This is a genomic window from Bifidobacterium sp. VU/mBH4 (B4) (assembly GCF_058199535.1).
Window position 1 is genome coordinate 57,672 of record NZ_JBVPQJ010000003.1, and the last position, 57,671, is coordinate 115,342.

44 protein-coding genes and 3 tRNA genes (1 of these 47 only partly in view) are annotated in these 57,671 nt (G+C 57.6%); 34 read left to right on the forward strand and 13 right to left on the reverse strand.

Annotated elements, in window-relative coordinates; all coding sequences use genetic code 11:
• Positions 1 to 20 precede the first annotated feature (20 nt).
• Entirely contained in the window at positions 21 to 1,454 is a 1,434-nt protein-coding gene (locus AC0AII_RS04880; RefSeq protein WP_490446337.1) for an MDR family MFS transporter, read from the forward strand.
• A 606-nt stretch (positions 1,455 to 2,060) separates the two neighbouring features.
• On the opposite strand, the gene AC0AII_RS04885 is transcribed toward AC0AII_RS04880, so the two are convergent.
• The 3 genes from AC0AII_RS04885 to AC0AII_RS04895 form a co-directional block, all read right to left on the reverse strand.
• A tRNA-Ser gene (locus AC0AII_RS04885) sits at positions 2,061 to 2,148 on the reverse strand.
• Between the two features lie 126 nt (positions 2,149 to 2,274).
• Positions 2,275 to 3,717, reverse strand: coding sequence for a catalase (locus AC0AII_RS04890; RefSeq protein ID WP_490446338.1), 1,443 nt, complete (start codon positions 3,715 to 3,717; stop codon positions 2,275 to 2,277).
• Positions 3,718 to 4,038: 321 nt separating this feature from the next.
• Positions 4,039 to 5,481: an Nramp family divalent metal transporter gene (locus AC0AII_RS04895; protein WP_490446339.1), complete on the reverse strand. Its 1,443-nt coding sequence runs from the start codon at positions 5,479 to 5,481 to the stop codon at positions 4,039 to 4,041.
• A 176-nt stretch (positions 5,482 to 5,657) separates the two neighbouring features.
• Here AC0AII_RS04895 and AC0AII_RS04900 point away from each other — a divergent pair, with 176 nt between their 5' ends.
• Together AC0AII_RS04900 and AC0AII_RS04905 are read left to right on the forward strand one after the other, a co-directional pair.
• Positions 5,658 to 6,380 (forward strand): metal-dependent transcriptional regulator, encoded by a 723-nt coding sequence (locus AC0AII_RS04900; protein WP_490446340.1) that lies wholly within the window; start codon positions 5,658 to 5,660, stop codon positions 6,378 to 6,380.
• Positions 6,381 to 6,479: 99 nt separating this feature from the next.
• Positions 6,480 to 8,459 (forward strand): DUF6541 family protein, encoded by a 1,980-nt coding sequence (locus AC0AII_RS04905; RefSeq protein WP_490446341.1) that lies wholly within the window; start codon positions 6,480 to 6,482, stop codon positions 8,457 to 8,459.
• Positions 8,460 to 8,464: 5 nt separating this feature from the next.
• Here AC0AII_RS04905 and AC0AII_RS04910 read toward each other — a convergent pair whose 3' ends face one another.
• Together AC0AII_RS04910 and AC0AII_RS04915 are read right to left on the reverse strand one after the other, a co-directional pair.
• Positions 8,465 to 9,487: a glycosyltransferase family 2 protein gene (locus AC0AII_RS04910; RefSeq protein WP_490446342.1), complete on the reverse strand. Its 1,023-nt coding sequence runs from the start codon at positions 9,485 to 9,487 to the stop codon at positions 8,465 to 8,467.
• 63 nt (positions 9,488 to 9,550) lie between these two features.
• Entirely contained in the window at positions 9,551 to 10,606 is a 1,056-nt protein-coding gene (locus AC0AII_RS04915; RefSeq protein WP_490446343.1) for an acyltransferase family protein, read from the reverse strand.
• Between the two features lie 762 nt (positions 10,607 to 11,368).
• On the opposite strand from AC0AII_RS04915, the gene AC0AII_RS04920 reads away from it, so the two are divergent.
• The 10 genes from AC0AII_RS04920 to rplI all read left to right on the forward strand — a co-directional run bounded on the left by AC0AII_RS04920 (position 11,369) and on the right by rplI (position 22,242).
• Positions 11,369 to 12,889: a hypothetical protein gene (locus tag AC0AII_RS04920; RefSeq protein WP_267400485.1), complete on the forward strand. Its 1,521-nt coding sequence runs from the start codon at positions 11,369 to 11,371 to the stop codon at positions 12,887 to 12,889.
• Between the two features lie 94 nt (positions 12,890 to 12,983).
• Positions 12,984 to 14,855 carry a glycosyltransferase family 2 protein gene (locus AC0AII_RS04925; RefSeq protein ID WP_463428010.1) on the forward strand — a complete coding sequence of 624 codons (1,872 nt, stop codon included), beginning with the start codon at positions 12,984 to 12,986 and terminating at the stop codon, positions 14,853 to 14,855.
• Between the two features lie 79 nt (positions 14,856 to 14,934).
• Positions 14,935 to 15,777: an ABC transporter permease gene (locus tag AC0AII_RS04930; RefSeq protein WP_372338661.1), complete on the forward strand. Its 843-nt coding sequence runs from the start codon at positions 14,935 to 14,937 to the stop codon at positions 15,775 to 15,777.
• The gene (locus AC0AII_RS04935; protein ID WP_267400491.1) at positions 15,777 to 17,072 is read left to right on the forward strand and encodes an ABC transporter ATP-binding protein; all 1,296 of its coding nucleotides are present in this window, start codon (positions 15,777 to 15,779) and stop codon (positions 17,070 to 17,072) included. Before AC0AII_RS04930 ends, AC0AII_RS04935 begins: the two co-directional genes overlap by 1 nt.
• A 74-nt stretch (positions 17,073 to 17,146) precedes the next feature.
• Complete coding sequence (locus tag AC0AII_RS04940) at positions 17,147 to 19,249, forward strand: glycosyltransferase (protein ID WP_490446344.1); 2,103 nt, start codon at positions 17,147 to 17,149, stop codon at positions 19,247 to 19,249.
• A 5-nt stretch (positions 19,250 to 19,254) separates the two neighbouring features.
• Positions 19,255 to 20,292: a dTDP-glucose 4,6-dehydratase gene (rfbB, locus tag AC0AII_RS04945; RefSeq protein ID WP_490446457.1), complete on the forward strand. Its 1,038-nt coding sequence runs from the start codon at positions 19,255 to 19,257 to the stop codon at positions 20,290 to 20,292.
• A gap of 161 nt (positions 20,293 to 20,453) precedes the next feature.
• Positions 20,454 to 20,750, forward strand: a complete 297-nt coding sequence (gene rpsF / locus AC0AII_RS04950; protein WP_024627581.1) for a 30S ribosomal protein S6 — start codon at positions 20,454 to 20,456, stop codon at positions 20,748 to 20,750.
• A 123-nt stretch (positions 20,751 to 20,873) separates the two neighbouring features.
• Positions 20,874 to 21,491, forward strand: coding sequence for a single-stranded DNA-binding protein (locus AC0AII_RS04955; protein ID WP_490446345.1), 618 nt, complete (start codon positions 20,874 to 20,876; stop codon positions 21,489 to 21,491).
• 38 nt (positions 21,492 to 21,529) lie between these two features.
• Entirely contained in the window at positions 21,530 to 21,778 is a 249-nt protein-coding gene (rpsR, locus tag AC0AII_RS04960; RefSeq protein WP_015021310.1) for a 30S ribosomal protein S18, read from the forward strand.
• 14 nt (positions 21,779 to 21,792) lie between these two features.
• Positions 21,793 to 22,242, forward strand: a complete 450-nt coding sequence (gene rplI, locus AC0AII_RS04965; protein WP_490446346.1) for a 50S ribosomal protein L9 — start codon at positions 21,793 to 21,795, stop codon at positions 22,240 to 22,242.
• Positions 22,243 to 22,363: 121 nt separating this feature from the next.
• Here the strand turns inward: rplI and AC0AII_RS04970 are convergent, their stop codons facing one another.
• From AC0AII_RS04970 to AC0AII_RS04980, 3 genes are all read right to left on the reverse strand, one after another.
• Positions 22,364 to 22,711, reverse strand: a complete 348-nt coding sequence (locus tag AC0AII_RS04970) for a phenylpyruvate tautomerase MIF-related protein (RefSeq protein WP_463316465.1) — start codon at positions 22,709 to 22,711, stop codon at positions 22,364 to 22,366.
• A 108-nt stretch (positions 22,712 to 22,819) separates the two neighbouring features.
• Positions 22,820 to 23,326: a GtrA family protein gene (locus tag AC0AII_RS04975; RefSeq protein WP_313841674.1), complete on the reverse strand. Its 507-nt coding sequence runs from the start codon at positions 23,324 to 23,326 to the stop codon at positions 22,820 to 22,822.
• Between the two features lie 78 nt (positions 23,327 to 23,404).
• Positions 23,405 to 24,742, reverse strand: coding sequence for an MFS transporter (locus AC0AII_RS04980; RefSeq protein ID WP_490446347.1), 1,338 nt, complete (start codon positions 24,740 to 24,742; stop codon positions 23,405 to 23,407).
• Positions 24,743 to 24,955: 213 nt separating this feature from the next.
• Between AC0AII_RS04980 and AC0AII_RS04985 the strand changes: the two genes are divergently transcribed.
• Both AC0AII_RS04985 and AC0AII_RS04990 read left to right on the forward strand, forming a co-directional pair.
• Positions 24,956 to 25,612 (forward strand): histidine phosphatase family protein, encoded by a 657-nt coding sequence (locus AC0AII_RS04985; protein WP_463318588.1) that lies wholly within the window; start codon positions 24,956 to 24,958, stop codon positions 25,610 to 25,612.
• 81 nt (positions 25,613 to 25,693) lie between these two features.
• Entirely contained in the window at positions 25,694 to 26,554 is an 861-nt protein-coding gene (locus AC0AII_RS04990) for a hypothetical protein (RefSeq protein WP_490446348.1), read from the forward strand.
• A 51-nt stretch (positions 26,555 to 26,605) separates the two neighbouring features.
• On the opposite strand, the gene AC0AII_RS04995 is transcribed toward AC0AII_RS04990, so the two are convergent.
• The 3 genes from AC0AII_RS04995 to AC0AII_RS05005 form a co-directional block, all read right to left on the reverse strand.
• On the reverse strand, positions 26,606 to 27,604 hold the full coding sequence (locus AC0AII_RS04995) for a DUF805 domain-containing protein (protein WP_490446349.1): 999 nt from the start codon (positions 27,602 to 27,604) through the stop codon (positions 26,606 to 26,608).
• Between the two features lie 121 nt (positions 27,605 to 27,725).
• Positions 27,726 to 28,514: an ABC transporter permease gene (locus AC0AII_RS05000; RefSeq protein ID WP_490446350.1), complete on the reverse strand. Its 789-nt coding sequence runs from the start codon at positions 28,512 to 28,514 to the stop codon at positions 27,726 to 27,728.
• Positions 28,511 to 29,614: an ABC transporter substrate-binding protein gene (locus AC0AII_RS05005; RefSeq protein ID WP_490446351.1), complete on the reverse strand. Its 1,104-nt coding sequence runs from the start codon at positions 29,612 to 29,614 to the stop codon at positions 28,511 to 28,513. The genes AC0AII_RS05000 and AC0AII_RS05005 overlap by 4 nt, the downstream gene beginning before the upstream one ends.
• A 314-nt stretch (positions 29,615 to 29,928) precedes the next feature.
• Here AC0AII_RS05005 and AC0AII_RS05010 point away from each other — a divergent pair, with 314 nt between their 5' ends.
• The 13 genes from AC0AII_RS05010 to AC0AII_RS05070 all read left to right on the forward strand — a co-directional run bounded on the left by AC0AII_RS05010 (position 29,929) and on the right by AC0AII_RS05070 (position 47,326).
• Positions 29,929 to 30,933, forward strand: a complete 1,005-nt coding sequence (locus AC0AII_RS05010; RefSeq protein ID WP_490446352.1) for a LacI family DNA-binding transcriptional regulator — start codon at positions 29,929 to 29,931, stop codon at positions 30,931 to 30,933.
• A 228-nt stretch (positions 30,934 to 31,161) separates the two neighbouring features.
• Positions 31,162 to 32,472 (forward strand): MFS transporter, encoded by a 1,311-nt coding sequence (locus tag AC0AII_RS05015; protein ID WP_101431898.1) that lies wholly within the window; start codon positions 31,162 to 31,164, stop codon positions 32,470 to 32,472.
• A 35-nt stretch (positions 32,473 to 32,507) separates the two neighbouring features.
• On the forward strand, positions 32,508 to 33,374 hold the full coding sequence (locus tag AC0AII_RS05020) for an MBL fold metallo-hydrolase (RefSeq protein ID WP_463318592.1): 867 nt from the start codon (positions 32,508 to 32,510) through the stop codon (positions 33,372 to 33,374).
• A gap of 435 nt (positions 33,375 to 33,809) precedes the next feature.
• On the forward strand, positions 33,810 to 36,206 hold the full coding sequence (gene nrdD, locus AC0AII_RS05025; RefSeq protein WP_101431959.1) for an anaerobic ribonucleoside-triphosphate reductase: 2,397 nt from the start codon (positions 33,810 to 33,812) through the stop codon (positions 36,204 to 36,206).
• A 70-nt stretch (positions 36,207 to 36,276) separates the two neighbouring features.
• On the forward strand, positions 36,277 to 36,999 hold the full coding sequence (nrdG, locus tag AC0AII_RS05030; protein WP_144085297.1) for an anaerobic ribonucleoside-triphosphate reductase activating protein: 723 nt from the start codon (positions 36,277 to 36,279) through the stop codon (positions 36,997 to 36,999).
• A gap of 56 nt (positions 37,000 to 37,055) precedes the next feature.
• Positions 37,056 to 38,582, forward strand: coding sequence for a glutamate--tRNA ligase (gltX, locus tag AC0AII_RS05035; protein ID WP_101431901.1), 1,527 nt, complete (start codon positions 37,056 to 37,058; stop codon positions 38,580 to 38,582).
• Positions 38,583 to 38,650: 68 nt separating this feature from the next.
• Positions 38,651 to 38,723: transfer RNA gene (locus AC0AII_RS05040), tRNA-Glu, on the forward strand.
• A gap of 41 nt (positions 38,724 to 38,764) precedes the next feature.
• Positions 38,765 to 38,836 (forward strand) — tRNA-Gln (locus tag AC0AII_RS05045).
• Positions 38,837 to 39,151: 315 nt separating this feature from the next.
• The gene (locus AC0AII_RS05050; protein ID WP_490446353.1) at positions 39,152 to 40,327 is read left to right on the forward strand and encodes an NAD(P)/FAD-dependent oxidoreductase; all 1,176 of its coding nucleotides are present in this window, start codon (positions 39,152 to 39,154) and stop codon (positions 40,325 to 40,327) included.
• A gap of 281 nt (positions 40,328 to 40,608) precedes the next feature.
• Entirely contained in the window at positions 40,609 to 41,661 is a 1,053-nt protein-coding gene (gene cydB / locus AC0AII_RS05055) for a cytochrome d ubiquinol oxidase subunit II (protein ID WP_144085299.1), read from the forward strand.
• Between the two features lie 61 nt (positions 41,662 to 41,722).
• A complete protein-coding gene (locus AC0AII_RS05060; protein WP_490446354.1) occupies positions 41,723 to 43,693 on the forward strand; it encodes an ABC transporter ATP-binding protein/permease in 1,971 nt (656 codons plus the stop codon).
• A 67-nt stretch (positions 43,694 to 43,760) separates the two neighbouring features.
• Complete coding sequence (gene cydC, locus AC0AII_RS05065) at positions 43,761 to 45,572, forward strand: thiol reductant ABC exporter subunit CydC (protein WP_490446355.1); 1,812 nt, start codon at positions 43,761 to 43,763, stop codon at positions 45,570 to 45,572.
• 260 nt (positions 45,573 to 45,832) lie between these two features.
• Positions 45,833 to 47,326: a cytochrome ubiquinol oxidase subunit I gene (locus tag AC0AII_RS05070; RefSeq protein ID WP_463427991.1), complete on the forward strand. Its 1,494-nt coding sequence runs from the start codon at positions 45,833 to 45,835 to the stop codon at positions 47,324 to 47,326.
• Between the two features lie 247 nt (positions 47,327 to 47,573).
• On the opposite strand, the gene AC0AII_RS05075 is transcribed toward AC0AII_RS05070, so the two are convergent.
• On the reverse strand, positions 47,574 to 48,533 hold the full coding sequence (locus AC0AII_RS05075) for a polyprenyl synthetase family protein (RefSeq protein WP_490446356.1): 960 nt from the start codon (positions 48,531 to 48,533) through the stop codon (positions 47,574 to 47,576).
• A gap of 229 nt (positions 48,534 to 48,762) precedes the next feature.
• Between AC0AII_RS05075 and AC0AII_RS05080 the strand changes: the two genes are divergently transcribed.
• A complete protein-coding gene (locus tag AC0AII_RS05080; protein WP_490446357.1) occupies positions 48,763 to 50,232 on the forward strand; it encodes a metallophosphoesterase family protein in 1,470 nt (489 codons plus the stop codon).
• An 8-nt stretch (positions 50,233 to 50,240) separates the two neighbouring features.
• Here the strand turns inward: AC0AII_RS05080 and AC0AII_RS05085 are convergent, their stop codons facing one another.
• On the reverse strand, positions 50,241 to 51,029 hold the full coding sequence (locus AC0AII_RS05085; RefSeq protein ID WP_045923929.1) for an IclR family transcriptional regulator: 789 nt from the start codon (positions 51,027 to 51,029) through the stop codon (positions 50,241 to 50,243).
• Between the two features lie 151 nt (positions 51,030 to 51,180).
• Between AC0AII_RS05085 and leuC the strand changes: the two genes are divergently transcribed.
• From leuC to AC0AII_RS05110, 5 genes are all read left to right on the forward strand, one after another.
• A complete protein-coding gene (gene leuC / locus AC0AII_RS05090; protein WP_101431909.1) occupies positions 51,181 to 52,584 on the forward strand; it encodes a 3-isopropylmalate dehydratase large subunit in 1,404 nt (467 codons plus the stop codon).
• A 52-nt stretch (positions 52,585 to 52,636) separates the two neighbouring features.
• Positions 52,637 to 53,323, forward strand: coding sequence for a 3-isopropylmalate dehydratase small subunit (gene leuD / locus AC0AII_RS05095; protein WP_024627605.1), 687 nt, complete (start codon positions 52,637 to 52,639; stop codon positions 53,321 to 53,323).
• Positions 53,324 to 53,437: 114 nt separating this feature from the next.
• Positions 53,438 to 54,397, forward strand: coding sequence for a CPBP family intramembrane glutamic endopeptidase (locus AC0AII_RS05100; RefSeq protein ID WP_490446358.1), 960 nt, complete (start codon positions 53,438 to 53,440; stop codon positions 54,395 to 54,397).
• A gap of 168 nt (positions 54,398 to 54,565) precedes the next feature.
• Entirely contained in the window at positions 54,566 to 57,079 is a 2,514-nt protein-coding gene (locus tag AC0AII_RS05105; protein ID WP_490446359.1) for a CPBP family intramembrane glutamic endopeptidase, read from the forward strand.
• A gap of 102 nt (positions 57,080 to 57,181) precedes the next feature.
• Positions 57,182 to 57,671 carry the beginning of a CPBP family intramembrane glutamic endopeptidase gene (locus tag AC0AII_RS05110; protein WP_490446360.1) on the forward strand. It continues 563 nt past the right edge of the window, so only the first 490 of its 1,053 coding nucleotides appear in the window; its start codon is at positions 57,182 to 57,184; its stop codon lies off the right edge, out of view.

Consider the following 57,671-nt stretch of genomic DNA (forward strand, 5'->3'; position numbering starts at 1 on the left):
AAGGACGGAGAGGATGCAATATGAATAAGGATGGCGCCAAGGGAGAAGGCAGCCAAGGAGGGGCTGAGGGAAGTCGCACTGCGATGATGGGCACGCTTTTGGCGGGGGCTTTCCTGGCCTTGATGGCGGAGACTTTCCTTAACAATGCTCTGCCCACCATCATGGCGGAATTCCATGTGTCCCAATCCACCGCACAGTGGCTGAGCACCTCCTATCTGCTGGTCGTGGGGCTGATGATACCTGTATCGGCTTGGGTGTTTTCCAACTTCCGGTCCAAGCACACCTTCATGGCCATGATGGCTATTTTTTTGACTGGCTCCCTGGTCTGTATCTTCTCCGAAGGGCATTTCCCGCTGCTGTTGGTGGGCAGAATCATCCAGGCTGTGGCCGCTGGATCGCTGATGCCTTTCATTCAGAATGTGGTACTGCTGCTTTTCCCGCCTGACAGGCGCGGTGTGGCCTTGGGCGTGGTGGGTCTGGTGGTGGCCTTGGGTCCCACGGTTGGCCCCACGCTCTCGGGGTTTGTTTTGGAGCACTGGTCCTGGAGGGCCTTGTTTGTGCTGCTTGCCGCCTTGAGTGCCGCGATCCTGGTGGCGTCGTTTTTCCTGGTCTACACGGTCAACCGGCAAGTGAGAACCCGGCTGGACGTGCCTTCCGTGGTATATTCCTGCCTAGGTTTCGGGCTCATTCTTTATGCCCTGTCCGCCATAGGGGACGCGGGTGGTGCGTCAGTGCTTGACTTGGGATTGCTGCTTGCTGGCGTGCTGGTAGTAATCCTGTTCTGCCGGCGCCAGCTGCGTCTGGAGTCGCCGCTGGTGAATTTGCGTGTTTTCACGAACGCTACTTTCAACCTGACCAGTCTGCTCAGCACCTTGAGCAACATTGCCATGGTAGGGGTGGAGCTGGTGCTTCCCCTGTACCTCCAGAATACGCGCGGGTCAAGCGCGCTCACCTCTGGTCTGGTCATGTTGCCGGGAGCCATCGTCATGGGCATATTCAACCCTCTCTCCGGGATGATCTACCAAAGAATCGGGGCGAGGAAGATTTCCCTTTTGGGGTATGCGGTGCTGTTGGCCGGGACCTTGCCGATGATATGGTTCGGCACCGCTACCAGTCTTATCGTTATCGCCTCCTGTTATGCTCTGCGCCTGGCAGGAGTGGCACTGGTCATGATGACTACTTTCACCGAGGGCATCAACGCTCTGCCGACGGAACTTACGGCTCATGGCAACGCGGCTGCCTCGACTGTCCGTCAGGTGGGCGGTTCGCTGGGTACAGCTGCAGCCATGATGATCGTCACCATCGGCGCTCAGCGCGGCAGTCTCAGCGGAGCCACTCCAGCCCAAGCTCTCGACCAGGGCTACCAATGGGCCTTCATCTTCCTTGCAGTCATAGCCCTGATCGGCCTATGCGGCTCGCTCTTCCTTAAACCGAATAGAACTGCGACTGAGTAAGAAAGGTGTCTTTTCGCTTTCAAAGCAGGCACCGTTGCTGACATCGATTGGCTCATGATGCCAACGAGCAGGGATACAGGCATCGGTCATAATTTGATACTTAAAAAGGTATGACGCTTATATAGATGTACGAAATGGAAATTGATATGATGCCGATCATTGCATTTGCAGATCGCATAACCTTCAGTCTGCTGTGGACGCACTCAGCGCTCAGACCAGAAGAGGCGCCTATCAGCCTGTCCAGGAAGCGACCGGTGATTCGCTTAAGTAAGATCACCCGTCGCAAAGATCTATGGGTGCCAACTTGTAGCCGGTGACGGGGCTGAGCGTATCCTCTCTCGCGTTTGCCGTAAGTCTTCAACGGCATGGCCTTGAACTTTCTTTGTCTCGCTCTGCTCGCAGCGTCTTGTCGCCTCCAGACATCCCTGTCTTGCCAAGTACTTAGGTGATCGGGCGCCTTATCGTAACAAGACCGCCTAGCTCACTATAGTAAACGACCTGCTAAGACCAGACATAGTGGAAAGGAACAGGATAGACAGCGCAAAGGATGGTGATGCCGATATTGCGTATACAAAAAGAGTCTTGGGTCACTGTCCAAGACTCTGCTGGCGGAGGATACGAGATTCGAACTCGTGAGGGCGTGAACCCAACACGCTTTCCAAGCGTGCGCCATAGACCACTAGGCGAATCCTCCAAGGCTGCAATGAATGGGGTCGTAGTCTATGTGACCCTGATCAAGGCAACTAAGAAATAGTAACACAGGGCGGGGATTGCAGGCCAGTCCAGACGTGTCGCCGGCAGTTTCCGCCCTGTTTCTGTGTTACTTGATCTGATCCATGGAAAGGCCAAGAGCCTCAGCCACGCGCTGGCCGTAATCCGGGTCGGCCTGGTAGAACTGCCTGGTCTCGAGAACCTGGATCTCCTGGTCATCGACAGAGCCCAGGGTGTTCTTGATGGTCTGTATCAGGCGGTCTTTCTCCTCTGGGCTCATCAGCCTATAGAGACGGCCGGCCGCGGAATAGTAGTCATTGTCATAGGGGCGGGAGTACTCGGTCTGCCCTTGGACGGCATCGCTGTGCATTTTGGCATCGTTGTCTTCCACGGGGCCGCCCTTGCTGTTGGGCTCGTAGTTGACCGATCCATCCTGACCCTGGGACATGAACCCATCGCGCTCGTAGTTGTGGACCTCGCTGACCGGGCGGTTGATGGGCAGCTGTTCGTAGTTGGCGCCCAGACGGTAACGTTCGGCGTCCTTGTACCCGAAAAGACGGCCCTGCAGCAGCTTGTCGGGGGAAGGCTCAATGCCAGGGACGAAGTTGGCGGGGGAGAAGGCGGCTTCCTCCACATCATCAAAGTAGTTGGTCGGGTTGGTATCCAGCACGAACTCGCCTATCTCAATGCGCGGATAGTCCTTCTTGGAGACCACCTTGGTCACGTCGAAGATATCGTCCTTGTAGTCCAGGCCCTCCTGGTAGGGCAGGATCTGCACGCAGACCTTCCACTTGGGGTAGTCGCCCCTGTCGATGGCATCGTAAAGATCATGCAGGAGGAAGTCCGTGTCCTCGGAGGCGACCTTGGCGGCGGTCTCGTCGGTCATGTTCTTCACGCCCTGCTCGCTCAGGAAGTGGTACTTGACCCAGAACTGCTCGCCTTTCGCGTTGACCCACTTGAAGGTGTGGCTTCCGTAGCCGTTCATGTTCCGGTAGCTGGCAGGGTTGCCCCTGTCACCCATCAGATAGGTGACCTGGTGGACAGACTCAGGGGAGTGTGACCAGAAGTCCCACTGCATCTCCTGGCTGCGCAGGTGGGTGGCCGGGTCGCGCTTCTGCGAGTGGATGAAGTCGGGGAACTTCAGGGGGTCGTTGACGAAGAATATGGGCGTGTTATTGCCCACCACGTCGTAGTTGCCCTCCTGCGTGTAGAAGCGCAGGGCGAAACCGCGCACGTCACGCAGGGTGTCGGGATAGCCGGATTCGCCGGCCACCTGGGAGAAGCGCAGCAGAATGGGCGTGGTCTTGCCTGCACCGTTGAATACGTCGGCCTTGGTGTAGGCGCTCATGTCCTTGGTCAAGGTGAAGGTTCCCTTGGCCCCAGCCCCCTTGGCGTGGACTACGCGCTCTGGTATGCGCTCGCGGTTGAAGTGAGCCAGCTTTTCGAGGAGCTGGTAGTCCTGCATGAGGATGGGTCCGCGGGTGCCCGCCGTCTGGCTATGGTTGTTGTCTGCCCAAGGCTGCCCTTCGTTGGTAGTAAGTTTGTCGTTCATGTCTGCTCGATTCCTCTGACCTCTATGAGTTTTGCGATTGACAGTCCCAAGCTGGCCAGGTCTGCGACCCAGCTCCTGGTTGACCACTCGATCGCTGATGACAGGACTCTTGATAAAATCCTGCTATTCTCCACCGTATCTGACTGGGGATTGAGTTGGTGGATATGCGCGCTGAGCGAGAGTCAGATATGTCACTAATCGAGCAAGATGCTCATGACGACGAAGAGTGATGTGTCTGTTGCGGGCGGAATTACAAGAGAGCCGCCGACGATGCCTCATTCAATCGGCAAACGGCGACGGCTCTCATCAGAGCACTGGTGCTCAGAGCATCTGTATCAGTTCGCCCACATCCTGGATGACCAGCTGGAGGTTAAGCCCGGTCAGGACAGCCACGACAATCCAGGCCAGGAAGGCCATCCATCGAGGGTTGGCATACTTGCCCATGATCTTCTTGGAGGAGGTGTACCAGACCAGGGGGATCATGGATATGGGCAGGGCCACGCACAGGAAGACCTGGGAGTAGACCAGCAGATTATCCAGGGCGGACTCCTTACCGCCGAAGGCGATGGTGCAGATCAGCACGGGGATGATGGAGATCACACGGGTGACCAGCCTGCGCAGCCAGAGAGGAATCCTCATGCGGATGAAGCCCTCCATGACGATCTGTCCGGTCAGAGTGCCGGTAATGGTCGAGTTCTGACCGGAGGCCAGCAGGGCCACAGCGAAGAGGGTGGAGAGCAGACCGGAGGCGACCGGGCCGGCGATGGTCTTGTCGCCAAGGGCGTTGTAGAGGGCAGTGAAGGTATCCAGCCCCTCGCCGTGTCCGAAGAACATGGCTGCACCCAGCATCAGCAGCAGGCAGTTGACCACGAAGGCGGCGGACAGCTGGATGTTGGAATCCCAGGTGGCGAAGCGGACCGCGTTGGCAACCTGACGGTCGTCGCTGCGGTCGAAGTCGCGGGTCTGAACGATGGATGAGTGCAGGTAAAGGTTGTGGGGCATGACCGTGGCGCCCACGATGCCCAGAGCCATGGTCAGCTGTCCGTTGCCCAGGATGGCCTTGTCGGGGATGAAGCCGCGGAAGACTGCGGGCATGTCGGGCCTGGCCAGGAAGACCTCGTAAAGGAAGACCGCCATGATGACCAGGATCAGGGTGGCCACGATGGCTTCGATGCGGCGGAAGCCGATCTTGGTCAGCAGCAGGAGGATGAGCACATCCAGCACGGTCAGCGTCACGCCCAGGATCAGCGGAATGCCGAAGAGCAGTTTCAGGGCGATGGCCCCGCCGATCACCTCGGCGATGTCGGTAGCCATCACAGCCAGCTCCGTGCAGATCCAAAGGACGAAGCTGAGTCGGCGACTGGTGTGCTGGCGGGTGGCCTGGGCCAGGTCCAGACCAGTCACGATTCCCAGCTTGGCCGACATGTACTGCAGCATCATGGCGATCAGGCTGGAGATCAGGATGACGCTCATGAGCAGGTAGCCATACTGGGCGCCGCCGCCAATGGAGGTGATCCAGTTGCCGGGATCCATGTAGCCGACTGCCACCAGGGCGCCCGGGCCGGAGAAGGCTGCCAGGTTCTTCCAGAAGGAGGAGGTTGAGTTGGGTACGGAGACCGTGGCGTTGATCTCCTCCAGGGAGCGCCCATTGGCCGTCTCAATGATGGGATGGGATTGGTGCTGCCGACTGGACGGCGGAGTCCTGACTTCGGATCCGGCTGGACTGGCGGACCCTGAGGCGGGTCGGGTCTGAGTGTTCGGCATGTCACCTTCCTTGATTCTGGACCATGGCGGTCGCGCGGCTGTCTATAGACTTCGACCCTTCGAAGTCTAATGGCGCTTGATGAAGAATACCAGAGGTGATCTGTGACAATCTCAAAATATGCCTGCAGGGTGTGCTCGCGGGTCGCGCCATGGATCTGTGCTATAGACTGTGGAACATGGGAATTGCCGAACTGTCTTCCAGCGCCCAGGATTATCTCAAGGTCATCTGGGACCTTCAGGAATGGGACAAGGGCCCTGTCCAGCCCACTGCGGTGGCCGAAAGGACGGGCATGAAACAGTCGACGGTCTCGGGTGCGCTGGGGCGTCTGGTCGATGCCGGTCTGGTCACTCACAGGCCTTATGGCAAGGTGGAGCTGACCGAGACCGGTCGTCGCTATGCGGTCATTATGGTCCGACGCCACAGGCTGCTGGAGACCTTCCTGGTGCAGGTCCTCGGCTACGGCTGGGATGAGGTGCATGAGGAAGCGGACAGCCTTGAGCACGCTGTCTCCGACAAGATGGTCGACCGCATCGATGACTATCTGGGGCACCCCACCATGGATCCGCATGGAGATGCCATACCCTCACCTGAGGGGGACCTGCCGCCAATACCTACAACCACAAGGCCTCTCTCGGAAGTATCTGCAGGGACGACGGTAAGGGTGCAACGAGTCAGCGACGAAGATCCTGATTTCCTCCGATACCTCGGTGAGAGAGGGATAAATCCGGGCTGTGTACTAGCTATATCACAAAACAGAAGAGGATTGATTAGTATACGATCAGAGCAAGTTCCTGCGGCTGTACAGCGTGCAGATGAAATGTCGGACGTTTTAGAACTGATGCCTGATCAAGCCAACCGTATTCAAGTTAGTCTGTTAACGCATAAAGAATCTAAATAGTAAAATCCCGAAAGCGTTGTTATTCGCCATGCCTCGCCAGCATGTTCAAAGTTGTACTGACAGGGGCGAGGTCCGAAAAAGCGAAGGCAAGGAGCAACTATGATTAGGCGGTTGACAAGATTGAGCTCACGGGGTGGCCAGGTTTTGAGTATTTCTCCCAATTTTGACAATACTTACGGTGTCTCGGACGCAATAGGTTCGTCGGAGATTTTGGAACAGCCACTTTCATCAAACCAGACAGATACCGCCGATGAGGTCCAACTTCCTCTAATTAAACGAATTAAGACATCTAAATGGCTGGCATCGTTTCTGGGTATCTGTTTAGCATTTCTAATTGTTCTGATCTGGTTTCCTAAAAGCCAATCCATGTGGACACTGCCGATTCAGGAGATCGATGCCCCGTCCCACTATTACTTCATCCGCAAACTTATGCGCAATGGGGTTTCCGCGGCCCTGACCCTCAATCCGAACGGCTCCTTCTACCCACCCCTCTTCCATCTCCTGGTCTATGCATTGATCAGCATCTCCTCTATGTTCGGGTCTGGTCTTAATATTTTCGCTTCCTTGAATATCGTATGGATTGTGGCTTCTGGCCTGATTTTTCCTGCTGGCATGGCACTCTGGTGCTCCTACTTTCTCCAGAAGAGCAGAGGCTGGGGTAAGGAGGTTATCAGCTTTCTGGTCCCCGTTTTGTCAGTGTCTTCTGCTGCTTTTCCTTTCTGGTTTCTCAGAGCTGGTCCTCTGATCGCCTATGGATTCGCATCCTGCATCCTGCCTTTTCTACTTTATGGAAGTCTCAGGCTTATGGATCTTCTGACCGGGGTCGATCCTGGGCGGTCTCGCGCCTTGGTCCGTTGGATTCTGATCGTCCTTGCGTTATTCTTAATGATTTGCTTTGCTCAGCCTCGTGTCGCCTTCACATACCTTGTTCTGGTGGGATTCTTTGCTCTTATCAAGCTTCCCAGGAAGTTTCTTCTCTTCATACTTGCTCTTGTCCTGGCAGCCGGGGGACTCTTCGGCGCATATGTCATGTATCGCGACCCAGGCAAGAATTACTTTCACCCGTCCACCTGGTTCCATACTTTCCAGCCCACCCGTTCTTTGTCGGGTGCCTTGGGAATCGTGATTGGTGATGGGATGTCCGGATTGGCAGGGGTGAGTATGGGCTTGATGGTCTGCTTGGCTCTTTTTTCTTCTCTATTTTTATCGGAAGAACGCAAATGGCTTGGGGCTGCCCTAGTGCTGACATTTCTGCTTGTGGGCTTGATATTCGTCTGTAGCGCATCCCTAACCGGGTCTATTGCTAACTTGTTGACGGCTGCTTGGTACCGGGGGGAGACAAGGACTGTTAGCATGATACCTTTTGCTGTAGTGCCCCTTCTGGCCTTTGGGGCGGATTGTCTGCTTGTCAATGGTCCTGACTTGCTTCGTAGGACGATTCCGTCCGTTGACTGCGCAGCCGAGGGGCTGATGCCTTGGGTGCTTTCGAGTCTGATGGTCATTCTGGTTCTCTTAGCTAACTTTTCAAACCCGATACGCATCGAAATGGCTGGTCAGATTGCTGACACCACAAGGCTGTTCAGCACTACCCAAGGTGCCCAGCTAACCACCCAGAAGAAGCAGGTCCTGGATGATTTGGCTACTCGAATCGAACCTGATGCGGTCGTCATCTCTGATCCCATGAACGGATCAATGTATGGGATGACGTTGAACGGAACCAATATGCTCTACCCTGTCTATAACCCCATGCACACCAAGCACGGGGCCATCTTTGGGCAGGTGGAAGAGGCTTTCGCTTCGGGTGACAGGAATATTTTGTTAGATAGAGCCTGCCCTGTTCAAACCAATTACGCTCCCGAAAGTCCTCGCTCTGCACCGACGTCCGTCTATTTCCTGGCGATGGGAGATCAGGCCGACAGTCTGCTCATGTTTACCTATAAGGATCAGTACCTGCCGTTCCATGACCAGTCGATTATCGATAGATATGTCAACCAAGGCGCTCTGAAGCTGATCCGTGATTACAGTGATGGAGATTCGGCCAAGACAAATTGGGCTTTGTATAGGCTTGCCTGCCGTTGATTTATCTAGCGTCTCCCGATAGGTTCAGTTTTACTGACAAGCTCTTTTTGTGTGTCCTCTTTCTTCGGAACATCCTCAACAGACTTTTCCCTCCTGCGTAGGTAGGTGAAGGTGTTCGTGTTGCGAATGTATGATTTCCGGTCGTTCCTAGCAAGGATATCCAAGATGACGCCAGTGAAGATACCAAGCAGTCCCATCAAGATCAGGAGCACCGAGCAGACCAATGTGGGAAATCGCATGACTACGCCTGTCCTCCAGAAATCGATGATGACAGAGATCAGAAATCCTAGGCCTAGCACAGTCAGGATAGATCCGCAGGAACCGAAGAAGGACATGGGCCGATACTGCCGTATCATTTGGAAAATTGTAGATAGGACCCTCATCCCGTCACCAAAGGTGTTCAGCTTACTGACCGAGCCATGGGGGCGATCTCGGTACTTGACCGGCATCTCATAAAGACGAAGATTCTTATCAAGGCTTTGGATTGTCATTTCGGTTTCGATTTCGAACCCGGTCGAGAGGATAGGGAAGGTTTTGACATAAGCGAAGGAGAAAGCCCTAAAACCGGTCATTATGTCGTTGATGTTGGCATGGAAGCACCAGTTAATGGCTCGTCTTACCAGTCTGTTCCCGAAGTTATGGAAAGGTCGCTTATTCTCAGTGAAATAGGTTGAGCTGAGCCTGTCGCCGATAACCATATCATAGCCATCGATGATTTTCTGGACCATGGCCGGGGCCTGCTCGGCAGGGTAGGTGTCATCGCCATCCACCATGATATAGATGTCAGCGTCGATGTCGCAGAACATAGCCCTGGTCACGTTCCCCTTACCTTGTCTTGGCTCGTGGCGGACTATGGCACCATGTGTTTCAGCTATCGAAGCTGTTTCATCAGTTGAATTGTTATCATAGACATAAATGCGTGCTTCGGGTAGATAGAGGCGAAAATCGTCGACTACTTTGCCTACTGTGCTGGCTTCGTTGTAGCAGGGTATAAGCACGGCGACATCCATATGGTTCTCGTTCGACATAGGCACAAATGCAAGTATAGCTGACGACCGCGTCTTACGTCCTGAGAACCTTGTGGTACTCGCTTAGGCCTGCCTTTTAGCTAGTTCGGGGAAGAAAACGCGATTTATGACAGGTATTTGGTGGAGACAAAGAGCCATTAGTAGATCAAAGATTAGACGGACAGTGAAGATAATCAGAGTCGCTGCGAGCGAGGTAAATTGATTCAGCACTCGTGGGATAATGATTTCCCACGGCAAGACGTCGTCCTCTAGGAGATGCACGCAAAGTATGGCCAGTGTGTATCGGCCCAATTTGGCTAGTACTGAATTTATCAAAGGCAGGTTTGAATCGATCAACTTAGACAGGCCAACCACGCAGACGGTACCGCTTAATGCACCCAGAAACGTCAGAAGGGGAATTTTCCCGTATTGGTTGACTGCCATGCTGAAGCCGCTAAATCTCCAAATAGATGCCACCCAAGCAATAGAGGGGATGATCCATAGCCAAGGATACTGGATCAAGATTTTCTGCAGATTGAGTTGATGGGCTAGGTGACCCAGGTAAACGAAAGTGGCGGCAGCCATGCCTGCTTGGATGCTCCAGGGTAGCCAACCTATGTGGGCACTTGTATAGCCTATGGAGAAGAAAAGGGCAATCCAGATAAATGTATAGGGGAGGTGTACTGCCAGGTTGACCAAGAGGTGTGCCCAAAAGAGTGCCAAGAGGAACCATATGGCCCCTATGCTGTGGTGGACAGACCAGAATAATCCGTCTACCGGTGCCCCGGCACCGTAGATAGAAGCCTTGGTCCAGATCACTAGGGAATCCAGGATGGATCTGTGTAAAGGCAACGCAAGCAGAACATTGCAAATGATCACCATAAATGAGGTCAATCCGTAGGAAACTAGAAGCTCTCTGATTTCCTTGCGCCAGGCAAACTTGCTTTCCGGATGGGAAAAGAACCCTGAAAGTGCGAAGAAAAGAGGCATATGAAAAGAAAAACAGCAACTATAAAAAAGAAACGAAACGTGGTCCATGCTCTCGGGCCTGTTCACATTGAGTGTGCTGTGTCCCAGAATGACAGCAAGGATGGCGAGCCCGCGCGCGATGTCAAAATACCGAACTCTCACCTTTGCCATATTCGTTTTTGATGCCTTTCGCGCTCTTTGCATGCATACAGCAGCATCTGACCGCCCGCCTGCCAGCTTGCTTTCGATAGTTGTGCCCTAAGGCTATCATGTCGCATTATGCATTTGCCAAGGTCGAAGACTACTTTTTTGGTACGGACTCTGATCCGGCAGCAACTAGTACCCATATTGTGTGTGTTTCTAGCTTTTTCGGCAGAGGTTTTCATCTTCAATCTGCCTTATTGGTTGACACGTAACGCCATGCCCATCCAGGCTGTCAATGAGGGTCTGGGTCCAGGTTTGGTTCAGATAGGGGATGGAAAGGCCAGGGTTACTGACCCTGCGCAGGCTTGGATGGATATTTCAGCCTCTGATCGAATAGAATACTTGTATCTCAATCCGGGCACTGGCAGGCAGCAACGTAGCTTAAGTTCGGATGCTAAGAGCTTGAGCTGGACTACTAGTACTAAGAAGCCAACCGAGAGCGGCTGGTACCATTCCACAGCCCCTATTATGTTCTCTCCTGACAATGAGATGACCAGGTATTCACACATTGGTGGCGGTGCCACTAATGTTCGGTTGATATATAAAGCCAATGTCAATGACACGTTTACAATCCCCTCTTTCACTGTTAATCCTCGTGTACCTTTTCGCTTATCTTGGCCGAGAGTAGCCCTAGAAGCAGTCTTGGTTTTGATGATCATCTGTTTCCGACCGAATTCCCCTCTTTATAGGCGTCGATTGGCCTCTGGAGATATAGTCTGTTGGGCCGGAATGTTTATTCTTCTGATCATCGAAATATGCGCTGTGATCAAATTGTGGTTAATAGCCGGTGGTAGCGATACGCCCATCGGGCTTGACCGGCTAGGTAACGGCCAATTTTTCGACAACGGCCAATATAACCATATGGCTGATGCGCTCATCAACGGTCACGTTGCTTTAGACATGCCGGTCAATAAAGATTTAGCGGCGCTCTCGAACCCCTATGATACTTGGGCGAGGACTCAGATCGCAGCGACAGGTAGAGATCGGACGCCGATTCTTTTCGATACGGCCTTTAAATCGGGAAAATACTACAGCTATTTCGGAGTACTTCCTGCGCTCTTTATGTTTGCTCCATTTAAGATGATTACTGGAGCCGAGCTATCGGTGGGCTCTGCCATCTTAATCCTGGCTTTGATTAACACCATAATGTCTATGGTGGTGGCCATTCAGATTGCCCGCCTTTTCTCTCGGTCGAAGTCATCTTGCAGTCTGGGTGCAGTTATGTTGATTAGTTGTGCTATTTTCATGGGTCTACAGATCATAAACTTAGTGCCGGTGAGACTCTTTTACCAGATTCCTCAGACCATGGCTCGGGCTTTTGTCCTAATAGCTATTTCTTGTTGGGTACAGTCCAAATTGTCAGGTCTTAATAAGGCTTGGTTGGCTTTGGGTTCTTTGGCAATGGCAATGACCTTGGGATGTCGCCCTCAATTCATGCTGGCTGCTATTGTGGCCATCCCCCTCTTCTGGGAGGAGATACGCGGTCTTTGGTTGCAGGGACGGACAGGAGTCCGTGGGCTGGCTAGAGAGGCTGGAGTATGGGCCTGTGCCTTATTACCTGTTCTTCTGGTTTTCGCACCGCTCTTGGCCTATAACAAGGTACGCTTCGGGTCTTATCTGGATTTTGGGTCGAATTATAATTTAACCGGGTTTGATATGCCCAACTCCAGCCTTCCTTATACCCAGCTTTTCCCTATGATTTTCCTCTATTTTCTGCAGCCCCCTGTCATTTCTACTTTCTTCCCCCTTGTGGCTAAGACACCACAGCCACTCCCCCTTTGGGCACCCATGCAGAACAGTTATGGCGGTTATCTAACCACTATTGCTCCCTTTGCGTTGATTCTTTTTTTGTTGCCGAAATGGCGTGTCTGCCTGAAAACGCATCGGGTGAGTTCACTCTGCTGGTTCTTAGGCTTTTATGCTGTAGTCGTTTTCTTTTTCGACGTGCATGCGGTTGGATACGATGCACGTTATCTTGTGGATTGGGGTTGGGCTTTAATGCTTCTTTTTGCAATGCTGTTTATGTCCATTGACAGTGAGCGGAAAATAGATGTGCCCAAAAACGTGGTTTCGACTGGTGAAACTGACTGTGCAGAATGTCTTGGAGCATTTACTGAGCTTTCGCGCGTGATGATTGGATTGGTCACAGCTGGAATGGCTCTGGGAGTTATCCTCAACCTCCTCCAACTTCAAGCTGTTGAGGGAACCTCACTGTGGTGGGATGTCTATTCCTGGTTCCTCTTTGTGTAGATGATCGAGGGTTTTGACCTAGGGTTATTATTCGTATGTATGTTTTTCGAATGTAAAGCATGAATTCGGTTGTTGAGACGAGGTGCCTACAGGTATGCCAACCATGAAATTTGCCAACATTATTTTGGAGGCCAACCAGAGGTCAGTGTCCTACCCAGACCTTTACTGCCGTTCTGATCAGCCGGTGATTTACGATGATCATGAGGGCGAATGGGCTATGTACAGAGCGGGGCTCTATGATTTCAACACATACTTCAATTCCTTATCTGTTATGAAGCTCCGGCGTTACACCCGGTCCACTGGGTATACCCTGCACCTGGAGCTACGAGGTGCCGACTGCACGGTTATGCAAACCATGGGCGATGCCTTTGCTGTGCACCCTGTGCCCGTCAAGGAGGTCGAATTCCATGTTGAGGCATCTGATACTTGGCAGGATCTGGATATTCCATTGAAGGTGACAGACGATATGGTCCTGATCGGGTTCAGCATCGAGACTCAGGGGCAGGTTTATATCCGTAATGGATACTATGCCCTGGATTATGAGGGCGATGAGCGGTCAGTGGAACTGGCCCTGGCTACCACTACCTTTAAGAAGGAGAGCTACATCACTCACAATATCGGTCTTGTTCGTAAAAAGATTGTTGAATCCGGTGAAGACATTGCGGATCACTTCCACATGTATGTCATTGATAATGGCCGTACATTGGATGCTCCAGCTCTGACCAGCGAACGGATACGGATTATTCCAAATGACAACGTGGGCGGGGCAGGCGGTTTTACCCGGGGAATGTTGGCTGCTATGGATCAGAAACCCAGGGCCACCAACATCCTGCTCATGGATGATGATGTGGATGTGTCTCCCGAAAGCATCAAGCGGACCTACAACCTTCTGAGAATCCTCAAGCCAGGCTACGAAAAAGCCATGATCAGTGGTGCCATGCTCAATTATGAGGTAGGCGAGGACCAATGGGAGGACATCGGGTACATGACGCCTGAAGGTACTTTTTCCCCCTGCAAGCCTGGTCTGCGTCTAGTGCTCTTTGAAGATTTGATTTACAATGAGCTCTTCAAACCCACCAAAGTTATGAAGGCCAATCTTTATGCAGCTTGGTGGTACTGCTGCATTCCTCTGTCGGTCATAGACAAGAATGGTTTGCCTCTGCCGTTCTTCGTGCGTTCCGATGATGCAGAGTACGGAATGCGCTGTAAGACGCCCTTCATTACAATGAACGGTCTGTGTATCTGGCATATGTCCTTCCATGAGCGTTACAACGCCGCCGTAGAACGGTATCAGACAACTCGTAATACCATGATTGCCCAAGCGACCACCGGGGTCGCCCAGAGTTCTGACTTCATGCGCGAGCTTCATAACAACATTCGGTTGGAGCTGAAGAAGTTCGGTTATCAGAACGCCGAACTTTGTTTGGATGCCTTCGAAGATTTTCTCAAAGGGCCAGGTTTCTTCAGCCAAGTAGGGAAGGCGGAAGAGACCTTCCTCCGGGCGAATCGTGTCAAGGAGCAGCTGGTGGACTTCGATCAGTTGCAGCGACAGCTGGATGCGGATCCGGAAACGAAGGGGCTCAGATTAAATCAAATCGACCGTCAATTGATTGATGGGAACAAGCCTCGCACCACGCTGGAGCGCTTGGAGGACTATGTAACCGATAATGGGCAGCGCTATCTTAAGACCCAAGGAAAGGGTTATGCAGTCATTCCTCTGCTTGGCTGGGTTTATCCGGCGGGGGCGATTCGCGGCAAAAACAAACTTATCGTTCTGGATTGGTACAACCGCAAGGGCGCTGTACGTGTTAAAGATCCTGAACGGTATGCCAGGATTAAGAAGCGCTATGCCAGGGATTTGCGCTATTATAGGGCCAATATCAAGAGGATTAGCCGCGACTATGCCCATGATCGTGCACGGCTGACCTCTCAGGGATTCTGGCGCAAATATCTGAAGATGGACTGAAAATTCGCCTTCTGTGAATAGTGTTTCATAGCATGTCAGGCCGAGTGCTGAAGTATGGTGGTGCGGTCGTCGATAGGAAATGAACGTGAAACAACTTGTGCAAAAGATCAGGGACCGATACGGGTATGCGCTGACCGTGCTGCGCGGCTTGGTAAAGACTGATTTCAAGCTGCGGTACCAGGGTTCTTTCCTGGGCATCGCCTGGTCGGTACTCAAGCCGCTTATGCTTTTTTGCGTCATGTATCTGGTTTTTGCCAGATTCCTGCGTATGTCAGACGGAACAGCGACTTATCCGGTTGTCCTGTTGCTGGGCATCAGCTCCTGGCAGTTTGTGACTGAATCCACGAATGTGGGCCTACGCTCCGTGGTAGACCGCGGTGACCTTCTGCGCAAGATACATTTTCCTAACTATATCGTGGTAGTTTCAGCCACGATTGGGGCGATGATTTCCTATGCCATAAACCTTGTTGTGGTTCTTGTCTTTGCTCTTTTCAGCAGGGTTCACTTCACTTGGCGAATCATCTTCCTGCCGATCAATGTGGCTGAGCTCTACGTGGTCACTCTGGCCATGACGTTGATCATGGCAACCATGTATGTTTACTACCGCGATATCGCCCACATTTGGGAAGTGCTTCAGCAGCTGATTTTCTATGCTATGCCCATTATCTACCCCCTGAAGTACGTAACTGATCGTGGGGGCAGGCTGGCCTTTCTGGCTCGGTTGGAGTTGATTAACCCCATAGCCCAATCCATTCAGGACATCCGCCACAACTTCATTGCGCCTGAGACTCAGCCTACTATATGGAACCAGTTTCACAGCTTTTGGATTATGATGATTCCCTTGGTGATTACCCTAGGTCTGCTTTGGTTTAGTATCTGGCTGTTCCGCCGTAACAGTCGCAAATTCGCGGAGGTCATGTGATGTCTAGCGATGATCAAACCTACGAAGAAGTCCTGCAACGTTATCAACAGGCACCAGTGGTTCTTTCCGTTGATCATGTTTCCAAGTACTTTAAGCTCCCCACAGAGCAGGCCACTGGTCTCAAACAGGCATTCATTAACTGGACCAAGGGCATCAAAGGTTATAAGAAGCAGCAGGTTCTTCAGGACATCAGCTTTGAGGTTCATCAGGGGGAGTTCTTCGGCATTGTCGGGCGTAACGGTGGCGGCAAATCTACTCTGCTCAAGCTGATTTCGCAGATTTATTACCCCGAGCACGGTTCCATCCACGTGGTCGGCAAGCTGGTCCCCTTCATCGAGCTGGGTGTAGGGTTTAACCCGGAACTGACTGGCCGTGAGAACGTCTACCTGAACGGAGCCCTGCTCGGGTTCACCAGAGATCAAGTGGATGCCATGTACGATGACATCGTTGAGTTCGCTGAACTTGATGACTTCATGGACCAGAAACTTAAGAACTATTCCTCTGGCATGCAGGTCCGCTTGGCTTTTTCCGTGGCCATCAAGGCCCAGGGGGATATCCTGGTTCTGGATGAGGTCCTGGCTGTGGGGGATGAGGCTTTCCAGCGCAAGTGCGATGATTATTTCACTGAAATCAAGAAAGACCCTACAAAAACTGTCATCCTCGTCACTCATGATATGGGTTCAGTCAAGAAATACTGTACCCGAGCCATGATGATCGCCGACGGGCGGGTGGAAGCACTAGGAGATCCAGAGACCGTTTCTCATAAGTACACCTTGGCTAATTTGGAAGCTGAGCGTACAGCGGAGCACGAGATGCAGATTCAGCGTGGAGGCTACGCCAACGGGTTGAACGATCGCTGTCCTATTCTGAGGACCATTCCAGTTTCCCCGCAGGTGAGTGACGGTACTGGCGTTTTCAAGTTCGATGTCGAGTACCAGTACGACCAGCCAGGTGATTTCTATCTAGCTGTAGCTCTGCACGACATCAGGCGGGGAGGCATTACCTATGATACAGGCCCAAAAACTATGCGTATGCGCCGCCACGGCCACCAGATCGTTCACTTCGAGCTTCCGCTGAACGTTTTTAACAATGGTGAGTTCCGTTTGATTACGTCTTTGCGCACTCCCAATCCCAACGATCCTCATGGGACGGACGCTGTGGGGGTGGCGCTGGACGAGAACGCCTGTGACTTTGTTATACGAAATAAGCGGAATGGAGAGTATGCTCTCCTCAGCGATCGGGCACTGACCATAGCTGCCCTGGACCCTGACCAGGTGGACGAAGTGGATGGGTGATTCCCGTCTTCGTGCTCGGGATAGGATGATTTTGAGGCGATTCGGCGGCTGTGCCGCGGGAAGGTATTTGACCCATGAAGGTTCAAGAGATGGCAGACACAGGTTTTGAAAGTGTGGTCCGGGTGGTCTTTCCCGAGCGTGACCAGGAAGAGGTGCTTCCTTTGTATGCCATTGACTGGTCACCTTCGCACCTGTCGAATACGGTTATGGATCCACGTACGGATGTGAAGCGCATCAGGCTGAATGCTATGAATCAGTCTGAATATCAACGGCTGGTGGGCCAGGCTCTAACGCGGACCGGCGCAGGCGTGACCACCAATGACTTCGACCTTCTCTCCAGGCGATCTCTGCGTATCCACGCCGGTGGGCGGATCTCACTCTGCACTTTCTTCAACGCCTTCCCAGCCGGTTACTGGCGTCGTTGGACCAGAGTCGATACCGTCAGGCTGACCCTGATGGTTTGGGGCCGCGGTGAGGTCCGAGTCATGAAATCCAATGGTCGGGGTATTTTCACCTCTGCCGGTTCTGTCCGGATCGAGCAGGATGGACAGACGGAACAGGGAGAACACATTACCCTGGACATACCTATGACTGGTCTGGTTGACGGCGGTTACTGCTGGCTGGAAGCACAAGCCAGCAAGGGTGATACCTTGACCATCAAGGATGCGGACTGGCAAGTACCCATTCGTGCCAGGACCACATCCCACCAGACCAGTGTATCCGTCGCTATTACTACCTTTAACCGCGCCCCCTATTGCTTGCGGCAGCTGCAGGACCTTGCTGCTGCTACTGAGCTCCGTAGCCGATTGGATACTATATACTGCACTGACCAAGGTAATGAATTCGTCAGTGACCAAGAAGGGTACGGAGCCGTGGCACAGTCTCTGGGTGACCAGCTGACTTATATGCGCCAACGGAATCTGGGAGGGTCAGGCGGATTTTCGAGGGGCATGTATGAGACGCTCAAAGCCGGTCGGTCTGACTACGTCCTCCTCCTGGACGACGATGCCATTAGTGAGCCGGAGTCTATCCTTCGTGCAGTTCAGTTCGCCGACTATGCATGCAAGCCCATGCTGGTCGGTGGAGGCATGTTCCACCTAGACAACCGGACCGTCCTCTACACTCAGGGGGAGCGGCTGAACTGGAAACGTATGTGGATGGAGCCTTCTCAAGGGCTGGGTTACAACCATGATTTCGCCTTGGAGCCTCTTCCTGATTGCCCTGAACGCCATCAGCGTATTGACGAGGACTTCAATGGGTGGTGGATGTGCCTGATACCAATCAGTGTCATCAGGGAAATTGGTCTCTCCCTACCGGTCTTCATTAAATTTGACGATGTTGAGTATTGTCTTCGGGCACAGCATGCCGGCTATCCCACGGTCTGTCTTCCGGGAGTTGCGGTCTGGCATCAAGCTTGGCATGAGAAGGATCCGGCGCGTACTTGGGAGGAGTACTACACGGAGCGCAACCGGTGGTTGGCCGCCCTTCTCTTAGAACCTGAGTTGCCTGTATCTCGAATCATGACGGAAACCTTGTATGGGGATGCTAGTCTGGGGCTGCGCTTTACCTATTCAGCTATGGCTCTGCGCAACTTGGCGCTTCAGGATCTTTTGAGAGGGCCGCAGTATATCGTTGAGACTTTCCCCACCAAGCTAGACCAGGTACGCCGCCTCAGGGCGGGCTTCACTGATGCGCAGACTACCAAGGATCTCTGGTCTCTACCGGCTCCTGATCATGAGACCGTACCCCCGCGTAAACGGCCACAGAGTAGGAAACATCGGATGTTGGTGGCGTTAAAGCTCCTTGCCAAGTCCGTGTTGACTGACCGTGACGCCACAAGAGACCAGCAGCCTGACACTTCCATAGCAGCTCAGGACGCAGCTTGGACCTGGGTGGCTTTCGATGGCATAGATTCGGCCTTAGTCACTTCGCCAGATGGCGATTCGGTAGCCTGGCTTAAACGGGACAACAGCGAATTCCGTCGTCTGATGGGTCAGGGTTGCCGTTTGGCTTTGACTATCAGGAAGCACTGGAAAGAAATTTCGGCCCAATATCGTGATTACGGCCTGGCCTCTCTTGATACTTGGCAGCGAATTTTCGCCAATAGCGGCATGAAGGTGATTCCCTATTCTTCCGAGAGAGATGGAAAACCCGGGTCCAAGATAGGTAGCGAATGACCACTATGGTCGGCATAGGGAGTGATCAGACTTGCCCCTGCAACCTCATGGTTACTGGCGGGGCGGGATTCATTGGGAGCAACTTCGTGCGTTGGGTCGGCCAGCACCATCCCAACACAAGGATTGTGGTCTTTGACGCCCTTACTTATGCGGCCATTCCTGGTAGCCTTCCCGATACGGGTCCAAATGGCCCTTTTCTGGTCAAGGGCGATATCTGCGATCCTGGAGCCGTAGAGAGGGCTATCAGCGAATACGGAATCGATACCGTCGTTCACTTTGCAGCCGAGTCCCATAACGACAACGCCATTCAATCTCCCGATCCCTTCATCAAAACCAACATCCAGGGCACCTATATCCTTCTTCAAGCTGTTCGTCGACATGATTTGCGCTTTCACCATATTTCTACGGATGAAGTCTATGGCGATTTAGATTTTGGTGACTCCAGGCGTTTCGACGAATCAAGTCCTTACAGGCCTTCCAGTCCATACTCGGCTAGCAAAGCAGCTTCGGACCATCTAGTCAGGGCCTGGTGGCGTACCTATGGGACTCGGGTGACTATCTCCAACTGTTCTAATAACTATGGACCGCGCCAGCATGTGGAGAAGTTCATTCCCCGTCAGATCACCAATATTCTCGCAGGGATTCGTCCCCGCCTCTATGGCGAAGGGCGGGAGTCCCGTGATTGGATTCACGTTCAGGACAACTGTGAAGCTATTTGGACCATTCTGACCCGGGGGATATTGGGATCCACCTATCTGATAAGTGCGGATAACGAATACAGCAATCGGGAGGTTCTAGCCATGATCCTAGAGGAGATGGGACAGGAACCTGATGCCTTCGACAGAGTACCTAACAGGCCGGGGGTGGATCGGCGTTATGCCTTGGATTCCAGCCGAATCCAGTCGGAATTGGGTTGGAGGCCTCGACACCATGATTTTCGGCACGGGCTCAGGGATACGATCGATTGGTACGCCTCGCATCAGGATTGGTGGAGGCTCGCCAAAGAAAAAACTGAGCGTCGCTACAAGATCCAGGGGCACTGAATGTAGCTTGCTGCTTTGTTTCTGAGACAAGGTCGAGACTAGTGTATATTCTTAATAAGTTACTGGGTGGCTGTCCTGACTTTGGACAGCCAGATCTGGTAATCTGCTACACCCTCCTGTCACGGAAGGTCCGTGACCTGTAAGTCCAAAGGAGGTGGGTGATGTCTGCGCACAAGTATGAATTGATGTTCATTGCCGATCCGGCCATGGATGAGCGCTCGCTGAAGAAGCTGACCGACCAGTATCTCGAGGTGGTCACCAAGGAAGGCGGCTCCGTCGACAACATCGATGTCTGGGGCCGTCGCAAGCTGGCCTATGAGATCGACAAGCACAAGGAAGGCAACTATGTGGTGGTCGAGTACACATGCGAGCCTGCCGCCAGCGCTGAGCTCGATCGTGTGCTCAATCTGAACGAGTCCGTCATCCGCACCAAGATTCTTCGCAAGGATGACAAGTAAGCAAACAGCAAAAGGACCTCGAAGCGTCGGCTGACATCCAGTCCTCGCGGCGAAAGTTCAAGGGTGCGGGATTCGCCCCAGTAGGCCCATTCCCAAGTCCTCATTCCGAGGAAAGGTCGTGACATGGCGGGAGATACATACATCACCGTGGTGGGTAATCTCACTGCGGATCCGGAGGTGCGTACGACCTCCAACGGAGGCACGGTGGCCAACCTGACCATCGCGTCCACGCCTAGGCAGTTCAACAGGAACTCGGGGCAGTGGGAGGACGGCGACTCGCTCTTCATGCGTTGCTCGGCCTGGGATTCCACCTACAGTCCCATGGCCTCCAACATTCAGGCCAGCCTGACCAAGGGCATGAGGGTGATCGCCCAGGGTCGTCTGGTGCAGCGCTCCTATCAGGATCGTGAGGGCAACAACCGCACGGTTGTGGAGCTGCGTCTGGACGAGATCGGACCTGCACTGACACGGAACACCGCTCAGGTCACCAGGAACGCTAACACCGGTGGCGGAGGATCTCGCGGTGGTTTCGCTGGATCCAACAACGGCGGCTACCAGGGCGGGGCATCCTACCAGGGCGGCGCCGGCGCGGCATCGGCCCCTATGGGTCGTCAGCAGCCAGCGCAGAACCAGCAGGCCCCAGCCCAGGATCCCTGGTCATCGACCGGATCCGGCGATTCCTTCGGATCTTTCGGGTCCACCGGCGAGTTTGGTGGTTCTGGAGACGATCCCGAATTCTGAAGTTTCATAGCATCATCAGTCATTTTTAAGGAGTACCAATGTCACGTAAAAGGCCGCAACCGCCGGTCAAGCCCTTCAAGAAGAAGCCGAATCCTCTGAGGGCTGCCAAGATTCATACCATTGATTACAAGGACGTGGCTCTGCTGCGCAAGTTCATCTCGGACCGGGGCAAGATCCGTTCCCGCCGCATCACCGGCGTCACCGTCCAGGAGCAGCGCGAGATCTCCAAGGCTATCAAGAACGCCCGCGAGATGGCCCTGCTGCCTTACGCCACCAACGGTCGCTGAGGGAGGTCAGGATTATGGCAAAGGAAACCAAGGTTATTCTGACCGATACCGTGACCGATCTGGGTCATAAGGGCGACGTTGTCGGGGTCAAGCCCGGCTATGCGCGCAACTTCCTGATCCCCCAGGGACTGGCTTTCGCCTGGTCCAAGGGCGCTGCTGCACAGATCGAATCCCTGCAGAGGGCACGTCGTGCCAAGTCCATGGCCACCCGTGAGGATGCCGTGGCTGCCAAGGCTGCCATCGATGGACAGACCGTCGAGATCGCAGCCAAGGTGTCTGATTCGGGCAAACTCTTCGGCGGCATCTCCAATGATGCCATCGCCCAGGCACTTCGCCCCTTGGCCGATGTGGATCCCCGCGCTATTTCTGTGGAGACCATCAAGACCACCGGCGAGTTCCCGGCCACCGTTACCCTGCACCCCGAGATCTCGGCCGCTTTCACGGTCAAGGTAGTCGCCGAGTAGCAAATCTGACCTATCCCATAACGATCCTTTTGCAATAAGGATCTGGGCTTAAGCATGAGGCCTTCCCGCAGCGCATATATGTGCGGGAAGGCCTCCTTACGCGTTACAGAGGATTGTTCGCCTAAAAATTGCCGCCATTCCAGCCCCAGTCAGTGGTGGCCGTATAGCGGATGTAGGTGCGGTTCTTGGGGATGGACAGCTCAGATTCCAGCGTGTCCATGATGGTCTTGGTCAAGCTTTCCCAGGCGGACTTGGGTACGTCGCTGCCGAAGACGTTGACCTCGACATAGGCTGCAGGCTTGCTGTCGTCACCGCCGAAATAGATGGGCATGTCCGACTCGAAGGGGCACATGAGCCAGCCCTCGGACTTGCCGGGGACAGCGGTGATGGCCTCGCCGTAGGCGGTCTTGATCCGTTCGCGCTGTTCGGCGGTGATGGGCGTGCTTACATGGGTATGGATAACGGGCATGGTGCTTCCTTTCCGGTTCGTCCGGCGTGACCAATCAGGATGACTCGGTCCGCTTGGCGGATGGACGACTATTCCTGTCCCATAGTAGCCTTGACCGGACAGGCGGGCTCAGCGCCAGCCGAAGGGCCGATGACGCAGGGACCAGGCCCCCAGACGGTGGGCCACCGAACGCGGGTCGACCGGCTTGCCGGGGGCGGGAGCATCCAGCAGCCACTTGCGGATCAGGAAGTTCCAGATGGCCACCACCACGGTGGCTGTGATCTTGGCGATGTTGGCGTAGAGCAGGTAACGGGCGTGCATGGTGGTGATGGCGTCCGGCGGCAGCATGGCAGTGCCCATCCACAGGATCACCTCATTGATCCCCAGGCCGATCACCGAGGAGACCAGAAAGACCGCCATCTCCATCCACCGGGCCATGTCCTCCCTATGCTTGAAGACGTAACGCATGCTGGCCAGATAGTTGAAGACCAGGGAGATCAGGAAGGAGATGGCCCCAGCCAGGACATTGTTCAGGTGTGGCCCCATGATCAGCAGGTTCATGATGCCGATGTCGATCAGGAAGGCGATGACGCCCACGATGCCGAACTTGAGCAGCTGTCCGATTAATCTACGCACGATAGCCCATTCAATCATTCCTGCTGTGCTCGCGGGGTAGCGGGAGCCGCTTGTGCGCAAAAGCCTTACGTTGCGCCCTCAGGCGGGCAGCTCGGTCAGAATGGGTTCCTCGGTGCTGTTTCGGATTTGACGGAACCCTACAAAGGCGATGGCCAGCGAGGTCAGGGCCAGAGCAGTGACCACCCCGAACCCGCCTTGGGATCCGTAACGGTCGATGAACTGCCCGGCCACAGCCGAACCCGCCGAGGATCCGATCGAATTCATGGCGCTCAGCCAAGCCATGCCTTCGGTGAAGCGGATGGGCGGCACCAAGTGGAGCATGAGCTGGTTGCCGTTGATCCAGGTGGGTGCCTGGCAGACGCCGATGATCAGGTAGATGATCATGATGGTCCACAGATTCCTGGCGAACATGAAGGTTCCGATGCCCAGGTTGACCACCAGCAGGCAGAAGTAGAAACGCTTCCAGAGGGGGATGGTCCAGTTCTTGGCCCCGTAAAGCAGGGCGCCGACCAGAGAGCTGAAGGAGAAGCAGGCGAAGACGAATCCGGTCATCTGCTTCATCCCCTGTTCGGTGGCGAAGGCGATGATAGAGATGGATGCGGCGCTCTGGAAGGCTCCCAGGCCGAACCAAGTGGCGCAGACGGCAATCATGCCGGCGCTCCAGAAGGCCCCGCTGCGGCTGTTCCCACCCTCCTGGTCCCGCAGACGAGCCACCTGTTGAGCCTGATGCTCCCGGTACTCCTTGCGGGTGATGCCCTGGGCGCGGGCCATGTCCGTCTGCGAAGGCGGTTCGGTTTCTCGACAGGAGAGGAACATGAAGGCCCCCACCAGCACACAGATCCCGGTAAAGGAGAAGGCCAATACGCCTGAAATGACCGCCAGGATGGAGGCCAGTGGGTTGCCGATCACCCACATGGCCTCGTCGAAGACCCCTGACAGGGACAGGGCCTGATTAGTGGCTCGGTGGTCGCCGCGCAGCAGATGCGTCCACCGACTACGGCTCATGGCTCCCCAGGGCGGAATGGCCGCCATGAACGGGGTGACCAGGTAGAGCACCCAGGTGGGGGCGTGGGCGGTGATGGCTGTGATCAGGATCGTGGCGGCCACGATCCAGACCAGAACCGTGGGAATGGAGACCTGTCGCTGGCCGAACTTGTCGACCATCTTTCCCAGCATGGGGCTGACTAGGGCCAGTGCCACGGCTTGGATGGCGGTCAGGGCTCCGGCCAAGGAGTAGCTGCCGTAGTAGTGCTGCACCGAGATGGTGATGGTCATGCCCACCATGGGGAAGGGCATGGAGGCGATAACCGACCCCACTGCGAACCGTGCCGTGTGAGGCAGTCGCAGGAGCGCCGAGTATCCCCCGAAGACCCTGTGACCGGCTTCGACCAGAGCCGCTTTCAATTGCCGTGGCATGGGTTGTTCACCTCGCATTCCTTGAGTGTTTTTGCAGTCCCGAAGCATGTTTTCTCCAGAACCTTCCAGATGCATGAAAGGGATGTGGGGCTGCTGGGGGACTGCTACAGTGGTAACCATATCGGCGCCTGATGGGTGCCATTGGGATAGTGATAATTCTACCCCCCGCCATGGTCTCTTATCGGGTCTGCCGGGGAGCTTGGGAGGTGGGTCGTGCCTGCGACGACCATTCATTTCGTCCGTCATGGCCAGGTGGATAATCCCGATCATATTCTCTATGAGCGATTGCCGGGATTCCATTTGTCCGCCAGAGGCAGGGCCATGGTCGAGGCGACGGCCCGTTTTATGGCCGAGGCTCCTGGCATGCGTGATCTGGAAGCCGTTTACTCCTCTCCGCTGGACAGGACCAGGGAGACCACAGCCATCCTGCTTGAGCAGATCAACCCAGCTCGTGTCCAGCACGGTTTGAAACCATTGGAGCCTGTCTACGACCGTCGTCTGATCGAGGCCGGCAACGAATTCCGCGGCAAGCGTATCGGCCGCGGGCAGGGGGCCCTCTGGCGGCCCTCCAACCTGCGGCTGATCCTGGACCTGCGCCGACCCAGCTGGGGGGAGTCCTATCGGCAGATCGCCCGGCGAGTGGGGGATTTCGTCCGGCAGGTGGTCCGTAGCCATCCTGATGCGCAGATCCTGGCTGTCTCGCATGAGTCGCCCATCTGGTCCTACCGTCATCTTTTGGAGACCGGCCACCCCGAGCACAACATGTTCCTTCGAGCCACCGCTCTGGCCTCGGTGACCTCCATCACCCTGGATTGTGACACCGGCAAAGTGCTGGGAATCACCTACGCGGACCCGGCGGCAGGCGTGTGAAGACCGCTTGCACGGCCTAGGATGGCTGAGGATACTGTCGTGGATGACTGTCCGAGAACCCGATGAAGGAGCGTGATGATCATGGTGGATGTAGAGGGAAGCCTGGAGGCCATAGCCGGGCGGCCCGCCGTGGCCCAGGCGGCTGAACAGGGGGCCAGGCTGGTGGATCTCTGGCCCTTGACGGATGCCAAGCACCTGGCCAACGACGCCAAGTATGCGGAGGACCTGCAGGTGCGCATCAGCATGGTGCTGGCGCAGTTGATGACGGGAGAGGATGTGACCATCCCCGACGCTGAATACGTCTATGAGGGCGCTGAGGACATTCCTGGTCGTCCCCAGGATCTGGTGGACGCCCTCATGGCGGCCAACGATGCCATCGAGGCTGCTGCACAGGCGCAGGAAGACCGGTCCAAGATGCTTGCGGATTTGGCTGAAACCTTGGGCAGCGGCTGGGACCAGGATCGGCAGCAGGATGTAGCCGCCGGCGTGGCCAAGGCCGAGCAGTCCTTGAATGACCAGAGCACATCCCCCAAATCTCTGCAGGACACGGAGGGAGTGGCCCGGGCCCTGGCCACCAGCCTGGCGATTTGTCGTGATCTGCTTCGGCGTGCAGGCGCTGACCCTGATCACGCTGCGGCCGCTGCGCCAATACTGGTCTATGTCAATGAGCTCAATGAGCGGCTGGGCATTCCCCGGGCTTTCCTGTCCGGCGAGGATGTCGTCCAGGCGCTGGGATTATTGGATGATCCGGAGGCTTTCGCAGACCTGCTGGCTCCTCTGGCAGGTGCCGAGTGGGACCATCATCGTCAGGAGGTGCTCTGGGATCCCGAGGAGGCCAAGCGCAAGGCCAAGGAAGATGACGAGCGCAAGAGCCGCGAAGCCCTGCAGGCCAAGTTCGCCCATGTGCCCGAGGATCCCAACAAGCCTCCTGTGGAGCTCTGAGACCTTCTGCCCTTCGCCTTGCTATCGTCCAAGGCGAAGGGCTGGCTGGACTCAGCGATCGAAACGGGCTCCTCGTGGATCGCTGGGTCGGGCCAGCAGAATGATCCCGGCGACGGTTCCGGCGATCATGATCAATGCGCCCAAGCCAAGCAGGGAGAGCGAGGATCCCGGATGCCCGTCAATAATAGCCACGATGGCGAAGACCAGAGGGATGGCGCCCACCAGCTCGCTTGCAAAGGGCAGGAGTATCCAGTAGCCGGACATGTTGGTGTCGTGAAGCCGCCGTATGCCTACAGCCAGATTGGGTATGAAAAGTCCAAGGGTGACCAGGAGGGACAGAATCCGTCCCACAAAGATGGATCCTGAGGTGATGATCGAGATCGCAAGGTCGATGAAAAAGATCATTAGAACAACCCACCAGAATTCCCCGCGGGAGGCCCTCCCGGAGAAGACGGAATATTTGACGAAGAAACGCTTGCAAGCGTTTACGAAGTCAATGCCGTACCAGGGTGCGTTCAGTGGCGGCTCGCCGTTGAATCCGGCATCCGCATAGGGGTAGGCCGTATACTGCGGGACCTGGGGGCCGGGTTGGTAGCTGGCCTGTGGCCAACCCGCGGGCGATTGATAAGGGTTGCCCGGCGCATAGCCAGTCGGAGGGGTTGCGCCATTGGGCTGACCATTGGCCTGGCCGGGATTCGGACCTTGACCATAGGGTGCCTGCTGCTGCCCGTAGTACTGCTGACCATAGGGCTGTTGCTGGTTGTAGCCTGGCTGTTGACCCTGCGGCTGTTGACCGTATGGCTGCCCTTGGTACGGCTGTTCCCGGCGGTAATCGTCGGCAGGTCTTTGGGCTTCGCTGATCGGATGGTACACGTCGCTCTGATCCGAAGCTGCCGGCGCATGGCCGGATTGTCCTGGCTGAGGCTGATTCAGGTAGGCTGCGGGCCCTGAGCCGGTTCCGTCTGCGTGGTCATTCTGGGGCCAGCCTTTGGCCGAACCTTGGTCATTGGGGGTCTGGTTCCCGTTGTTCGTATCATCTGGATGGCTCATGGATGTCGTCCCTCTCATCTTCTATTGATATTCCTGAATCTGACTTTTCCGTATGTTCCTATTATGGCAGGCCGGTTCTTCCGCTTGATAGCCATGAATAGTGCAGGGGATGGGGGACTCTTCACTCGTCGTCCGGATTGACCATATGATCATCGCCGGCATCACCCAGCAGCAGCCGTTCGGTCAGGGTGATCAGGGCCAGCAGGACGGCGGTCAGCAGGATGATGACCAAGGTGGCCGAAAAGATCAGCGGTGTTCTGAAGGAATTGAAGGCAGACTGCAGCCATATGCCCAGGCCGTTTCTGGCGCCCAGATACTCTGATGTGGCCGCTGTGGCGAAGACATAGGCGGCGCTGATGCGCAAGCCGCCGAAGATCTGCCCGGCGGCCACCCGAAGCTTGACGTGCCAGAGGGTCCAGGTCCGAGTTGCCCCGCAGTTCAGCGCCACGTCCTGGTAGAAACGGGGCACGGACTTGAGGCCCCGGTAGGTCTGGACCACGATGGGAAAGAGGGCGAAGACGGCCACGATGACTACCTTGCCCAGTGGCTCGAATCCGAACCAGATCACGAACAGGGGGGCGATGGTGATCAGCGGGATCATCTGGGCGCCGGCGATCAGGGGGTAGAGGGCATCATGCAGAGTGCGCCAGCTGTAGAGTGCCAGGCCGATCACTATTCCCAGGACCGAGGCCAGCAGGAAGCCCAGCAGACCCTCAAGGGCGGTGATGGCGGTGGCGGGTAGCAGATCCTCTCGGGACTGCACTGTGGCAACCAGGATTCGACTGGGCGCCGGTAGGGCCTGTTCGCTGACTCCTCCCAGGCGGGCTGCCAGCTCCCAGATGATCAAGAGCGCCAGCAGAGTGAGGGTCGGAGGCAGCGCCCGGGTTCTGCTCTGCTTGCGTACCTTCATCGCCCGGCTGCTTCCCGAACGTAGCGATCGGTCCACAGGTCAGTGGCCTGAGGGGCTTTATTGGGATCACCCTTCTTGGCGCCCTTGTAGGTGCCCGCCTTGAACTGGAAGTCCAGATAGTCCTGGGCATCCTTGACATTGATCAGCCCGCTGATGCTCTTTTGGTCCGGGCTGTCGACCCAGTACCCCTCCTTGACGATGCTCTCCATGGAGCGCTTGGCCAGGGTCGGGTCGATGGCTGATCCCTTGGTCTCCTTGACCAGGATGTCCGCCGCCTGGTCGGGATGGCTCAGGGCGTAGTCGTATCCCTTCAGACAGGCCTTGACGAATGCCGTCAGGGCGTGACGGTGACCGGCCTGCTGCAGCCAGGAATTCTTGACCACGAAGCCCAGCTGGTCGGGGTTGCCGGGCACTCCCCAGTCGGCCTGGGTGAAGCAGTGCAGAGCCGGGCCCTTGAGCTCGCTCTCCACTCCCTCCCAATTGGCGTAGAAACCGGCGAAGTCGCCCTTGCCGCTGGTCAGGGTGGCGAAGGTGTTGGTGCCGCTGGTCACCCGCTTGAAGTCGCCCTTGCCGCCTGCATAACGGATCATCTGCTTGACTACAGCTGTCTGCTCAGCCGAGCCGAAGCTGACGAAGGTCTTGCCGTCGAAGTCCTTGGGGGTCTGGATGTCGGTGCGCGAGGCCAGCGAGCACCAGCGCGCCACGGAATGCTGGCCTATGTTGAAGACCTGCCGCAGGTCGGCTCCCTGGGAGTTGAAGGTGGCCAGGTTGCTCAGCTTGGAGAAGCCCACGTCGGCGACCCCGTTCTGGACGGAGGTCTCGGCTCCTGCCTGGGCCGTCGGCAGGATGGTCAGCTTCAGACCGGCCTTGTCGAAGTAGCCCAGGTGCCGGGCCACGTAGATGCCCACATGATTGGTGTTGGGCGTCCAATCCAGCATGAAGGACAGTTTGGAGCCGTCATCGGCCTTGTCGTCTGCCCCCTTGGCCCCGCAGGCTGCGCTCGTGGCTGCCATGCAGAGCGCAGCTGTTAGGGCGAGCGCCCGCACGATCAGGTTGTGGCCGGGAACTCTCCTGAAGCCACTGTTCCTCGACATGCTCATCACTGTCACCTTGCCTCTCCGGCACCCCTGGTGCCCATCCGCATCGGGGCCGCTACGGGAAGGTGAGGAGCCCGCGCGACGATCCGGTACGGTCTTGACCGATGGAATTCTGCGATATGTGCCACGGCTGCTGCCACCAGCCGCGCGAACAAGACCACTCTAGTCCAAGCCAGCCGATCCTGCCTCGCCGTGATGAAAGGTTGCATCATATGCCTCTATACTGGGAACTCACGAGAGGTTCGTGCGGGCCGGCCGCTGTCGGTCTCGTCCGGAGCAAGACAACCGATCTCGGTAGGGGTCGACGGAGGGTTCCCATGTCGGTGACCATCAGTGATGTGGCCAAGCAGGCGGGCATGTCCGTATCCACGGTCTCCCAGGCGCTCAACGACAAGGGGCGCATTTCGCCGCCCACCAAGGACAGGGTTCGCAGGGCGGCCATGGAGCTGGGCTATATCCCCGACAGCCGCGCCCGTTCCATGCGTTCCTCGCGCACGCATGCCGTTGGCCTGCTGGTCCCCGACATCCGCAACCCTTATTTCTCCGAGCTGGTCTATGCCGTCCAGGACCAGCTCTACTCGGCAGGCTATGCGCCCCTGATCGGCGTGTCCTCTTGCCAGGCCAGCAGGCAGGAGGACTATTACCGCATCCTTCTGTCTCGGCATATGGACGGCGTTTTGGTCGTGCCTGACGGGCCCACCTCACCCATGTTGCGCACCATGTTGGCAAGGGAATTCCCCGTGGTCTTCGTGGATCGTCCGGACCGGACCCTGCCCGGTGTCCCTTTGGTGGATTCCGATCCCGTGCCTGGCATGGAGGCCGCCCTGGACGCTCTGGTAACAAGAGGAAGCAGACGAGTGGCCTTTGTCCCGGGCCCGGAGAGCCGCTCCTATACTTTTCGCGAGCGTGAGCAGGCTTTTCTGGACTGCGTAGATGTCCGTCAGGGGCTGACAGGATTGGTGGTCCGCCAGGGGTTTGAGGATCGTCCCCGGGCGGCTGCGACCATGCACGGCCTGCTTCGCCAAGGGGTTGACGCTGTCATCTTCGGATACTCGGCTGATGCCATCAAGGCCGTCGCCATGGAGTGGGACGGCGATCTGCGCTCGCGCGTGCCCATGGTCTCCTTCGACGACTTGGAGGTTTTTCAACTGATCAGCCCCCAGGTGTCGGTCATTTCCCAGCAGGTGGATCGCATGGGCCGTCAGGGCGTTGATATGCTCCTGTCCATGATCGAGCCGGGGCGGCAGGCTCCGGAGGGCATGGGCGTGGATCGCCGTCTGCGCACTCAAACACTCTTCGTGCCAAGGGGTCTGTTGGCTTAGTAATCTCTTGCGTTCATACGTTCTCTTCTGGTCGTTTATAAAAACCTGACTGTTTGGATATTGTCGGACCGTGCCGTGTCGGGGGGGGGGGGTAGCTTTTTGCCCTGTGAACCAAAAGGGTTCACGACTCCACGGGATCGAGTGATCTGAAGCAGAGTCACTCTTACGCGGATGGGCGGTGTCGCCCGGGTGCGTTGAAGCACCATCAACCTTATAAGGAGATTTGCAATGAAGTGGCTCTTGGACTACTTGGGTATGTCTCGAAAACAGTTTGGTATTTTCATAGTCATTACCTTATCCACCTGTATCTATTGGTTTTCCAGCATCAAGAGTGTAATTTACGAACCCTTTCGCCAAGCTCTGGGAGTTTCTAATGCCCAGCTTGGATTTTTGCTGGGTCTCATAGGTTTCGTGCAGATATTCGGTTACGCCCTGCTTGGTTGGTTGCAGGATCTGCTGCCTATCCGCAAGCTCATCGCCGTGGATCTATGGGGTTATGGAATATTCGCCCTCATTCTGGGCCTAGTGCCCCATCTGCCATACTGGTTCCTGGTACTGGCTTTCGCGGCCTTCGGCTTTTTCGGCGATGCCATCTATTGGCCAACCATTCAGAAGTCGACTAAGAGTTTGGCCACGGAACGGACGCAGGCTGCCGCTTTCAGTACTCAGGAGTGTATCCGTTCCGCCATCGGACTGGTGCTTAATGCCTGCACCTTAGGATTGTTCACACTCGGCGGTTCGCAGATCTTCGGTGCTCGCATCGCTATGTGCACCTACCCGGTTTGCATGATGCTCTTCTCTTTTGTCGTGCTTCGGTTTATCCCGAAGGACTTCCTGCATGAACAGGCTGGCACAGTCAAGGGCAAGGCCCCCAAAAGCAACGGGGCTGCGATGGTCTTGCAGGCTATGAAACTGCCAATTGTGTGGACTACCGGCTTCGGTGCTGCTGCCACTTATTTGATCTATGTGGCTGCCAACACTTACTTCCTTCCTTTCGTCCAGGCTTCATTCAAACTATCTGATGCAGCTGCTGGTCTTTTCGGCATAGTCAATTCCGGACTTATGGGTCTGATTGCAGCGGCTTTGTCCGGTGTGTTAGCCACAAAGAGGTTTAAGACAACTCCCCAGTGGATGGCGCTGCTCTATGTCATTGTTTGCGTCATCAGCATATTGGTCATCTTTACGCCCCGGAGCTCGGCATGGATGATCCCCGTGGTTGTCCTCTGCTGCCTCGTGACTTTCATCTGTGTGGCTTTGCGCGCCGTTTACTATGCACCAATAGGTGAGTACGGGGTAGATTCAGAGATCTCGGCCACGGCCATGTCCATTGCATCCTTCATCGGGTATTGCCCGTCGTTCTTTGCTTACATGCTATTTGGAGCCATTATCGACAATTTCGATACCCAAAAGGCATACAACCTGATCTTTGGCATGCTGGCGATCTTCAGTATTTTGGGGATTCTGGTCTGCATGGTCGGCAACAGGGTCATACTTCGCAAACGCCATGCCGAGTCGCATGACGTCTCTGCCCAAGCATGAATATTTACATCCATCACAAAGGAGTATGAGCAATTATGAAATTTGAACATCTAGGGACAGCTGCAGCCGAAAGAATCCCTGGCATTTTCTGCATGTGTGATCTGTGTAAGCAGGCCAGACGCATTGGAGGCAAGGAAATTCGTACCCAGTCCCAGGCTTTGGTCGACGATGCACTCCTGCTAGATTTCCCTGGTGATACTTATTGCCATTTTATTAATAATGAAAACTTTGATCTGCCGGCAATTACTCAGCTCTTCATCACTCATTGGCACTCTGATCATTTTTATGGTGAGGATCTGGCTTATCGCATGGATTCGTATGCTGACGACAATCCCACCCATATGGATGTCTATGGCTCTGAAACCGTCAAAGGCTTTTACGAGCGGGCTTTCTTCCTGGAGGAGCATTACGATTACGACAAGTTGACATATCACGCTCTTCATCCTGGTGACAGTGTCACTGTGACGGCTGGGAATGGCAGGACATACACGGTATACGCTTTTGAAGCCAAGCATGGCCATCATTTCGGCGATTGTCTCTTCTACGGGCTGACAGACGGTCAAGTGGGGCTGCTGTATGCGCATGATACGGCCTACTTCTACGAATCAACCTGGAAGGATCTGGCCAAAGCTGGGCTAAAATATGACTACGTTTCCTTGGATTGCACTCATGGGTTGACTGATTTCAGTTCCGACGTCCACATGAACTTTTCTGACAATCTGCGAGTCAGAGATCGCATGGTGAAGATGGGACTGGCCGATTCGCACACTATGTTCGTGTGCAACCATTTCTCTCATCACGGCAATGCCAGTTATGAACATATGCAGGAGGCCGCTGTCAGAGAGGGGTTTGTCAGCTCTTATGACGGAATGGTGACGAACATCCAACCTCAAGCAGTGTAAGCGTTAGGTTTTGCAGGCGGCGCTGGCCATTTTGGACAGGGCCGCCTTTCTATGTCTGCACCCATGGAAGCTGGGGTGGAGACGATGGACGCCTTGTAGCGAGGCCTCGACAAAAGAAGTACATACCGTGCGGAGTGTCGGGCGGCTGTGTCGTCTCTGTCAATGACCTCTACTGACCTTTCGGCCATTTGCCGCCCTTGTCCAGACCCTGCTATTTGTGATGCAGTTCACAAAACACGGAAATTACTACATGTAGGCTACGAATCATCCTCAGGCACTACATATGGTGGTCACGGCGTGATAGAGTGAGTCTTGTCAGCAAAGAATGACATCCATGTGATTCGCCGTTCCCAGCATGGAATTTGGGAACGCCAAAGCAACTGCACATGAGTAACCGTATGAATCGTATGAGGAGTGACGATGGATACTGAGGTCATGACCGATAGCGTGAAGGAGCGTGGCATTTCGGATCGCGATGCTGTCGATGGCATTCTGGTCGAGAAGCGCGACGGCCGGATCGTCGATTTTGATCCCGTCAACATCATGAACGCCATCGAAGCCGCCTTCAAGGATGTCAAGCACGAGGTCAGCCCTGAGGATCGCCAGCAGATCCGGGACATGGCCCTGACCGTCCAGTCTGAGATCACCGATCGCTACACCAATCCGGTCAAGATCGAGGACATCCAGACCCTGGTCGAGCATGCCCTGGTCAATGCCCATCTTTACGAGATCGCTCGCTCCTATACTTCCTACCGTCTCGACCGCGACATTCAGCGGGCTAAAGCCACCGATGTCAATGAGGCTGTCCACCGCCTGACCAGCAAGGACGAGACTCTGGTGCGCGAGAACGCCAACAAGGACGCCAACGTCTACGCCACCCAGCGTGACCTGCTGGCCGGCGCGGTCTCCAAGGCTTCAGCCTTCGCCATGCTGCCCAAGGATGTCTCCAACGCCCACATGAAGGGCGACATCCACTTCCATGACGCGGACTATTCGCCCTTTACGGCCGAGACCAACTGCTCCCTGCCTGACTTCGGCGACATGCTGGCCCACGGCTTCGAGCTGGGCAACGCCATGATGGACTCGCCCAAGTCCATCGGTACGGCCGCCACGCAGATCACCCAGATCATCAAGGACATCGCCGGCTCCCAGTACGGCGGGCAGACCGTCAACCGCTGCGATGAGATGCTGGACAAGTACGCGCGTCTGGACTACAAGAAGAACTATTCCATGGCTGAGGCCGTCCTGCCGGACGAGGAGCCCATCGATGTGGCCAAGGATGTCGTCCGCGGCCTCAAGGCTCGGGAGGCTGACTGGCTCCACCTGGATGATCGTGCTCCCATCGGCGAGGATGCCCCCTTCGACCTGGACGCTCCGCAGATTGTTCGGCTGCGTCAGGTCTATGCCAAGATCCTGACCCGCAAGAACATCTACGATGCCATGCAGACCATGGAGTACCAGATCAACTCCAACCGTGTCTCCAACGGGCAGACCCCCTTCGTCACTGTGGGCTTCGGCCTGGGCACCTCCTGGTTCGCCAGGGAAATCCAGCGGGCTATCTTCCTGATCCGCATCCGTGGACTGGGCAAGGATCGCCATACCGCCATCTTCCCCAAGCTGGTCTTCACCATCAAGCACGGTCTGAACGCGGACGAGGGCGATCCCAACTACGACATGAAGCAGCTGGCTCTGGAATGCTCGACCAAGCGCATGTACCCTGACGTGGTCTTCTACGAGAACCTGGTCAAGATCACCGGCTCCTTCAAGGCCCCCATGGGTTGCCGCTCCTTCCTGCAGGCCTGGACCAACCCCGAGACGGGCGAGGACGAGGAGGACGGCCGCATGAACCTGGGTGTCGTCACCGTCAACATCCCTCGGATCGCGCTTGAGTCCCGCGGCGACAAGGATCGCTTCTGGAAGATCTTCGACCAACGCATGGAGGTGGCCCATCACGCTCTGCAGTTCCGCATCATGCGCTGCAAGCAGGCCACGCCCATCAACGCCCCAACCCTCTACCAATACGGCGCCTTCGGCAGGCTGAAGCCGACTGACAGCGTGGACACCCTCTTCCGCAACAGCCGCTCCACTGTTTCCTTGGGCTACATCGGTCTCTATGAGGCCACCAGCGTCTTCTACGGCAAGGACTGGATGAAGGACCACTCCTGGGATCCGGAAGGCAAGGAATTCGCCCTGAGCATCGTGCGCCGGATGAATCAGCTCTGCAAGCAGTGGGAGAAGGCCGAGGGATACCACTACTCGGTCTACTCCACTCCGGCCGAGTCGCTGACCGACCGCTTCGCCCGGATGGACAAGGAGAAGTTCGGCGTAGTCGACGGCGTGACCGACCACGACTTCTACACCAACAGCTTCCACTACCCGGTCTGGCTGCGGCCCACGCCCATGGAAAAGCTCAGCTACGAGCGAGACTTCCCCTACCTGGCCTCGGGCGGGTTCATCAACTACTGCGAGTTCCCCTCCATGCAGCAGAACCCCAAGGCCTTGGAGGCGGTCTGGGACTACGCCTACGACATCGGCATCGGCTACCTGGGCACCAACACGCCCATCGACCATTGCTTCGTCTGCGGCTATGAGGGCGACTTCGAGCCTACCGAGGAGGGCTTCAAGTGCCCCGAGTGCGGCAACGACGACCCTGACAAGTGCAACGTGACCAAGCGCACCTGCGGCTACCTGGGCAACCCCGTCCAGCGGCCCATGGTTCACGGCAGGCACGAGGAGATCGCCCACCGCGTCAAGCACATGGAGGGCGAGACCGGCCACGTGGTCCTCAAGGACGGATCCACCAAGGAGTGGTTCGACGACAAGGCCGAATAGGCTCTGACAAGACGCAGTACATGGCGGGCCCGGGTAGTTTGCGGCCCGCCATTGTCATGAGGAGGACCAGATGACGGACAAACAGGGGGTCATGAGAAAGACGGGCGGCCACCGTGACTTCGCAGCTGATGAGCAGGGGCGCGGTCCGGGGGTTCCCTCTGCGCTGACCAACAATCCCAGGGCCGGTCAGTGGGACGGTCGCAGGCTCAGTCGGGGAATTGTGGCGGACTACAAGCGTCTGGTCATGACCGACGGCGAGGGGATCCGCTGCTCCCTCTACGTCAGCGGATGCCCTTTCCGCTGCCAGGGGTGCTACAACGCCTCTATATGGGACTTCGGCGCCGGGCACCCCTATACCCAGCAGCTTGAAGACCGCATCATCAAGGACCTGTCGCTGTCCTATGTGCAGGGCATCACCTACCTGGGCGGGGAGCCCCTGCTCAACACCCCCATGCTGCTGGGCCTTTCGGAGCGGATCCGGCGCGAGTTCGGCCACGAGAAGGATATCTGGTGCTGGACCGGCTACACCTGGGAGGAGCTGAACCGGCCGGGGGAGACCCCGGACAAGGCCCAGCTGATCTCCTACCTTGACGTGCTGGTGGACGGACGCTACTTGGAGAATCGGAAGAACAGCCTGCTCCAGTTCCGAGGCTCGGACAACCAGCGGATCATCGACGTGCCACGGTCCTTGGAGCAGGGCCAGGTGGTCATCTGGCCTAAGCTGCATGACCAGACCAGGTTCATCCCGGAGACCTACAGCAAGGACCGGCAGCAGGAGCAGCAGCGGGGCTGATACCGGCTTCCTCTCTGAATTGGTCTACGTCGCCTTGCCGGGGCACAATGGGTGTCATGACTGATGAGCATGATCATGACGCCAAACCCGACCTCCCCAAGGATCTGAGGGTCCGCTTCTGCCCTTCGCCGACCGGCACCCCGCATGTGGGCATGGTTCGAACCGCACTCTTCAACTGGGCCCAGGCCCGGCACTCGCACGGCACCTTCGTCTTCCGCATCGAGGACACCGATGCCCAGCGCGACAGCGAGGAGAGCTACCAGCAGATCCTGGACGCCCTCAAGTGGCTGGGGCTGGACTGGGACGAGGGTGTGGAAGTCGGCGGTCCGGATGGCCCCTACCGGCAGTCCCAGCGCGGCGACATCTACCGCGATGTGGCCCGACAGCTGCTGGATGCCGGCTACGCCTATGAGTCCTACTCCACCGCTGAAGAAATCAAGGAGCGCAACCTGGCCGCTGGCCGTCCGGCCGCTTTCGGCTACGACGGCTACGACCGCGACCTGACTGAGGAACAGCGCCAGACCTTCCGCGAGCAGGGCCGGCAACCCGCCCTGCGCATCCGTATGCCTGACGAGGACATCGCCTTCGACGACCTGATTCGCGGGCATATCGAGTTCAAGGCCGGGTCCGTGCCCGATTATGTGATTGTGCGTCCCAATGGCGACCCACTGTACACCCTGACCAATCCGGTCGATGATGCCCTCATGCGCATCAACGTGGTCCTGCGCGGCGAGGACCTGCTCAGCTCCACCCCCCGGCAGATCGTTCTCTACCGGTACCTGATGAAGCTGGGCATCGCTCGGGCCATGCCCCTGTTTGGGCACCTGCCCTACGTCATGGGTCAGGGCAAGAAAAAGTTGTCCAAGCGAGACCCTGAGTCCAACCTCTTCCTGCACCGTGAGCATGGCTTCATTCCCGAAGGTCTGCTCAACTATCTGGCCCTGCTGGGCTGGTCCATCGGCCCCGACCGCGATGTCTTCTCCATGGATGAGATGATAGAGCACTTCGATATCCGCGACGTCAAGGCCAATCCGGCCCACTTCGACATCGACAAGGCCGTGGCCATCAATGCCGAGCACATCCGTATGCTGGAGCCGCAGGACTTCCTGAACCGGTCCCTGCCCTACCTCAAGCGCGACGGGCTGGTGAGTGCCGAGCGCTGGCAGGATCTGAGTGATCGGGAGCAGCGAATTCTCAGTGCTGCCGCCCCCTTGGTCCAGCCTCGCGTGCGTCTGCTGGGCGAGGTGTCCGGCATGGTAGGCAGTCTGCTCAGCCAGGAGGAGTACTTGGAGCCTGAGCCGGATGCCCGCAAACAGCTCAAGGACTCTGCTGGACAGGTTTTGGACCTGGCTATTGCCGCCCTGCAGGATGTGCCCGAACAGGACTGGAAGACCGATCACCTGCACGACCTGCTCACTCAGGCGCTGGTGGATGAGGGCGGCTATAAGCCCCGCCTGGCCTTTGGCCCGGTCAGGGTGGCGGTCTCGGGGAGGCGGGTCTCCCCGCCTCTGTTCGAGTCCCTGGAGATCCTGGGCAAGGGCACAACACTCCGAAGGTTGGCTAACTTGCGCCAAAACCTCTGAGCGGGTATATTTCTTTTTTGTTGTGCTACTGACCTGCTGAACCGGGTTCGTACGCGGCGAAAAGTGAAGCCCCCGTCGTCTAGCGGTCTAGGACTACGCCCTCTCACGGCGCCAACACCGGTCCAAATCCGGTCGGGGGTACGACATGTGGCAACCGTCCAAGCGGTTGTCGCACAGCCAATTGGGGTATGGTGTAATTGGCAACACAGGTGATTCTGGTTCATCCATTCTTGGTTCGAGTCCAGGTACCCCAGCAATAGAGACATAAGGTCTCAAGGAGCGGAACACCGACACAGTGTTCCGCTCTTCTTGTTTACGCATTACCATGGATTCTAGGAATGCTTCTGGTCTGCAAAGCGGCGGACGGAGGCGTACACCAGAGTTGCCCACGGTGTGAGCAAGCAAACAAAAAGAGGAGGCCCGACAGACTGCTATGTCAGAGTTTCCGATGATGGAATCTGATACTTTGAGCATAGAAGCTTGAGTGATGAACCCAATCATCGGCTGATCGGGCAACATCACCCGGTATATGAATCATTGTATGATTTTTTCGGTAAAGGTGTGTGATTATGACGACAATTATGGTGTTGGGAGCTGGTTACGCGGGTCTTCGCGTGGTCAAGAAGCTGGCTCATGCAAAGACTGATGCCCATATAGTCCTGGTCAACAAGAACGAATACCACTACGAGTCCACCCAGCTGCACCAGGTGGCGGCGGGGACCAAGGAGCCGGCGGACGTGGTCTTCGACCTGCGCAAGTCCCTGCCTGATTCGGTGGAGCTGATCGTCGACAAGGTGGTCGGCATCGATCAGGACAACCGCCGGGTCAGCCTGGAGCATCACGATCCTCTCTCCTATGATTACCTGGTCAACGCCTTGGGGTTCGAGTCCGAGACCTTCGGCATCAAGGGTGCCGAAGAGTACGGATGGCCGCTCGTTGACGTGGATACCGCTCTGGCGGCCCGCAAGAAGCTGGAACAGACGCTGGCGCGCTACCAGACCAGCCATGATCCGCTGGATCTGAGCATCGTGGTCTGCGGTGCCGGCTTCACCAGCATCGAGTACTTAGGCGAGCTGGTCTACCGGTTGCCTCAGCTCTCAAAGCGTCTGGGCTTCCCCATGGATCAGGTCAAGGTGGACTGCATAGAGGCCTCGCCCAAGATCCTGCCCATGTTCAGCAAGGACCTGGTCGACTGGGCTGTGGATTACCTGTGCAAGCGGGGAGTCAACTTCCACACCTCGACCCCCATTACCGAGGTCAGGCAGGATGCCGTGGTCTCCAATGACCAGGAGTTCAAGGCCCATACAATCATTTGGACAACGGGTGTGCGTGGTAGCCACGTTATTGCCGATTCCGGGTATAATCAGAAGCGTAACCGTGTAGTGGTCAGGGATGACCTGTCGGTGGAGCAGCATCCAGAGGAATTCCTGGTGGGTGATGTCAGTGCCGTTCCCGACCCCCAATCGGGTCGGCTCTATCCAACCACTGCGCAGATTTCGATGGCCCAGGCTGATACCGCGGCCGCGAATGTCCTCGCCAGAATGCGGGGACAGGAGCCCCAGCGGTTCACCTTCCGAAGCCTGGGGACCGTGTGCTCTCTCGGTCCCCACGACGGGGTTGCCGAAATCGACCGTATGGGCACGCTGAAGCTCAAGGGCAAGGTGGTCTCGGTTCTGAAGTGGATCGTGAACGAGCGGTCGGTCCTGGAATTGGCTGACGTGCGTACCATGTTGGAGAGCAACTGAACCAGCGTCTCAAGGGACGCAAGGGGCTAGACGACGAGGGAGAGGAGGACGAACATGATTCAGGTCATGAGGACGCGGCGCATGTTCGTCCCTTCCCAGCCTCGGATTGGATCGTTCTGGGCGACGATGGCCATCGGCCCTGCGTCCATAGACATCATTGACTACCTCCTGCTCCTCCTCATTCCGGCGAAGGCCGTGGCCGACTGTGGTCTCCGCCAGAACGGTGGAGGCCCCCGTGCCCGTGCGCGGATCGGCAGGAGCGAGAGGAGAGTGGCATTAGCATGAGTTTTCTACAAGGTTTGTGGTTCTTTGTCATCGGCCTGCTTTTTGCGGGATTCCTTCTGCTTGAAGGATTCGACTTCGGCGTTGGCATGGCTACCAGGTTCGTGGCCCGCGACGGTGATGAGCGCGCCACTTTCATGAGGGCCATCGGCCCCCACTGGGACGGCAACGAGGTCTGGCTGATCACCGCTGGTGGCGCCATGTTCGCCGCTTTCCCGCTCTGGTACGCCTCCCTCTTCTCGGGGTATTACCTCCTGCTCTTCCTGGTGCTGGTCTCCCTGATTCTGCGTGGTGTTTCATTCGAGTTCGCCTCCCACGCGCTGACCAGCCGTGAGCGCGGTGTCTGGCAGTGGGCCAACTTCATCGGCTCGCTCTTTGCGCCATTCTTCCTGGGCATGATGCTGACCAGCCTGATCCAGGGCATTCCCATGGATAAGAACGGCGATGCGTGGCCCGGGTTCTTCGACGTGTTCAACTGGCTGTCTGTGGTCGGCGGCATCGCTGTCGTCTTCTTCAGCTTCGTTCATGGCCTGCACTTCCTGAGCCTGAAGATGGGGGTCATGGATTCCCGTCGGATGCTCAACGTCAGCGAGAAAGCTTACTGGATCGCCTATCCGGCCCTGGTCGTCTTCGTGCTCCTGGCCATCTTCAACACCGACTTCTACAAGGCTCGTCCGCTGTCCACCTGGCTGATCACCGTCATCATCCTGGCATCGGTTATCGGAGGCCACGTTGCCGTCTTCAAGAAGCGTGGCGGCTACGCCTTCACCTGCTCGGGCATCACCCTGATGGCCATCATCGCCTTCATCTTCAACGGGCTCTTCCCGCGCGTGATGATCGCTGATGATCCGGCTCACAACCTGCTGATTCAGGATGCCTCGGCATCACCGCTGACCATGAAGATCATGACTGTGGTGCTTTGCATCTTCCTGCCCATCATGCTGGCCTACTTCATCTGGAGCTATTTCATCCAGCGCAAGCGGCTGGACACCGATGGTGCCCATCTGACCTCGCCTGTGGCCCCTTCGGCCACCGTGGCTGAGACCGTCTGAAAGCCAAAGGAGGCAGGGGGGCAGTGCTGGCAGGACCGGAGCGCATCCGGAGGATAATGCATTGATTGACAAAAATCTCTTCCGTTTCGACGGAGTCCGGTCCACCTTGGGCCTGCTGGCCGCACTGTCCCTGCTCCAGGGAATAGGTGTGGTGGTTCAGGCCTACGGGTTGACCTTGGCTCTGGTGCGTATTTGGCACCTTCAGAACCTCAAGGTGTTGGTGGTGCCAGTGCTGATCTTTCTGGCTGCCTACACCTGCCGACAGCTCTGCGATGTGGCCAAGGATCGTTGTGCCACTGACCGTGCCGATGCCATCGTAGCTGAGCTGCGGCCCAGCATTCAGGACAAGGTCTTCTCGCTGGGGCCATCGGCTCTGGCTCGGCGTGGCACAGGCTCGGCCGTCACCATGTTGGTGGATGGGCTTGACCAGGTGCGTACCTACGTGCTGACGGTCCTGCCAAAGATGATGGATCTCATCTTCATCCCATTGATTGTCTTGGTTGTGGTCTGGACCCAGGATGCAGGTTCCGGGCTCATCCTCCTGCTCATGTTGCCCCTGCTCATCTTCTTCATGGTCATCCTGGGTCTGGCAGCCAGGGATCGCTCCAGCCGGCAGTATGCCCAATTTCGCAAGCTCAACACCAGGTTCATGGATACAGTCTTGGGCCTGCCGACTTTGAAGATGCTGGGCATTGACAAGGAGTACGAGGACGAGATCTATTCGGTCTCGGATCGCTTCCGCAAGAGGACCATGAGCGTTATCCGGGTGGCCATGACTTCCACCTTTGCTTTGGACTTCTTTGCTACCTTGGCCATCGCCATCATGGCCGTCTTCTTGGGCAACAACTTGATCAATGCCAAGGTGGAGCTCTTTCCAGCCCTCTTAGCCCTGATTCTGGCTCCTGAGTACTTCATGCCCATCCGCCAGTTTGGCGATGATTTCCACGCCACGCTGAACGGCAAGAACGCCTTGGACGATATTGCGGATATGCTGGCCCAGCCAGAGCCGAAGCGCATGGAGGAACTGGACTGGTCCGGGTGGAAGGAAGACAGCCACCTGCGTCTGGAAGGAATAGACTTCGCCTATCCTGGCCCCAAGCCGGTAGAGAGCAGTGCTTCAGCCGGGGCACAGATGGATGCCATGGCCAAGTCCGAGAGCCAAAAGACCAGCAAGAAGAGCCGCAAGCCCAAGTCATCCACGGTTCAAGGCGGTAATGGGGGGGAGGTCTCGGCTGAGTCCGGTTCTACAGCACCACAAGGAACTGCAGTCGAGGCGGTCGCGGATTCACGGATCAGTCAGTCCGAGGGAAGTTCGGAAGAGCAGCCTCTGGCTCTGAGCGGTCTGGACTTCAACCTGCATGGTTTTTCCAAGGTGGCCATTGTCGGTCGTTCTGGAGCTGGCAAGTCCACGCTGATGGACCTGCTGGCCGGCTTTGACCAGCCCAAGGCGGGCACCATCGACCTGGATGGTCATCAGCTGGAGCATTGCAACGTGGCTGCCTGGCAGCGACACATTAGCTATATTCCCCAGAACCCCTTCATCTTCCATGGCACCGTGTCCGACAATATTCGCTTTTACAACCAGGAAGCGGACGATGCCCAGGTGGCCCGCGCAGCCGACAGGGCTGGGCTGACCGACTGGCTGACAACATTGCCCGACGGTCTGGGCACTCAAATCGGCGAGGGCAACCGCGGCATCAGCGGCGGCCAGGCACAGCGAATCGCCCTGGCCAGGGGCATCCTGGATCCCTCACGCGAGATTCTGTTCTTTGATGAGCCCACCGCTCACCTGGACATCGAGACGGAATACGACCTGAAGCAGACCCTGCTGCCCATCATGGACGGGCACCTGGTTGTCCTGGCCACCCACCGGCTGCACTGGCTGGCCAACATGGACTGGGTGATCATGCTGGAGCATGGACGAATTGTGGCCCAGGGCGATCCGCGCAAGCTGATTGGTCAAGGCGGACCCTTGGATGCGCTGATCGATGAGATGGGAGGGAACCAGATTGCCGACTACCAGCAGGACTGAAACCGCCGGAAGAAATGGCACGGGATCGTCGAAGACCTCCCGCCGCGGCCGCGGGCTGTCAGGCTACATGCATATCTGGCACCGGGACCATTGGTTCTGGCCCTACCTGCGTGAGAACAAGGGGCTGCTTGCCCTGATCTTCTTCCTGGGGACCATCACCTTCGTGTGCGCGGCCGGACTGATGTTCACATCGGGATTCCTGATCAGCAGGTCGGCCCGCCATCCCTTCAACATCTTCGCCGTATACGTGCCGGTGGTCCTTACCAGGGCCTTCGGCATTGGACGACCCACATTCAAGTACCTGGAGCGCATCAAGAGCCATGACTGGGTGCTCCGGGTGGTTTCCAAGCTTCGGGTTCAGCTTTACCGCACCCTCTCGCAGGACGCGGCCTTCCTGAACGAGCATGAGCGCACGGGCACGGTCCTGGGCATGCTTTCGGACGACTTGGACCATCTGGAGAATTTCTACCTGCGCACCATCTTCCCCACGGTCGTGGCCTACATGATGTGGGTGGTGGTCACCATCGCCGTAGGCGTCTTTTCCTGGCTGACCTCGCTCCTGCTTTTCCTGCTTTTCGCCCTGATTCTGATCCTGGTACCGCTGGTCTCGCTGGCTTATTCAGACGGGCGGTACGATATGGAGAAGGCACGGCGGCAGGATCAGTACACGGCAGTGACCGAGAGCTACATGGGCCTGGGAGATTGGGTGATCACTCGCCGTCGTCACCGCTTCGTGGACACGGCGTCCGGCGACTTCAACGACATCGCCGCCGGCCGCAGAGAGCAGAAGCGGTTCGAACGCTGGCGCAACTGCGGCATCCAGATGATTTTCGCCCTCATGGTGGTTGCTCTGATTGTTGGAGCGGATCTGCGCATGACCAGCTCCACCTCCATAGCTGACTTCGCGGCAGCCGTGGTCCTGGCGGTTTTCCCCCTGGTCGACTGCTTCATCGTGGTCTCCCAGGCTGTGGCTGAGGTTCCCCTGTATACTGACTCGCTGGACCACCTCAATGATCTGACCGAGCGCGTCGAGTCCCGGCGGATTGAGCCGAGTGCCCAGACCAAATTGGAGGGGCCGATCAAGTCAATTGTCTTCGACCATGTCAGCTTCTCCTACGGCCCTGATGACCCCCTGCTCTTGGACGACTTCAGCCTGCGAATCGAAGGTGGGCAGCGTGTGGCACTGCTCGGTCCCAGCGGCGAGGGGAAGACGACGGTTCTGCAGCTGCTTCTGGGCGATCTGCGCCCCACCAGTGGCCGCATCCTGATCAACGGCATACCGGTCGATGCGTTGCAGGATCAGCGTCCTGAGCTCTTTGGCTACCTGAACCAGCAGGCATTCCTCTTCAACACCACCATCGCCTCCAATGTGCGTCTGGGCGCCCCCCAGGCTGATGACGATCAGGTTCGCCAGGCTCTGAAGGCTGTGCAGCTGGATCAGGTCGTGGATGACATGCCCCAGGGAATCGACACGCCGGTTGATGAAGCTGGTGGCCGTCTTTCAGGCGGCCAGCGCCAGCGCCTGGCCCTGGCCAGGATTGTGCTCAAGCGCACGCCGATCATCCTTCTGGACGAGCCCACCATCGGTCTGGATCCCATAACCGAGCGGCGGCTCATGGCCATGATCTTCAAGGTCAGCCAGGATCGCACCCTTCTTTGGGTGACCCACCATCTTCAGGGGCTGGAGGAGGCCGACCAGGTGATCTTTATGCAGGACGGGCACATCGCCATGCAGGGGCGCCCGGTCGATCTGTATCGGGAGAACGCCCGTTTCCGTGAACTTTATCGCATGGACGTCTCGGACGTGGACAAGGGTGCCGGTCAAGGGATATACTTGGAGAAGCAGTCAGATTCAGATGGACGGAACCCTGTTGAATGACCATCAGGCTGTTTCCCGAGCAATGAATGTTGCACGGTTGTCGGGTCGCCGATCTTGGCGGATGGCTTCCCGACCGGTTGCCGTGCGCTGTCGGTTCATGGACTGGACGGCATGGAGACCTGAGCCCGTGGAAGCGACTAGGTGGCGAAGTCGGGGAGAGCTGAAGGTTCTCGTGGGCACAAGCTTGGTCATATCTGAATCCGTCCGGATTCGACCCGTGTACCCACGCCCGACGAACCCTGCAGAGATTGGGAGGAACGATGTTCACTGTATTGGGATTGTCTAGATTCCAGTTCGCCATGACGACGATATTCCACTTCTTCTATGTCCCTATGACCATCGGTCTGGCCCTAGCGGTCGCCATCATGGAGACCACCTATGTAGTGACCAAGAAGGATGTCTACAAGAAGATGACCATGTTCTGGTCCAAGATCTTCCTGCTTTCCTTTGCGGTCGGCGTGGTCACGGGCATCATCCAGGAGTTCCAGTTCGGCATGAACTGGTCCAACTACTCCAGGTTCATGGGCGACATCTTCGGCGCCCCCCTGGCCATCGAGGCCCTGCTGGCATTCTTCCTGGAATCAACTTTCATCGGCGTGTGGATGTTCACCTGGAATCGGTTCAAGCCGGCCGTGCATGCGGTCTTCATCTGGCTGACCTTCCTGGGCTCCTCCATGTCGGCAATCTGGATTCTAGCTGCCAACAGCTTCATGCAGCACCCGGTCGGCTTCGAGATCAACCAGGCCACCGGCCATGTGCGACTGCGCAGCTTTGGTGATGTTATGTCCAATCCCCAGCTGTGGATCGAGTTCCCCCACGTTTTCTTCGCCGCCGTCTGCACAGGGGCTTTCGTGGTCATGGGCTGCAGCGCTTTCAGCCTGCTGAGGATGCATATGGGGAATAAGGATCAGGCCGTGGCCGCTGTCGAGGCAGACTCCGAGAAGCAGGCCAAGGTCAACCTGTTCACCAAGTCCATCCGTCTGGCTGCTCTGCTTGGGCTTATCGGCTCCATCTGCGTGATCACCTACGGTGATTTGCAAGGTAAGTACATCGTGACTGATCAGCCTATGAAGCTGGCCGCCACCGAGGGCATCTACGAGGACACCGGCGATCCCGCCCCTTGGAACGCCGTGGCTCTGATCAATGAGAAGGACCATAAGCTTGAGGGCTCCGTCGAGATTCCCGGCGCCATGTCCCAGCTGGCTTACGGCAAGAAAACCGGCGCCGTCAAGGGCATGAACACCGTCAACAAGGAGCTGCACGAGAAGTACGATGCCAAGTACGGCAAGGACATGAACTACTACGTGCCGGTCACCACCCTATTCTGGGTCTTCCGCCTGATGGTCGGAATCGGGTTTGCCTTTGCCCTGATATCGGCATTGGTGCTCTGGTTCACACGCAAGAAGAAGAACACGCTCTTTACCACGCGCTGGAAGCTCTGGATCATGGGCATCTTCACCTTTGCTCCATTTGCTGCGACGACCAGCGGCTGGCTGGTGACGGAGCTTGGACGCTATCCCTGGCTGGTCTATGGTTTCCAGACCATTGCCGATGGCGTTTCGCCCACCAGTACGGTGCCGAACCTGCTCTTCACCTGCATTGTCTACTTCCTGCTCTTCCTGGTTCTGGGTGGCGTCATGGTCTTCTACACCAGGAGGACCCTGCACCAGGGACCCTTCTACAAGCCGGATGACGGCAATGGGCCGCAGCCTGCCAAGGTGCATGGCGCACCGGCTCGGGTAGCCTTGGCATAATGGTCAGCTGACCTCAAACCCTTCCTTCCCTTCGGTAAATCCCCCGTTTCGGACCGTATGGTTCGGGACGGGGGATTTACTGTCATAGGGTGTTTGCCATCAGCGGCAGCCAGCGGTAGTGAGATGCACAAAAGAGAGCAACGCCTAGCATGGAACGGGGTTGTGATGCCTATTCGACGTATATCTGAAACCGTACTGACTGCACTCGTTCAGGATTGGCCGAGCTGGCTCAGTCGTGCGAATTCGGTCAGACCTGGGCGGTCAGCTTGACGGTAATCCGCTGCAATAGATCACGTACGTCCTCGTCCATGGAGGAGTCCTCTAGACTGTCCGCAGCCCGTTGCAGATAGTCCTTGGCGGTTTGCCGGCTGCCCTCCATCAACTGGGGATGGGTTTTGAGGTAGTCGATCACCCGGTCGGGATCGTCTTGCTGCACCAGTGTTCTGAAGTCCTCATCCTCCTGGAATCCCAGCAGAACCGGCAGAGTGTAGATTCCGTCGCGAATATCCTCCAGCTTGGGCTTGCCGGTGTCACGATCCAGATCAAAATCGTTGATGTCGTCGATGATCTGGAAGGCCATGCCTAGATTGCCACCGAAGTCTCTGGCGGTCTGCTCCAAGGCCGGGTCGGTTGGCTGGCCATCAAGGCGGATCCCGGTCAGGCAGGCCAGGCGGAAGAGGGCTGCGGTCTTGCCGGAGATGGCTCGGTCGTAATCGTCAATGGTGATGTGGGTGTGGTGGCGGTCTGACTCTTGGTAGAGTTCGCCGCCTACGATCTCGCAGACCGTACCGGCCTGTTCGCGGATAAAGGCTGTGTCAGGAGCGATGGAGGCCATGATCTCCATGTAGCGCGAAAGGATCAGGTCTCCTAGATAGATGGCAGCCTTGTTGCCTCGGATGGTGTGGACCGTGGGCTTGTTGCGGCGGATGGGGGCGTTGTCCAGAACGTCGTCGTGGACCAAGGTAGCCAGATGAAGCATCTCGATGGCGGCGGCGCCAGTGATGACGGTGTCGCCCAGGCATCCTCCGTTCCGTGCTCCGGCCCGGGCAAAGAGCACCACCATGGCGGCTCGAATCATCTTGCCGTGGTTATCCAGCAGTCGACGATAATCCTCCTGATAGGGTGCCACATGGGTACGCTCCTGGTGCAGGCGGTCGACAACCCGCTCAAGATCCTTGCGCAACAGGAGCTCTTGTCCTTCTGCCATGGAGGTACGCTCCCTCTATCTCGTTAAGAATCGCAACGTATCCAATATACCAAGACTGGAGCCAGGTCTGAAGATTGTCCCCCCGGTCCTGGCTGTCGTCGTAACCACTGTGGTCAAGCTAACACCAGGGTGTCGCTGTGCTGGCATGACGCCTAGGTCTGCATCCGATTCGTAAGGAGGGCTGCACTGATGGTCCTAGGAGCGAAGCAGGGTGAAGTAGGCTAGACGTATGAGTCAGCATTACCACGCGGATCAGGTCTCCCCACAAGGCGGCGAGGGAGAGCATGATCGACCGCTGTCCGTTTCGGCCCGGCTGGGGCGACTTCAGTTCCACTACTCGGGCAAGTTCAGACTCCTGCAGCTGGCCGACGTCCAGGAGGGTCCCAAGGTCTCTGCGGACACAATCAGGCTGATAGCTGCGGCTTGCGATGCGGCAAAGCCCGATCTGGTGGTCTTCTCGGGCAATCAGGTAGCCGGTTACGACACGGCTTACGAGCGCACCTTCCGTAAGAGGCGCTGGAGCACCCCCTTGGACGGCATCTACTCGGCTGGTCTGAGCATGGGTGGCGCTCTGGGATTTGGGGGAGCCTCCCTGAAGCGCTCTTCCAAGCCTGAGGATGGTCAAGCAGCCGGCGACCGCCGGGAACCAGACCGCAGGGATGCCGAGCGTGTACGCCAGCAAAACATCAAGCACACCGAAGATCTGGTCCGCAGAACCGTTGGCCTGATCACCGGCCCACTGGTTGAACGCGGGATCCCCTTCGTCGTCACCTATGGCAACCATGACTTCCAGTGTGGACTGGACACCGATCAGATGGACGCCATCTATCGGGAGGTGCCCGGTTGCCTGAACCCAGAGGCTACGGTCGCCCATCCTGATCGGGTCCATGCGCTGATCGGGTCGGCCCTGCCCTCCCAGACGGCCTTCGTCTGTGCTCCGGGCACTTTCGCGCTGCCTGTAGCGGATTGCGACGGTCACGGGGTGGTCATGGGACTGGTCCTGCTGGACTCTGGCGACTATGCCCGGGCAGGCGGCTATGGCTCACCGTCGGCGCAGGCCCTGGACTTTCTGGCGGCCGCTCCCGATCTTCTGGGTAACCGATCCATCGTCTTCCAGCACATGCCCATTCCCCAGTTCTACGATCTGCTCAAGCCGGTGCCAGCCACCACAGCCTATGCGGTCCAGGGTTACCGAAGTTTCGACTCCCGTTGCTACATCCTGGACGAATCACGCACCTGCCCCGGCTCCTACCTAGGCGAGGGAGTCTCCTGCCCGGATGAGGATAGCGGCGAGTATGACCTGCTGACCCGGAACCGAGGCTATTTCGCCCTCTTCGCCGGGCATGACCACCGCAATGGCTTTGTTGGTCGTAGTGGAGATCTGACACTGGGGGCCACGCCCACCTGCGGATTCGGCTCATACGGTCCGGTGCCCAGCAAGCGGGCGGCACGGCTCTTCGAGTTCGATATCCGCCATCCCCATCATCCTCGCACGCAGCTCCTGGAGTTCGGGCAACTGGTGGGGCGGCCAGGATCCCACAAGGTCTACACCTTCGCCATGAGCCATATGCCCACTTCTACCGGGGACGCGGTCAACCTCTTGCGTCGGCCCGGATTCTTGGCGGGCGGCCTGACGGCTCTTGCCGGGTTGATCGCCTCCTGGGGATCAACCAGACGGCGATCAGGGCCAAGGGGTTAAATTCCCGCTCAGACCCTACGACGGGCGGGAGATGAGGCTCGCAGCAGGGCTTCGGTCAGATATTTGCCGGCGGCCATGACCAGGGGGGCGTAGCGCCTTCCCGGCGTGGTGGACATGCGGTTGACCGGCCCGGAGATGGATATGGCGGCCATGACCTGCCCGGATCCGTTGCGGATGGGGGCCGAGATGGAGCAGACGCCTTCTTCCCGCTCGTTGATGGATTCGGCCCAGCCGCGCTTGCGGACCGTGGCCAGGGTCGCTGCGTTGAACTTGGCGTGTCGCAGACCCTGATGGAGGCGCTCAGGTTCCTCCCAGGCCAACAGAATCTGTGCTGCCGACCCGGCCTCCATGGACAGCAGGGCGCCTACGGGGATGGAGTCGCGCAGGCCGGAGGCGCGTTCCACCGCGGCGATGCAGACACGGACTTCGCCTTGGCGGCGGAAAATCTGGGCTGACTCACCCGAACGGTTGAGCAGTGTATGCAGGATGGGTCCCGAGGCGGTCAGCAGTCGATCCTCGCCAGCGGCAGCGGCCAGCTCGGCGAAGCGGGAGCCCAGGACGAAGCGGCCGTGTGCATCCCGCAGCACGAAGCGGTGGCGCTCCAAGGCGATGGCCAGTCGGTGGGCTGTGGGTCGAGCCAACCCGGTGGCGTTGACCAGCTGGCCCAGGGTCATGGGCCCGGTCTCTAGGGTATCCAGAATTCGCACCGTCTTGTCCAAAACGCCGACGCCCGAATGAATCTCCTCCTGATGCATGTTCGGATCATTTGCGGAGGGATATCTGTCGTCGTCGTTCATAGAAGGTGTGTCCATGGTTGAATTATGCCATCTCAGTATATGAAATGCAAAAGTTCATAACAGTTGGGCAGTTCCATACTCGGTGGTAGGAGGCCGGCGGGGTGCCGATGAGATTGGTGCCCCGGCCGGTCGTAGGTTTTCAGGAGGCGATATGGGACGCACAATGGCGGAAAAGGTCTGGGCTGATCATTTGGTCAGAAAGGGCCAGGGAGGCGAGCCCGATCTGATCTACATCGATCTGCAGCTTATGCACGAGGTGACCAGTCCACAGGCCTTCGAGGGGCTGCGCCTGGCAGGCCGCAAGATCCGTCACCTGGACCAGGTCATTGCCACCGAGGATCACAACACCCCCACCATCGACATCGATCGGCCCATTGCCGACAAGGTTTCGGCCCTGCAGATCTCCACCCTGGAGCGCAACTGCCGGGAGTTCGGTGTCCGTCTGCACCCATTGGGGGATGCAGACCAAGGCATCGTGCATGCTTTTGCGCCGGTCCTGGGATTGACGCAGCCCGGCATGACCATCGTCTGCGGCGATTCGCACACCTCGACCCACGGGGCCTTCGGGGCCCTGGCTTTCGGCATCGGCACCTCCGAGGTGGAGCATGTTCTGGCCACCCAGACCCTGAGCCTGAAGCCTTTCAAGACCATGGCCATCACCGTCCGCGGGCAGCTCAAGCCGGGCGTGGGCGCCAAGGACGTCATCCTGGCCGTCATCGCCAAGATCGGCACTGGCGGCGGCCAAGGGCACGTTCTGGAGTACCGGGGCGAGGCCATTCGGCGCATGTCCATGGACGCGCGCATGACCATCTGCAACATGTCCATCGAGGCCGGGGCGAGGGCCGGGATGATCGCGCCGGACGAGACTACCTTCGCCTACCTGGAGGGCCGGCCGCACGCCCCCAAGGGGGCCATGTGGGATCAGGCCCTGGACTACTGGCGAACCCTGCCCACCGATCCGGATGCAGTCTTCGATAAGGAGGTCATCCTGGATGCCGATCAGCTGACCCCCTATGTGACCTGGGGCACCAATCCCGGACAGGGTCTGCCCATCGCCGCTGATGTGCCTGTGCCCGAAAAGATCGCCGACCCGGCCAAGCGCCAGGCGGCCCAGGAGGCCATCGACTACATGGGGCTGAAGCCGGGGATGCCCATCCGGGACATCGCCGTGGACACCGTGTTCATTGGCTCCTGCACCAACGGGCGCATCGAGGATCTGCGCGCGGCTGCAGCCATCATGAAGGGGCATCACAAGGCCAAGAACCTGCATCGCGTCCTGGTGGTTCCGGCCTCTTCGCGAGTTCGCATTCAAGCCGAAAAGGAGGGGCTGGATCGCATTTTCGAGGACTTCGGAGCCGAATGGCGCAACGCCGGCTGCTCCATGTGCCTGGGCATGAACCCCGACCAGCTGGTGCCGGGGGAGCGCTCCATCTCCACATCCAACCGCAACTTCCAGGGTCGTCAGGGCAAGGGTGGCAGGACCCATCTGGCCTCGCCCGAGGTGGCCGCTGCGACGGCCATCAGGGGAACCATCTGCTCCCCGGCCGATCTGTAAGCCCATCAATCATTCGTCATCGTCATCGCCATCCAGCAGGCAGGAGGTCATCATGGAGCCACTTTCCGTTGTCACCGGGGTCGGGGTGCCCTTGCGCCGCTCCAACGTCGACACTGATCAGATCATCCCCGCCGTATTCCTGAAGCGGGTGCAGAAGACCGGCTTCGAGGACGCGCTCTTCTACGCCTGGCGAAGGGATCCGAATTTCGTGCTCAACCGGCCCGAATATTCAGGTGCCCGAGTTCTGGTGGCCGGGCCGGACTTCGGCATCGGCTCCTCGCGCGAGCATGCTGTCTGGGCTCTGCGGGACTACGGCTTCCGCGTGGTCATCGCCCCCCGCTTCGCCGACATCTTCTATGGGAACACCGCCAAGAACGGGGTTCTGGCCGCTATCATGCCCCAGGAATCAGTGGAGTTGCTCTGGAAGCTCCTGGAGGAGGACCCCGGCACCGAGATGACCGTGGATCTGGGCGCTCGCACGGTCACCTGCGCGGATGTGACTCTGCCCTTCCAGGTAGACGACTACGTGCGGTGGCGGCTCATGAACGGTTACGACGACATTGATCTGACCCTGCAGCACGAGGATGACATCCGTGCCTATGAGCGTATGCGGGCCGAGCGATTCCCCTTCAAGCCGCGTACGCTGCCGGCCCAGCACATGCCAGAAGAGCCGGTCACTTCAGCCAGGGAGGGTCAAATCGACTGGCCTGGACCCCTGGCTGACCGCGGCATCATTTGACCGACGGGCCGTGAGCCCTCATATGAAAGCCGTTTGCTCCCTCTTCGCTTACCATAGAATGAGACAGCCATTGATCGCCTGTGACTAGTTGGCGAGTGAAGAGGAGCGGTTATCATGAGGCACAGCAGCGGCGATGTGCACGAATGGGGCGTTAGAGGGGCAGTGAATACCCTAAGTGCTTTTGCCTTCATCTACGTGGCCATCGAGACCCTGGCAGGTCTTGTGGGGGGCAAGGTGGTTCTGCCTGCTCTCTTTCCGCACGCTTCCAAGGCGCAGATCAACGGCCCTCTGGGGGACTGGACGGTGGCCACCTCCGTAGTGCTGGCCCTGCTGTTTGCCTTGATCAGCCAGTGGCCGGTCATCGTAGGCCGTGAACGACATGGCCAGGATCAGGTGCGGTGGGTTACTGCGCGCCGATTCAGCCTGTTGGCCTTGATCATCGCCCTGGCCTGCTTCTTCCTCAGTCAGCTGGTGGCCGGGGCGGCCAACTCCGGACTGAGCGCCATTCTGTCCAGCACTGGCCTGCATCCGCCGTCCGCACCAGGTGATGGCGACATGGAAACGCCGATCATGCTCTTCTACGGCATTCTTTTGGGGCCCTTTGCCGAGGAGCTGGTCTTTCGCGGGGTCATCATGAACGGCCTGCGCCGCTTTGGTCGAGTCTTCGCCATTATTACTTCTTCCCTGCTTTTCGGTTTCATGCATGGCTCCTTGGTTCAGGGTCTGTTCGGTTTCATTTCCGGTCTGGTTCTGGGCTATCTGGCCATGGAGTACGGGTTGGTCTGGTCCCTGCTGGTGCACATGCTCAACAATGCTTTCTCTTCAGGTTTGTTGGCCAAGTACATGCCTCTGGCACCCGAGGTGGTCCGCATTGGCCTGGGCTTTCTCATGATCCTGGTACTGCTGATTGGTGTCGTCGGGCTGCTGTTCAAGATAAGGACTCTCCGTGATTACTGCCGCAGCAATCGCGCTCCCAAGGGAATCTACGCTTCCTGGCGGGCGCCCTGGTTCCTGCTCTTCTGCCTGGCATGTCTGCTGATGGCCCTGAGCGAATTCGTGCCAGGGCTGGCCTGACCAGACAGTCGGTGGCGCCGGGCCATTGTCGGGATTCTGTCGAAGAAGGGCGGGGTCGGTCTAGACTCGGACATGTAGTGTTGTGATATGAACGTGGGGAAAGGTTCGTGTCGCTGGACGCCCTTGACGGTCGTACGGTAGTGCATGAAGGGGAAGGATCATCGACGGATGAGGGATGATGAGGATCGCGACAGCGGCAGCGAGTCCGCCGATGCCCAAAGCGATCAGGGGCGCTGGAAGGTGTCGCGCTCCTCTCTCGCCCTCATGACTGCAAGCCACAGTGCCAGCAAGGACTACGCCCGTCATTGGGATTATGAGGAAGGATCCATCGACCTGCCGCCCTTGAGCCTGCCGGGGGAGGCCGTGGATGATGGCTTGGCCTACCCGGGACGGATAGCCCATAGAAAGACCGCGGTTCTGGGTGATGAAGGAGCTGGCGGCAAGGGTGCCAGGCCAGTCGGTGAACGACCTTCAGTGCTTCCAGGATCCTATGATTTTTTGGACTCGGTCACCATGGCCAGTCAACCGGGAGTTCCCGCATTTCCTCCTGAGGATCTGCCAGCTGACGGGCACGGCGGAAAGGAACCTGACAAGGAGTCGTCTCCGCGGCGTGTGGTGGTTCATCGAGAGCCGGAGGTTGCCAAAGCCGCGGAGACCTCGGGGCAGCCGGGGCAGCCTGCGGCCAAGGTCGTCTGGTCCTGGACCAAGCCCGAGACGAACAAGGGCCCGGTCTTCTCTTGGAATATGCACAAGCGCCGTAAGCCTTCCGCTGCCAAAACGCCATCCGTTCCCGCTTCTTCTGCAGTCGAACCAGCTGTGCCCAAGTCGGCTACCCCGGCTGGGGTGTCCACGGCCGGGACGCCCCCGGCTTCTGTTCATGCGCCAGCGGCCCCTGTGGTATTCGCCGACCGGCCAGTCGTAGTCCGTCGCTCGGATGCCGACTGGGATTCCCTGGTCACTGGTTCATCGGCATCTGGGGAGAACGGTGCTGCTGCACAATCCGTGTCCAGCGAAGCCGATCATCAGGGGCGTCGGGTCTGTTCGACTCCACGGGTAGTTGCCCAGCCTGCTGCAGTCGCCGGTGACGATACCGGCGGTCGGGTCGTTTCGTCAAAGACTATTGACGGACAGGAGTCGGCTGTCGCACAGAGGGATCATGTCGGCCAGCCTATGCAGACCGGCCAGGCAGAAATTGCCGTTCAGCCTGCCCCATCCGAATCTTCAGAGGCTGTGAAGGCAGCTCCAGCGACGCAGTCGGTCGTCCAGTTCGCGTCTTCGTCGACATCCGTATCCGCTCCAGGCGCTTCTGTGGCTCTCGCCGCCAAGGCTGCCGAGGCTGCAGCAGCTGCTGTGGCCGCCAAGGCCAAGTCCTCAGAGACCGAGGAAGCTGCGACGAACGCAACCAAGCCGACCCGTTCTTCGCATGGTCTTCATTTCGGCCTTTCTGCCAGAGGCCGTGAAAGGAAGAGAGGAGTCCGTCGGTCGTCCAAGCGGCGGGCTGCTCGCAACCGTACCCGTCCTTCAGCCGAGTTGGCAGCCCCGCGGGTCGTTTCCAATGCTTCGGCAGGACCGGTCACAGGAACAAGCCGACCGGAGTCGGTCAACTCGCAGCCGATCGCTGTTCCAAGTGAACTTAACACGGTCACGCCAGCTGCTGAAGTTGCGGCCCAGCCCCAGCTTCAGGCCCAGGCACGACCGCAGGCGGCCAAGCCCACTACCGGCAAGTCCAACGCCTACACAGCCAGTTCCGGGGTCCTCCACGCCGTCAACGGACAGGCTGCCTTCGCCTTCGTCTATCTGGCCATATCGGTTCTGGTGCTCATGGTCGGTTCGGGGATGATCCTGCCAGTCATCATGGAGCAGGTCAAGGACCCCAGATCTATCGCCTTCCTATCCGATGGGATTACTCTTCTGTCGGTCCTGTTGGCGCTGACCTATGCCTGCATTTCAGAGTGGAGCGTTATTCGAGGTGTGGATCAGCGGGGACAGGACGCCGTCCGCTGGCGAACGGATCGAAGAATGACCCTGGCGGCTCTGCTGGCCCTGGTAGCGGTGCTCCTGCTGGGCCAGGGGATGGTTCATGAACTGAACAAGTTCTTCAATCACTTCGGTCTGCTTCTGCACATCCCCTCCCTGGCCTCGCACAGCCTGCTGGTCACCGGGGCCTCCTCGCCGATGATGGCCCTGTATGCCCTCCTGGCGGTCCCCCTGGCTGAGGAGCTGGTCTTCCGCGGCATCATCCTCAACGGGCTGCGTCGGTATGGCCGGGTCTTTGCGATCCTGACCGCATCCCTGCTCTGCGCCCTGCTGCAGAGTGATCCGGTCTCCGGGCTTTGGATCTTCCTGCTGGGGCTGGCATTGGGATACTGCTCCCTGGAGTATGGTCTGATCTGGGCCGTCGGAGCCCGTGTGCTCGGTGATCTGCTCTTCAGTGGCCTGCCCAACCGTTATCTGATGAGCGCTCCGAGAACTGCTCGTCTGTCGATTTTGGCAGTGGCGCTGGTCTTGGTTCTGGCTGGGCTGCTCATGTTCTTCCTGCACCGCGCCAGCCTCTTGGACTACCGGCGGCGCTATCGAGCCCCTAAGGGCACATATGTTTCCTGGAGGCAGCCCTGGTTCCTGCTCTACTTGCTGCTCTGCCTGCTGCTGACGGTCTTCAAGTTCGTGCCCGGCCTGCTCTGAGGCATGACGCATTGGCGCTGCGGTGGTGGCGTAGACTTGGACAAACTGGAGGTCAATGCCGGATGGCCGAACCTGCAGAGGATCATGAAAGGGCATGGTGACATGGGGCAGACAGCGACGGCGCCCGACGCGTCAGGGACCGGGCAGGCTCAAAAGCCCAGACGAGGCGTGGCGGATCGTGCATGGATGAGTGCGGCCAGAGGTATGCTCAACCGTCAGGCCGCCCTGCTGCTAGTCTACCTGCTCATCATTAACAGTGTCGGCCTTCTGCTCGGTGTTCTGGCTCAGATGGAGTGGAATGCCGTGTTTGATCCAGTGCCTGCCCACTCGGGATTTATATATGTGATGAGCCATGCCGACAAGGAGTATGGGGGCATCATCAACCTGATCGCCGCCTGCACAGGCCTCTGCTTCCTGGTCTTCACACGACGTCGGCAGATCTGCGATTCCGGTCCCTTGGGCATCTTCCACACGGATCTGCACCCCATGACCTGGCAGGTGCTGCTGGGATGCTTTGCGCTGACGCTGACCGGGCAGACCCTGGCCGACTGGTATCAGTCAGGCATGGACTGGACCACGGTGCGGCTGGGAG

What these genes read in the sequence shown, in the direction of transcription:
- AC0AII_RS04880 (WP_490446337.1), top strand. Translation starts at nt 21, where the DNA reads ATGAATAAGGATGGCGCCAAGGGAGAAGGCAGCCAAGGAGGGGCTGAG.
- AC0AII_RS04890 (WP_490446338.1), bottom strand. Translation starts at nt 3,717, where the DNA reads ATGAACGACAAACTTACTACCAACGAAGGGCAGCCTTGGGCAGACAAC.
- AC0AII_RS04895 (WP_490446339.1), bottom strand. Translation starts at nt 5,481, where the DNA reads ATGCCGAACACTCAGACCCGACCCGCCTCAGGGTCCGCCAGTCCAGCC.
- AC0AII_RS04900 (WP_490446340.1), top strand. Translation starts at nt 5,658, where the DNA reads ATGGGAATTGCCGAACTGTCTTCCAGCGCCCAGGATTATCTCAAGGTC.
- AC0AII_RS04905 (WP_490446341.1), top strand. Translation starts at nt 6,480, where the DNA reads ATGATTAGGCGGTTGACAAGATTGAGCTCACGGGGTGGCCAGGTTTTG.
- AC0AII_RS04910 (WP_490446342.1), bottom strand. Translation starts at nt 9,487, where the DNA reads ATGTCGAACGAGAACCATATGGATGTCGCCGTGCTTATACCCTGCTAC.
- AC0AII_RS04915 (WP_490446343.1), bottom strand. Translation starts at nt 10,606, where the DNA reads ATGGCAAAGGTGAGAGTTCGGTATTTTGACATCGCGCGCGGGCTCGCC.
- AC0AII_RS04920 (WP_267400485.1), top strand. Translation starts at nt 11,369, where the DNA reads ATGTTTATTCTTCTGATCATCGAAATATGCGCTGTGATCAAATTGTGG.
- AC0AII_RS04925 (WP_463428010.1), top strand. Translation starts at nt 12,984, where the DNA reads ATGCCAACCATGAAATTTGCCAACATTATTTTGGAGGCCAACCAGAGG.
- AC0AII_RS04930 (WP_372338661.1), top strand. Translation starts at nt 14,935, where the DNA reads ATGAACGTGAAACAACTTGTGCAAAAGATCAGGGACCGATACGGGTAT.
- AC0AII_RS04935 (WP_267400491.1), top strand. Translation starts at nt 15,777, where the DNA reads ATGTCTAGCGATGATCAAACCTACGAAGAAGTCCTGCAACGTTATCAA.
- AC0AII_RS04940 (WP_490446344.1), top strand. Translation starts at nt 17,147, where the DNA reads ATGAAGGTTCAAGAGATGGCAGACACAGGTTTTGAAAGTGTGGTCCGG.
- rfbB (WP_490446457.1), top strand. Translation starts at nt 19,255, where the DNA reads ATGGTCGGCATAGGGAGTGATCAGACTTGCCCCTGCAACCTCATGGTT.
- rpsF (WP_024627581.1), top strand. Translation starts at nt 20,454, where the DNA reads ATGTCTGCGCACAAGTATGAATTGATGTTCATTGCCGATCCGGCCATG.
- AC0AII_RS04955 (WP_490446345.1), top strand. Translation starts at nt 20,874, where the DNA reads ATGGCGGGAGATACATACATCACCGTGGTGGGTAATCTCACTGCGGAT.
- rpsR (WP_015021310.1), top strand. Translation starts at nt 21,530, where the DNA reads ATGTCACGTAAAAGGCCGCAACCGCCGGTCAAGCCCTTCAAGAAGAAG.
- rplI (WP_490446346.1), top strand. Translation starts at nt 21,793, where the DNA reads ATGGCAAAGGAAACCAAGGTTATTCTGACCGATACCGTGACCGATCTG.
- AC0AII_RS04970 (WP_463316465.1), bottom strand. Translation starts at nt 22,711, where the DNA reads ATGCCCGTTATCCATACCCATGTAAGCACGCCCATCACCGCCGAACAG.
- AC0AII_RS04980 (WP_490446347.1), bottom strand. Translation starts at nt 24,742, where the DNA reads ATGCCACGGCAATTGAAAGCGGCTCTGGTCGAAGCCGGTCACAGGGTC.
- AC0AII_RS04990 (WP_490446348.1), top strand. Translation starts at nt 25,694, where the DNA reads ATGGTGGATGTAGAGGGAAGCCTGGAGGCCATAGCCGGGCGGCCCGCC.
- AC0AII_RS04995 (WP_490446349.1), bottom strand. Translation starts at nt 27,604, where the DNA reads ATGAGCCATCCAGATGATACGAACAACGGGAACCAGACCCCCAATGAC.
- AC0AII_RS05000 (WP_490446350.1), bottom strand. Translation starts at nt 28,514, where the DNA reads ATGAAGGTACGCAAGCAGAGCAGAACCCGGGCGCTGCCTCCGACCCTC.
- AC0AII_RS05005 (WP_490446351.1), bottom strand. Translation starts at nt 29,614, where the DNA reads ATGAGCATGTCGAGGAACAGTGGCTTCAGGAGAGTTCCCGGCCACAAC.
- AC0AII_RS05010 (WP_490446352.1), top strand. Translation starts at nt 29,929, where the DNA reads ATGTCGGTGACCATCAGTGATGTGGCCAAGCAGGCGGGCATGTCCGTA.
- AC0AII_RS05015 (WP_101431898.1), top strand. Translation starts at nt 31,162, where the DNA reads ATGAAGTGGCTCTTGGACTACTTGGGTATGTCTCGAAAACAGTTTGGT.
- AC0AII_RS05020 (WP_463318592.1), top strand. Translation starts at nt 32,508, where the DNA reads ATGAAATTTGAACATCTAGGGACAGCTGCAGCCGAAAGAATCCCTGGC.
- nrdD (WP_101431959.1), top strand. Translation starts at nt 33,810, where the DNA reads ATGACCGATAGCGTGAAGGAGCGTGGCATTTCGGATCGCGATGCTGTC.
- nrdG (WP_144085297.1), top strand. Translation starts at nt 36,277, where the DNA reads ATGACGGACAAACAGGGGGTCATGAGAAAGACGGGCGGCCACCGTGAC.
- gltX (WP_101431901.1), top strand. Translation starts at nt 37,056, where the DNA reads ATGACTGATGAGCATGATCATGACGCCAAACCCGACCTCCCCAAGGAT.
- AC0AII_RS05050 (WP_490446353.1), top strand. Translation starts at nt 39,152, where the DNA reads ATGACGACAATTATGGTGTTGGGAGCTGGTTACGCGGGTCTTCGCGTG.
- cydB (WP_144085299.1), top strand. Translation starts at nt 40,609, where the DNA reads ATGAGTTTTCTACAAGGTTTGTGGTTCTTTGTCATCGGCCTGCTTTTT.
- cydC (WP_490446355.1), top strand. Translation starts at nt 43,761, where the DNA reads ATGCATATCTGGCACCGGGACCATTGGTTCTGGCCCTACCTGCGTGAG.
- AC0AII_RS05070 (WP_463427991.1), top strand. Translation starts at nt 45,833, where the DNA reads ATGTTCACTGTATTGGGATTGTCTAGATTCCAGTTCGCCATGACGACG.
- AC0AII_RS05075 (WP_490446356.1), bottom strand. Translation starts at nt 48,533, where the DNA reads ATGGCAGAAGGACAAGAGCTCCTGTTGCGCAAGGATCTTGAGCGGGTT.
- AC0AII_RS05080 (WP_490446357.1), top strand. Translation starts at nt 48,763, where the DNA reads ATGAGTCAGCATTACCACGCGGATCAGGTCTCCCCACAAGGCGGCGAG.
- AC0AII_RS05085 (WP_045923929.1), bottom strand. Translation starts at nt 51,029, where the DNA reads ATGAACGACGACGACAGATATCCCTCCGCAAATGATCCGAACATGCAT.
- leuC (WP_101431909.1), top strand. Translation starts at nt 51,181, where the DNA reads ATGGGACGCACAATGGCGGAAAAGGTCTGGGCTGATCATTTGGTCAGA.
- leuD (WP_024627605.1), top strand. Translation starts at nt 52,637, where the DNA reads ATGGAGCCACTTTCCGTTGTCACCGGGGTCGGGGTGCCCTTGCGCCGC.
- AC0AII_RS05100 (WP_490446358.1), top strand. Translation starts at nt 53,438, where the DNA reads ATGAGGCACAGCAGCGGCGATGTGCACGAATGGGGCGTTAGAGGGGCA.
- AC0AII_RS05105 (WP_490446359.1), top strand. Translation starts at nt 54,566, where the DNA reads ATGAGGGATGATGAGGATCGCGACAGCGGCAGCGAGTCCGCCGATGCC.